The organism is Xanthobacteraceae bacterium (assembly GCA_019454205.1).
Taxonomy (GTDB): Bacteria; Pseudomonadota; Alphaproteobacteria; order Rhizobiales; family Xanthobacteraceae.
The window spans coordinates 2264854-2319207 of the sequence record CP075369.1 but is presented as its reverse complement, the minus strand read 5'-3'; the positions used below and the strand labels follow the sequence as shown (position 1 = coordinate 2319207).

The following is a 54354-nucleotide window of genomic DNA, read 5'->3' as shown; positions in this document are numbered from 1 at the left end:
GCTTATGCCAACGGCGAAGTCACCGTTGCCTCGCTCTCCAATGACCAAACGCATTGGGGCTTTGCGCTGGGCGCAGGCATCGAAGGCATGATTTCGCCGAATGTCAGCGTAAGACTCGAATACATCTACACCGACTTCGGATCGCAGACGTACACAACGATCGGCGGTCCGTTGGGGGTTGGGTTCAGCGCCAGCATGTTACGCGCAGGCGTGAACTATCGCTTCTAAGGTTGGAACTTTTCTCGAAACGCGGGGAACTTTTTCGCGCTTGAATAAAATTTTACGGGAACTTTTCGGTTGACGTTGCGTTCGCGTTCCGTAGCCGGAAATCGGTCGTCACAATGTCCGGTTTTCGCCTTATTCAGGTACCTTATTTCCCGGGCAATGTTGCCGAAAAGGCATAGTTTTCCGGGGGATTTTGGAGTTTAAGAACCCAACGTTTCGATGCCGGCCTCGCCTTACGGGGGTCGTTCGTTCCGTAAAGAATGAAATGAAGGAAGGTCTGTGATGAAGAAGATTTTGCTCGCTGGCGTTTCGCTGGCTGTTCTGGTTGCCGCGTCGCCGGTGTCGGCTGCCGACGTTCCGGTGCGTCAGCCTTACTACAAGGCGCCGGTCGTCCGCGTGTTCGACTGGACCGGTTTCTACTTCGGTGGTCACGTCGGCTACGGCTGGTCGGACACTGACAGCGGCCTCGAGCCGACCGGTTTCGTTGGCGGTCTGCAGGCTGGTTACAACTGGCAGTTCTCGCCGAACTGGGTGTTCGGTCTCGAGGCTGACATCACCGGCACTGACATGAACGACTCGATCGCTGGCGTTCACTCGCACATCGATTACCTCGGCACCGTCCGCGCGCGTCTCGGCTACGCGGTCGACCGCACGCTGTTCTACGGCACCGGCGGTGTTGCGTTTAACCGCAACGCGGTTGCTGGCGTTCACGACTCCGACACCGGCTACACGCTCGGCCTCGGTATCGAATGGGCGTTCGCTCCGAACTGGTCCGCGAAGGTTGAGTACGCGTACTACAACTTCGACAACAACGTGACCCTCGGCGGCACCGACATCTCGACCGTCAAGTTCGGTCTGAACTATCGCTTCGGCCGCTAAGCCGTAACGATCCGAAACGAGAAAGCCCCGGACGAAAGTCCGGGGCTTTTTCTTTTCGTGCGGCTTGTTCGTTCCGTTTTTTGTTTCGCCTTCGGCCTGTCCTTCGCCGCGTTCAGTGCGGTTTGGTCGCTTCGTACGCGGGCACCGCGGCGGCGAAATCGTCGAGCCAATTCACCAGTTTCGGGTACGCCGCGCGCCACTTTCCCTCGAAACGGAAGTCGAGATAGCCGAGCGCACAGGCCAGTGCGATCTGGCCGACGTCCGGCAGCTTCGACAGCTGAGGCGGCGAGGCTTCCAGCGTTGCGAGTGCGCGCTCCATCTTGCCGGATTGATGCGTCACCCACTTTTCCTCGCGGCGGTCTTCCGGCCGCCAGCGGATTTCGTACATCCGCAGGATGCCGGCATCCATGATGCCGTCAGCCAGCGCTTGCAGACGCAACGCCTCGATCCGCGCCATGCCGGAAGCGGGAAGGATCTTCCCGCCGCCTGCCTTGAAGTCGAGGTATTCGAGAATGACGCGGGAATCGTAGAGCACCATGCCGTCTTCCAGAACCAGCGCGGGAATTTTCCCGAGCGGGTTCTGCTTCCGGATCGGATCGGAAGGATCGGTGGTATCGGTGTTCTCGATTTTGATATCGCCCATCAGCCCAAGCAGATTGGCGGCGATTTTCACTTTCCGCCCGAACGGAGAGGGCGGCGAACTGCGTAACGTCACCATATGGATTGAACAGACGGCCCGATCGCTCAGGCCGCCCCTTTGAGATTGACCGCTTTCGGTCCCTTGCCGCGCTTGTCGTCTTCCATCTCGAACGAAACGCGCTGTCCTTCGTTCAACGTGCCCAGTCCCGAAGCCATCACCGCGGAGACATGGACGAAAACATCGCGTCCGCCGCCGTCGGGCTGAATGAATCCGTAGCCTTTTTCGGAATTAAAGAACTTCACCGTACCGGTAGGCATGCGCCTTTTCCCCCTTGAATGTTTCCTCGGCCGCTTGTGGTGCGGCTCTTTTTCCTGCGCAAAAATCGTAGGGCATCCGGGGCCGGTTGAAAAGCAGTTCTGCCTAATCCATAGGCTCAATACGCGCCGCCGCACGATCCTGCGCCATCGCGTCCCGCAATGCGGGCAGCATCACGTGGCATTCCCGCGCCAGCGTCCATGGCGGATTGATCGCCAGTATGCCGCATGCCGTCAGCGCGCCATCGGCGCGGGGCGGGGCGATTTCGATTTCCAGCTTCAGCGCTTCACGCCCTTCCGCCGCGCGTGCGATGCGGCGAACCGCGGCGGCGGTATCATGCCGGTTCTTCAGCGGATACCAGACCAGATAGGTCGCGGTCGCGAAGCGCTGCATCGCTTCGCCAATTCCGGCGGCGATGTTCGCGAATTCGTTGGCGTGTTCGAACGGCGGGTCGATCAGGACCACGCCGCGGCGTTCGGGAAACGGCAGCATCGCCTTTAACGCCTGATAGCCGTCCATGTGGCGCGCGGCCGCGTTGCGGTGCCTGGACGCGAATTTCGCAAGGCCGCTGAAGGCGTCTTCATCGGCCTCGCAGAACACCAGCTTGTTCCTGCCGGCCACGGCCGCCGCGATCGCAGGCGAGCCGGGATAGTGGCGCAGTTCGCCGCCGTCGTTCGTTTCGCGGACGATGCGGAGATAGTCCGCCAGCAATTCGCCGGCTTCGCCCGCGGGCGGGGTCTCGTAAATGCGTGCAATGCCGCCCCGAAACTCGCCGGGTTTCGTCGCGGTGTCGGCGAGCGTGTAACGGCCGCTGCCTGCGTGGGTATCGAGCACGCGATAGACGGCGTCCTTCTTGTTCAGGTGCGCGAGCACGCGCAGATAGACCGCGTGCTTGAAGACATCGGCAAAGTTGCCGGCGTGGAAACGGTGCCGGTAATTCATCCGGCGCGGCCGCCGGTCAGCCGCCGCGCACGGGCGGCAGCACGATGCGCGGGTTGCGGCAGGCTTGACGGTCCACCTGCGGGCAGCTCCGGAATTCGAGATCCTTGGTCAGGCAGATGCGCACTTCGCGAAGATTGCGGCGGTCGCAGGTGACCGCGATCATCTCCGCTTCCAGCTTCGGATTGGCGGCGCGGAAGGCATTCTCGACTTCGGGCGGCGACACCGTCTGATACTCGGTGGACTGGGCGAACTTCGGCGGGATCTTCACCTTCTCGAACGCCTTGCGCATCAGCGCGAAATACTCCGCCGAATTCAGGCCGGAGCAGGTGCCGTGCTTGCGCCACTGGTAGATGACCAGACGCCGGCTCGGCATCACGTCGAGCATGCTGTTGACGAGCTGGTTGGGAACGTAGGGCGGGTTGTAGACGCAATCAGACGGAAAGCCCCGCTCGTATTGCGGCCAGAGACCGTGCACCACGAAGGCATAGGGCCGCGCGCCGCGGCGGCTGCATTGTTGCGGATCGGCGCGATTCCCCGCCGACTCGCAATACGAAGGCGACCACGACAGGGCGAGGACATAGAAGTCGAACTGTCCCGGTTCGCCGTATTGCTGTTGTTGTGCCTGACCCGAAGAAGCCGCGAGCAAGAAAGCAGCGGCGATCAGCAGTCTGCGCATGATTACGGTCTCGCGGCGCGGCAGCGCGGCGCGTAGGCGAGGTTGCGGTCCAGGCCGACCACGCACCATGTCACGCCCCAAGTGAAGCCGGCGAAGCCGGTGTCTTCGCCGATCGAGTAGTAAACCTTGGTCCAGCGCTGCGCATTATAATGTGCGCTTGAGACCAGCACCTTCGCTTCGCAGTAGCGGCGGGGAATCAGCTTGTCGCTCCACGGGCGGAACGCGATCTGTTTCACGTCGGCGAAGGTTTCGATGCGCGCGTCGGATGCCCAGAAGTGCTGCTCCTTGGCATGGAAGCGCGAGGTGATCGTGCCAAGGCCCCAATCGCACTCCGGCACAGCGCCGTCGTAGCCGGGGCCGCCGAGCAGGCCGAAGTTCATTTCCAGCCAGCTTGCGGCCGGGGCCGGGTTCGCGGAGAGGCAAAGGCCAAGGAGCGCGATGGCTGCCGCAAGCCTGACTTTCATGGGTACGATCCTGCTTCGTTATTTGGCCGGACGATTGCTTGGCAGCCGGTCCGGGTCAAGCAGGATAGCCGGTTCCACCGGGAAATGCTGCACTTGCGTCGGGGTGGGGGTGGTCCTAGGTTGCCGCAAATTTCCCCTGATCCGGAATGCGCCATGTTCGTTCTGAAACCGAAAGCCCAGATTGTCGCCGCCGCTGCGCTCGCACTGCTCATGGCGGTTACGCGGGTGCATCACTTCGGTATCGGCAACATCGCGCCGGACGCTTCGACCGGGGTGTTCTTCCTCGCCGGGTTGCTGGTTGCGCCGGTGTGGTTTCTCGGCGCGCTGCTCGTCGAAGCGGTTGCGCTCGATGCGTTTGCGATCGGCTGGGTCAAGGTTGCGGATGCCTGCATGAGTTCGGGCTATGCGCTGCTCGCGCCTGCTTACGGTGCGTTGTGGTTCGCGGGCCGCGCGTTGCGCGGCGAGGAAAAGATCGACGTGGTGACGGCCGGAAAGTTCGTCTGCTTCGTCGTCGCCGGTACGGCTGTCTTTTTTATTATTTCCAATCTCGGCTACTTCTTCGGCAGCGAATTCTACATGCTCGGAATCGCGGAGTATGTCTCGCGCGTGACGCGGTATTTCCCGATGTACCTTACGGTAACGCTGTTCTACGTGGCGTTCGGTCTTGCGGTTTACGCAGCGGCAAGGCGGATCGTGCCCGTGCGAACGGCTTCCGTGCGCTGACCTGCCTGCATTTTCCGCAAAATTTTTTCGCTCCATAAGTAGAACGCCGTCGCCGTAGCCATTGTGTTACTGGGCGCGCGGTATCATGTTCCCGGTCTTGGATTCTCATGGAGTTGGGAAATGACTATCCTCAAAGCGGGCATGGCCGGCGAGCCGGTTAAGTTGTTGCAGGAGAAACTCGGCGTGACCGTGGACGGACAGTTCGGTCCGGCGACGGAGAAAGCGCTGCGCGAGTATCAGGCCAAGGAAAAGATCGCAGTCGACGGCGTGGCCGGTCCCGACACCTTCACGCACATGGGTCTGCCGCAGCTTGTGCTGCTGACCGTCGGCTCGGTGGGCGAGACGGTGAAGAAGCTCCAGACCGAACTCGGCATCACCGCCGACGGCCGCTATGGTCCGGCGACCGCGAATGCGGTCAAGGAATTCCAGAAGAAGAACGGCATTCCGGCCGACGGCGTCGCCGGTCCGCTCACGCTCTCGAAGACCAAGATGTTCGCGAAGGAAATGACGCCGAACGTCATCGCAGGTTCGATCCTCGATTTCGGGACGAAAGCCGCGCGCAGCATCTGGGACACCATCACCGGCGTGTTCACGAAGAAGTAGCGGAGTTTCGCATCCGCCGCTTCCCGCGGCGGGTGCGTCTACCGGCAGCCGAACCGGCTCCGTGGGGGCGGCCGGCCGGGTTTCATCTTCGCGCGGGGCAAACACAGGAGGCGCCTATGTCGCCAACCATCATCAATATCATTGTTCAGGCCATCGCAGGCGCAATCGGCGGAACTGCCATCGGTCAGACGTTGAAGAACCTCACTGCCGGCCCGATCGGCAACATCATCATCGGCGCGGTCGGTGGCGGTATCGGCGGCCAGATTCTTCAGGCGCTGATCCCGGCGCTGCAGGGCACGGTTGCGAGCGGCGATCCCGCTGCCATTGGTGGCAGCCTGGTCGGCGGCGGTGTCGCTGGCGCGGTGCTGACTGCCATCGTCGGCGCAGTGAAGAACAAGATGGGCTAAGCGCCCGCTTTCCTATTGAAGCGGAACCCGGCGCCTTCGCGGCGCCGGGTTTTTTATTGCCGGCTCAGCAGCGCCAGATGTTGACCGTGGTGCGGCCCTGCGAACCGGGCACGCGCACCTGCTGCACGTTGCACTGGCCGGTATCGCCGACGCGGTGGACTACCGGCTGCGCGGTGGGGATCGCCGCGGTTACGTCCTCGCGCTCGTCCGGCAATCCGATTTCGCCGTTCTGATAGATCACCGCAGGCCCGCGCAGGATGGGGAAGCCGGTCTGGCGGCGTGGACGATGCTGCCAGCCGGGGTGATGCGGACGCTGCGCATTGAACGAGTGATTTCGCGGCAGCACCGGGAAGCGATAATTCAGCGGACGATTGATGCCATAAGCGCGGAACGGCTGCGCATTGGCGGCGACGGCTGCATCCTTGGCCGAGGCAGGAGCCGCGGTTGCGAACGCGGCGATTGCGGATAGAAGCGCCGCGAGCGCGGCTGCCGTAACCAGTTTCATGACGCCACTCCAGACTGCCCGCATCTGTCCCGAAGGCTAGACCGCGCGCGGACGGGAGTCGATTCAGCCTTCCGGCGCAAAGGTGTTCCGTGTGCGTGGCGTCACTTCTTCCTGTTCACAAGCACGCGCCAGCCGCGCTTGCCGTCGCAATCCTTGGTCTCGCGCCAGAACACCAGTTCGGGCTTCAGTGGATCGCGTGCGATCCAGCGCGCCTCGGTGCGGCAGACCGCGTCGTCTTCCGGGTTGATGAAGAGATGGTTGAACTCGCGCGTGGCCGGGAAGACTTCGACGTTCGAGATTTCCTCCAGCCGCGTATCCTTGCCCTTGTAGGGGGTGGGAAAGCGGATCAGCTTCGCGTCTTTACCTTCCCTGTCGCGAGAGAAAACCTGTGCCGCGACTTCGTTCGCATGATTGCTAGGACACTTTAATTGCCAGAGCCAGCCGCCGGCGAAGGGCTGGCGCGTGACGTAATCGAGGACGTGATCGCAGGTGATCGCGGCCAGCACTTCCTTCGGCGCTTCAGTGCGCTTGATGATGTCGGAGCTTTGTGCGGGCACCGGTGAAGTGAGGCAGAGAACGAAAGCGGTGAGGGGGAACAGGCGTTTCATGGCGGCTCGGGAGACTGGAAGAATCTTCGGCTGGGCGAGCTATCCGGCGACCTTCGCATGGCCTTGACCGTTGCGGAAAGCTGGCCGCTCGCGCTTTCGTCATTTCCGCCATGTAGCGGATCGGCTATAAGCCGCGCGGTTTTCCCGGAGACACTGATGAAACGGGTTTTCTTCACCGCCGCCGTCCTGCTCGCGATGGTGCATGGTGCGTTTGCGTCCGCCAATGTCGACTGCGCCGCCGACGACAAGAATGTCGCGGCCCTGATCATCGAGGGCATTACCTCGCGTGACGGAAAGTACCTGGCTTCGTTCCGGGGTGAACTCGAGATCGAGCCGGGCAAGACGATTGCGTTTTCCAGAAACGACGTGAAGTCGTTCAACTGGGGCAACAACATCGCCATTCATATCGTGAAGCGCACTCCGCAGGGTCCGCTGGAGGTTCGCATCTATGCGAAGCCCGCAGGCGACGACGGCCTCGACTTCGAGGGCACCTACGTGGTGCGTGCGCCGAAACAGAATAAAAGCGGCAAGGTGAAATGTTCGGGCGGGTAGCCCTTGCGCTTGCCGGCTGCGTGGTGGTGGCCGGGCACGCGCGGGCGGAAGCCAATCTCTTTTGCATTGCCGCCGACCGTGGGGTCGAGCGGTTACAGTTTCAGGCAGTGATGCCGGACGACAAAAGCCGCTTTTCGACGCTTGAAGGCGTGCTGAAGACCGACCTGTTCGGCGAAACCGTCTTCGGGCCGGGTGACGTGAAACTGTTTTCGTGGACCGGCGAAATCCGGATGTTGGTGCGCAAGACCTTGCCGGACGGCAAGGAGGTGGAGATCGAGATTCTCGCGATCGACCGCAGCGGCCCGATGGATTACGGCGGCGGATATTTCGTGCGCTATGGCGGCGCGACGGTGAGCGGGCGCATCGCCTGCACGGGCGGATAGGAGAGAAAGATGAAGCGTATTCTGTTTCTGGTTGTGGCGCTCGCGGCGTTTCCCGGCGCAGCGCAGGCTTCCGCCGGTTTCAGTTGCGAAGCCGACGACAAGAACGTGACGCGCTTCGCGGTCGGCGGCGCGACGCCGCGCTCGGAACCCGGCCTCATCAACTTCGGCGCCGAACTTGAACTCGACGGCAAGAAGATCGAATTCAAGAAATCCGACGTCAAAAGTTTTTACGGCGCAGGCGGCATTATCCGCGTGCGCTTTGGTGCGCGCTCCGGCGAGCAGACCTACACCATCAACGTCAACGTCAAACGCAACCCGCAAGACGAAGACGACTGGCCGGGCACCTATGAAGTGACCTACGGCTCCTCGAACAAGAAAGACAAGACGAAGCCGGTCACGATCCGTGGCAAGGTGAAGTGTTTCGTCGAATGAAGCGTGCAGGCGTGGCGCTGGCCGTGCTGTTTTGGGTGTCGCCGGCTGTTGCTGATCCGCTGGTGTTGAGCTGCATGCCGAACAAAGGGTACGTGAACGCCTATGTCTGGGCGTTTGCGCCGGGTGGATTTCCGCCGTCGCATCTCGATTCCTTCCGCACGCTGGTGCGGATCGGCGCCGACGAATACGAGCTCGAAGCCGGGCATATCCTGCAACAGTCGATCCGCGAGAAGACGGTGCGTGTTCACGCGCGGCAGCCACTCTCGGCGGGGGAGACGGCGGAATTGCAGATCGAGGCAGGTTCGAGGAACGCGGCAAGGAATTCGCGGCGGAAATTTATTTCCGCGCAGGCCCCCGCGACGGACGCGGCACGGCGCGCTGCACCCTCGATTGAGGCGTTAACCAACGCACGAAACGCGCCGGAACCCTTGTGCCGCCTCCACGTTTTTCCCTCTGGAGGTGGGTCATGAAGCTCCATTCCCCATTGGACCTGTTGGTGGTTTGCGCTTTCGCGGCCGCAATCGTGCTGGCGATTGCGCTCACTTCTGCGCCCCTCGACAGGAGCCTGCGCGAGGGGCAGTCCGCGCATGTCAGCCGCGCGCCGTAGTTTTTTTACGCTACAGGTGGCTTAACAAGCCGCGTCGAACCTGCGACAATTTCCGGACGTTGCGGGTTCGGGTGCGAAGCTATGAAGCTCACGCCACGTCTTTCGACCGATGCGCTGTTTCTGCTGTTGCTGGCGGCGGTTTTCGCGCTTGCGCATTTCAGCTATCGCCCGCTGGACAACAGGCCGGTGAGATTCGAGCGTACGAACGCCGTCAACGTCGCCGAAGATCCGAGCATCGGCATACGGGTGCAGGATACGGGCTTGCGTCAATATGGCCCGCGGGACCAGTAGAGAAGAATCCCGCGCCCATGGCCGAACTCATTCCGGGCTGGGAAATCGTCGGCGAGAAAACTGGCAAGGCCTCCGGGATTTTTTCCGCGCTGTTCAATCTGCTGATGATGGTGCCGATGCCGCCGGCGCAGGCTGGCTCTGTCACTTACATAATTCGCAATCCTGAAACCGGTGAAATCCGCACCGTGAGCGGCGGCACGAAAGAAGAAGCGCAGGTCGCCGCGTCTTTTTTCAGGATCTGGGCGTGTAACGAACCGGCGAAGAAAATTGCGCTGCAAAAAATGAAAATATGGATGCGTGTTTTCATGCGCCGATCATAGTCACGCGCGGGCGCGCGGGGCAAGCAGGCTCACTGTCCGGCGGGCGGATAGCTCAGCGTGTAAATCCAGAGCCTTGGTTTCAGCGTGAGCAGATCGGGGTCGTTACTTTCGATCTCGACTTCGCCGATGAAGTGCTTCAGGTGCTCCGGCGGCTGGCCGCCCTCGATCTCGAAATGCGCGTCGAAGCTGCACCCGCCCGCGAGCTTTTCCAGTTTCGTGCCCTCGAAGTGGCCCTTGCCCGCGACGTCGAAGGCGAAGCCGTTGATCTTGAACGGCTTGCCCGCGATCTGCTCGATGCGCTGGATCGTCATGCCGTTCGTGATGCCGAAGGGGCCGATCCAGCGGTTCTTCTCGCCGAACACGGTGATGGTGCTCGGCCGTGCGCGCTTCTTCTCGTCGTACCATTCGATTTCGAGGCGGCGCGCGGGGTCTTTCGCGAAGATCACGCTGGCTTTGACGACCTCGCCCTCGGCGCGGTTTACGTCTTCGTAGGTGACGTTCTTCGCGCCATAGACTTTCACCAGATCGGCGTGGGTCGCCTTCGGCCCGAACTGCCCGCGGCACTCGACGCGATACTGCGGCTGCGGGATTTGCGGCGCTGGTTGCGCGAGTGCGGGGGAGGTGAGGAAGAGGGCGAGAATGAGCGTGAGGCTTTTCATTCCGCTCTTATATGTCATTCCGGGGCACGCCGCAGGCGTGGACCCGGAATCCATAACGGTTTGCATTAATTGCTCTGGATTCCGGGTTCGCTCGCTTGCGCTCGCGCCCCGGAATGACGGTGCTATCTTTCACTGCCGCCGGGTCAAGTCCGGCCATGACGAGGTGTAAAATTGTTCCGCTAGCGAAGATTTCGCCCTCGCCCAAGGGTGTTTCTTCCAAATGGAACGTCAGAGAATTTTAAATGTGGCGCCCCTTCGTTTTTCATCATGTGCTGCCCCCACTCATGGCCAAGTCGATCAATAAAATCGACAAGACGCTGAGGTGGGTTGGGGGCGTATGCGGGAATCCAAACTAGCCATTCGCGCAAGGAGCCAGGCACAATCATTGGTACATTTGGCGAGAAGAACACCACTGCTTTGATTTCTGACGAATTTAGATGCCGCGACATAACATCCGAAATCAAATCGTATTTATGTAACGGGCTGAATAGATAATTATTGTCATTGGCAATGAGTAGCACGCCAAGCGCGCTAGGAAGCGACTCTGTAGCTTTCGAGGATGCAATTTGCTTATTCGCTTTACGAGCAATTTTCTCGATTAGTTTTTTGAAATAAGTCTGAAGTATTCTGACACCGTTTGGGGGCAATGGTATTTTTCCGAATGACCACTGGATAATTTCGCTTCCTGTAAGTCCTGCTTTTGTTAAGAGGCGTAACATTAGGTCTGCGCGTTTCAAGTCGAGCGGATCAATCTCAAGGCATTTAAGTTCCGCAACGATGTTCTCACTGCGGAATATATAGTCCGCGTTAGTAGCTCTCGTGGCGACATTTAAATACAAGTCGTCGCTTGTTTCCCCGCCAAAAGATTTTATGAAGTGGCTAAAAACAACGGGAATGTCTATCGGATCGGGTCGCTTCGAGGGGCCCACAATGAAACGCAAATAAAAATTGTCGATCCAGTATCGTAATCGTAGTTTGGCTCCTTCCCATCTTCGCTGGAGTGAATTCATCGTCCTCCTCTCCGCGATTTGTGTGTGACACTATTCAGTGCGTTCAGATAATCACACGCTCAAGAACCGCTTTAATTTTAACGCCGGGTGAATCTGACGATTCGCAAACGCACATAATGTTCTGGAATCCGCCGCGTCCTATCATTTTGATTTTGCGGACATATTTACGGGCTCTTCCAGAAAACTGCACAAATAGCGGCTTGACCTCTACGTCAGCGATAAAATTATCCCCTTTACGCTCATAAGTGCCTAGATACAGGAATTCGTTGTTGCCGCCGTAAAGCTTTTTGCCTTCGGCTAGCGTGATAACACCAAGGTCATTGCCATCAGGCGTTTCAAAACGAGCTTGATAAAAACCGTCGAACATAAATGCCCCCACATTTTCCTATGATGGCCATGTGGGGGCCAAACTTGAAATCTGCAAGACGTTCAAATTTGCTTTTCTTGCTTGGCTGCAACTTTCTTAAGGCCCGGTAGAATTACCTCCCCTTCCTCTTAAACGTCCTCGTGCCACCCTTTCCCGCCGTGGAAGAAGCCTTCCGTCCCGTGGGTAACGGCGCACCGAATTTCTTCTGGCCCGCATAGGACTCCGCTTTTGCGACCATCTTGGCGGTGGGGTCGTCCACGAACGCCATCTCGACCTCGCGCAGGCGCTTGATTTCGTCGCGCAGGCGCGCGGCCTCCTCGAAGTTGAGGTCGCCGGCCGCTTCCTTCATCTGCTTTTCGAGATCGGCCAGCACGGCTTCGAAATTGTGGCCGTAGGTCGCGATGTCCTCGGCGAAGCCCGCGTCCACCGTCACGCGGTCGCGCTCGTAGACTGAACCCATGATGTCGCCGATCTGCTTGCGCACGCTCTCCGGGGTGATCCCGTGCGCGGCGTTGTACGCCTCCTGCTTTTCGCGGCGGCGCGTCGTCTCGGCAATCGCGCGCTGCATCGAGCCGGTCTCGCTGTCGGCATAAAGGATCACGCGGCCGTCCACGTTGCGCGCGGCGCGGCCAATCGTTTGCACAAGGGAAGTCTCGGATCGGAGAAATCCCTCTTTATCCGCGTCGAGGATAGCGACCAGTCCGCATTCGGGAATGTCGAGGCCCTCGCGCAAGAGATTAATGCCGATCAGCACGTCGAAGGCGCCGAGGCGTAAGTCACGAATAATCTCGATGCGCTCGATGGTGTCGATGTCCGAATGCATGTAGCGCACGCGCACGCCCTGTTCGTGCAGGTATTCGGTGAGGTCCTCGGCCATGCGCTTGGTGAGCGTGGTGACGAGCGTGCGGTAGCCGCGCTTCGCCGTCTCGCGCACTTCGCCGAGCAGGTCGTCCACCTGCGTCCGCGCGGGGCGGATTTCGATGTCGGGATCGGTAAGGCCGGTGGGGCGGATCACCTGTTCCGCGAACACGCCCTGCGTCTGGTTCAATTCCCAGCCGCCGGGCGTCGCGGACACGGCGACGGTCTGCGGGCGCATCGCGTCCCATTCCTCGAAGCGGAGCGGGCGGTTGTCCATGCAGGACGGCAGGCGGAAGCCGTATTCGGCGAGCGTCGCCTTGCGGCGGAAGTCGCCGCGATACATGCCGCCGATCTGCGGAATGGTGACGTGGCTTTCGTCAACGAAAATGAGCGCGTTGTCCGGCACGTATTCGAACAGCGTCGGCGGCGGCTCGCCGGGCGCGCGCCCCGTGAGCCAGCGCGAATAGTTCTCGATGCCGGAGCAGACGCCAGCCGCCATCAGCATTTCGAGGTCGAACATGGTGCGCTGCTCTAAGCGTTGCGCTTCCAGCAGGCGGCCCGCCTTCTGGAGTTCGGCGAGGCGCTGCTTCAGTTCGATCTTGATGCCTTCGATGGCCTGATTGAGCGTCGGGCGCGGCGTGACGTAATGCGAGTTCGCGTAGATCTTGATGAAGTCGAGTTCGTTGTGCTTCTGGCCGGTGAGCGGATCGAATTCGTGGATCGCTTCCACTTCGTCGCCGAAGAGCGAAATGCGCCAGGCGCGGTCTTCATAGTGCGCGGGGAACAGTTCGATCACGTCGCCGCGCACGCGGAACGTGCCGCGTGCGAAATCCATGTCGGTGCGGCGATATTGAAGCGCGACGAGGTCCGCGATCAGTTGCCGCTGGTCGAGCTTTGCGCCCTTCGTCACGTCGAAGGTCATGCGCGAATAGGTTTCGACCGAGCCGATGCCGTAAATGCACGACACCGATGCGACGATGATAACGTCGTCGCGCTCCAGCAGCGCGCGCGTCGCCGAGTGGCGCATGCGGTCGATCTGCTCGTTGATAGCGGAGTCTTTTTCTATGTAGGTGTCGGTGCGCGGGACATAGGCTTCCGGCTGGTAGTAGTCGTAATAGGAAACGAAATACTCGACCGCGTTGTCGGGAAAGAAGTTCTTGAACTCGCCGTAAAGCTGCGCGGCCAGCGTCTTGTTCGGCGCAAGGATGAGCGCCGGGCGCTGCACCCGCTCGATCACCTGCGCCATCGTGAAGGTTTTGCCGGAGCCGGTGACGCCGAGCAGCACCTGCGTGCGCTCGTTGTCGTTCACGCCCTTCACCAGTTCGTCGATCGCGGTCGGCTGATCGCCGGCGGGCTGATATTCCGAAACCAGCTTGAACTTCCGGCCGCCTTCGGATTTCGCCGGGCGCTCCGGGCGATGCGGCATCCACGCTGCGTTGTTGATTTCCGGACGGCCGTTCTTGATCAATTCGGCCAGCGAATTCGCGCTCGCGGTGGAGCCGAGCGACGGCACGTAATCGGCATCGTTCTCCGGCTTCTCGAAGCCCGCGGCGCGGGCGAGTTCCGGGTCTACGGAGGGCGCGAGTTTCGGCACGTCGAACGAAAGCTGCGGGCGTTCGGCCATGCCCTGATTCACGCCGGAGGCGGTGCGATAGGGCTTTTCGGCCTTACTGGCCTTTTGTTTCGGTGCTTTGGGCATGCGCCCAATATGGGCGCGCGAAGGCGGCGAGGGAAGGGCGGCGGGTTGCCCGGAATTGCGCCATTTCTTCGCGATCAGCCCGGAATGTTCTGCAGCCGCTCCAGCTTGCGGATCAGGTCGGCGCTGGAGACCGCGGTGGCGGCGAAGCGCGTTAGCAGCGCGATCGGGCGTGGCGGCAAGTTATCGAGATCGAGTTTCTCCACCGCGCCGGGTACGGCCTCGCCCTTGCCTACGGCAGTGATGTCGGTGATGGCGGCGTCGAGGAACATCGCCATGGCTGCCTCGTCCTTCTCGTAGCGTCCTTTCGGGCGCTCCGGCAGCGAAGTATCGCGCGCAAGCACGCGCATCATGCGCTCCATGATGAGTGAGTGGACGGAATAGAGCGTCTTCACCGGCAGCCGTCCGCCCCAGATCATCCTCAGGACGGCGAATCCCGTATTCGTATGCGAGAGCAGCACGCGGTCTTTCGGCGCGTATTCGATGTTCGCGAAGGCGTTCCCGCCCTGGTCGATATACTTGTGAAGGATCATGGGAAAGATTTCAGTCGCCGCCGCCGATATAGCCTGCGATGAACCATTTTCCACCACGCTTCAAGAAGCAAAGGCGCGGGTCCAGCGGGGTGAGCAATTCGCCCGGCGCAACGAAGCCGCGCTTGCCGTCGGGAAGGATGACGGCCGTCCAGTCCTTCTCGGCATTGAAGTCCTGCGTGCGGCCGGCGAGATCGGTGAATACGAAATGCGGTGTGAGTTTTGCAATTTCGGGCGCCCCCGCTTCGCTTTTCTCGCGCACCGTTACGCCTTCTTTTGCCGGGTAGCTCCAGTCGAATACATCGGAGTTCGTGACTTTCAGAAGATTCTCGAATGCCTTGTCGCTGTAGCGCGGCGCGGGCGGCGAACATAAAACATTGGCGCGCTTGCCGTGCGGGCCGGGTGTTGCTTGCGCAAAAGCGATCAGGAAACGCCAGCCACCGCCGTCTTCCGTACTCAATCCGAGTGCGCGGTCGAGGTGTAAGATTGGCGCTTTCCCCTTTTCGAAGCTGCCGCCGAAATCGCGCTCCCAGAAGAAGTCGCGCGCCAGAATCTTTTCGAGCGTGGCCTTGTCCTTGTTCTTCGCGATGTCGAGCAGGCGCTCGCGGAATACGCCGAGCGAGATGTCGCCCGGAGCCGCGGGAACGGAAACGGCAACCCGCGGATAGGTCTTCCACGTTTGCGCGGAGGCCGGAAAAGCACACGCGAGCGCCGCGAGAGCGGCGCCCGCGATGAATGCGCGGCGGTTCATACCCGCCGGAAGACGACGCCGATCAGCAGAATCGCATAGCCGAGCAGCAGCAGCTCATAGACGTAGCGCGGATTGATGACCGGGATCGAGACCACGCGATAGTAGATCAGTAGTGAGAGCACCGCGAACACGAGCGAGAGCACGAACAGCAGCATCGAGGGAGGGGTGAGGGCAAAACCGCCGCGGCGATAGGCCATGAGAAATCTCCGGATGTGAGGAAAGCAACGATATCACGAAAGCCGTTGGCAGAACGCGCGCACGCAGCGCGAAGTTCCGGTTAAAGCCCCTTGAACAGGATGCCTACCATCGCGACCACCCAGGCCGCGGTCATCACGGCGAAGCGGTACTGCGCGATCATCCCCATGCCGGGAATGAGCAGGCTTAGAAGCGCGAGTACCGCGAGCGTGACGGACAACAGAAAGACGACGGTAGTGGGTGCGGTCAGGCGCATGGGGCGGTTCCCGTACTTCGTGAACGTTGCGGAGGGAATCGCATTATGCCTAGCGTGTTGCGGAAGCCAAGCAACGCCCGCCCGGATTATCCCCAAACGCCTTGCTGCCGGAGCCTCTCGTCATGACGCTGTCGCCTGCGATCTTGCCAATCCTGCTTCTGTTCATCTCCAACATTTTCATGACGTATGCGTGGTACGGCCACCTGAAGGACAAGTCGTCCCCGATCATCTTCGCCATTCTTATCAGCTGGGGCATCGCCTTCATCGAATATTGCTTCGCCGTGCCGGCGAACCGCATCGGGCATTCGGTTTATTCGGCCGCACAACTGAAGACGATTCAGGAGGTGATTACGCTCATCGTATTCGCCGGTTTCTCGGTGCTCTATCTGGGCGAGAAACTGTCGTGGAATCACTTCGTGGGGTTCTCGCTGATCGCGGGCGGTGCCTTCTTTATTTTCCACAAGTGGTGATGGTCAGGGAGTGGCCGGGGATGCAGCGCTAGTGCGCCGCCAGCGGATAAACAGAAAGACCAGATAGGCGATCAGCAGGAGCAGGCAAAGCGGATAGCCGATCAATATGCCCCAGAAAGCGGCGCCAAGGTCGCGGCCCGCCTGCGACGGAACGCCGAAGAACGTGCAGCCGCCGACGCCGCCTTCGTTGAACTGACAGCGTCCGCTCGCGGCCGACGAAGCAGCCATCAGGGAGAACATCATCGGCGCGAGCGTCAGCCAGCACGCAGCGAGAAACGCCACGATGATCCGCCAGCGGTTGCGTATAAATGAGCGATGGAGCGGATAAAGACAGAGCAGCAGCCACACCGCGCCGAGCATGACGAAGGCAACGGAAATGCCGGTCGCAATACCCAATGTCCGGTCCGCGGTCTCGCCGAGCCAAATGCCCGCAACCTTGCAGGGCACGGCAGGTTCGCATCCTGTGATTTTTCCAATTGCGCCTACTGCGAACAATACAAAGGCCGGCAGGAGCGGGATCAGCAACAGTGTAGCAAGAATCCTTCGCCAGAAGCGTTGTCCGGTTTCCACTTCATCCCCCGTCCGTGCGAAATTATTCCGCCGGCACCAAACGCAATACTTTTCCGTTGCGTGCGTCGGTCAGTAGCCAGACCGTGCCATCGGGCGCCTGCCGCACATCGCGGATGCGCTCGCCGATGCTCTCCAACAGGCGTTCTTCCTTCACGACCTTTTCGCCGTCGAGTTCGAGGCGTACCAGCGCGGTGAATACCAGCGAGCCGGTAAAGAAGTTTCCTTTCCAGCCGGGGAAGGTGTCGGCCGTGTAGAACATCGCGCCCGACGGCGCGATCGACGGCGTCCAGTAATAGATCGGCTGCTCCATGCCATCGCGATGTGTGCTCTCGTGAATCTTCGAGCCGGAGTAATCGATGCCGTAGCCGATCACGGGCCAGCCGTAATTCTTGCCGGGTTCGGGAATGTTGATCTCGTCGCCGCCACGCGGACCGTGTTCGGTGATCCAGAGCTTGCCGGTGACGGGATGCAGCGCCGCGCCCTGCACGTTGCGGTGTCCCCACGACCAGATTTCCGGCCGCGCGTTTTTATCCTTCACGAACGGATTGTCCGGCGGCACCTGTCCGTCCGGCGTAATGCGGATGATTTTGCCGATGTGGTTGGAGAGATCCTGCGACGGCGTTTTCAGGTTGCGCTCGCCGGTGGTGACGAAAAGATTTCCGTCGCGGGCGAAGACGAGGCGCGAACCGAAGTGGAATCCGCCGGGCCGTGCGGGGTCCTGCCGGAAGATCACCTTCACGTCTTCGAGCGTGGCCTTGCCGTCCTTCTCGACGAAACGCGCGCGCATGACGGACGTGCTGCTGGCGTTGCCGTCGCGCGGTTCCGCGAAGCTCATGAAGATCAGGCGGTCTTTTTCGAATCCGGGCGAGAGCACGATGTCGAGCAGTCCGCCCTGACCGACCGCCGCGATTTTCGGCAGTCCTTCCACAGGATCGGAGAGTTTGCCGTCCTTGGTGAGGATGCGCAGCCGTCCGGGCCGTTCGGTTACGAGCATCCGGCCATCGGGAAGAAACGCGAGGCCCCACGGATTTTGCAGTCCGGTCGCGATGGTTTCGACGCGGAAGGTTGCCTTCTCGGATTTGACGAGCGGTGCTTCGGTCTGTGCCTGCGCTGCGGGCGCGGCGAACAGCAATGCGGCGAGGAAAAGCGCGAGATGTTTCATGCGGCAAACCTAGCGGGCCTGCCGGTAACGCGCCAATGCGGGGAAGGTTTTACGCCTGACGGCGGGAATTGCCGTTGCGGCGGACTTCCGCTGCGCGCTTGGTGTGTTCGGGCTGGCAATCACGCAGCGCCATGACGGTCAGCACCGCCATCACGACGAGAATTCCGCCGAGCACCAGCGCGGTCGAGAACTTCGACGATTCTTCCATGATCATGACGTCGGGGCGCGTCTGCGCGAGGGCGTCGCCTGCGCCTGCCACGGTCAGGATCAGGGCAATGGACAAGATCAGGGTCGCGGCCAGTGCGATATGCAAAACCGAAGCGCAGGCCCGGAAGGAATTTGCTTCCTGAGCGAGGTCTTCGGAGTGGGCAGCGAATTTACGCAGTTCCATTGCTTCAGTTTCCGCAGATGCCGGGATTCGGCTTTCTTGCCGGTAGCAATAAACAGGCCGAACTTGGCCCGCCTGCGACCGGAACATGACGCACTGCGGTAGAGCCATGACGAAACTATGGCAATTCCCCCAAATGCCGCGTCCGGCACCGGAAAACAGGCTCTGGAAGCTCTGGGCCTGCTAGGCCGGAAATGCCGACTTTGCGGGCGGCAGGCCCAGGGTCCGGTGGGGATGCTCGTGATCTATGCCGACATGGCCGGGATTGCCTTCGATCCGGGCGAGCCAGCGCCGCAGGGCGGGGAAGCCGCTCAGGTCGAAATCGCCTTCATGGGCCACATGGGTATGGGCATAGAGCGCGAGATCGGCCACGGTTTCGCGCGCGCCGACGAAATAGTCGTGCCGCGCCAGATGTTGCTCCATCAACGCAAGCGCCTCGTAGCCGCGCTCCATCCACTGATCGATGTCGTGGGTGCGCAGTTCGCGGCCACCGCGCACCAGATGCAGCCAGAACCGCGCTTCCGCGATGGCAGGTTCGTGGCTGTGCTGTTCGAAAAACATCCAGCGCAGGGTCTCGGCATATTCGAAACGGTCTGCGGGCAGGTACGGCGTGCCCTCGGCGAGATAAACGAGGATCGCATTCGACTCGGCAAGGCGGCGGCCGTCGTCCAGTTCGAGTAGCGGGACGCGTCCTTCCGGGTTCTTGGCGAGATATTCGGGCGTGCGGTTCTCGCCCTTGAAGCGGTCGATCTCGACCAGCCTGTAGGACTGCGCGAGGCGCGACAGCAGCATGCGCACCTTGTAGCTGTTGCCCGAGGTCTGCATCGAATAGAGCGTGAACAAGACCAGCCTCCACTTCCACCGCCGTCCAGCAACACGCCAAACATGGCGAAGCCGCGGCTTCAGGCTTGCGACGAGGGAAGGGTGTGGTATGCTCGGGTTTTTTCGGGACGATGACAATAAACCGCGTCCCATCGTCCCCGGATTCGAATTCTAGCTGTGCGTTAAGCTGCCTAATCAGTCCATTGACGAGACGCATGCCCAGGCCGGTGCCTGATTTCGGACTGAAGTTTTCAGGAAGGCCGGTGCCGTCGTCCTCGACGATAAGCCGCATGTCGCCGCCGGTTTGTGCGAAGGAGACGTTCACGGTGAGCAGCGCGTCTCGCCGGTCGCCGTGCTTGAAGGCATTCGTCACCAGTTCGTTCACGATGAGACCGAGGGGCATCACGATGTCGGCGTTGAGGGTGACGTCGGTGGTCTCCAGAATCAGCCGCTTTCTGGAATCCGGGCCAGCGCTCTCCGACAGATCGGCAGTAAGCGCGCGCAGATATTCGCCGAAGTTGAGCGCGCGAAGTTCACCGGTCTGGTACAGGCGCTGATGGACCTGGCCCACGGTGACCACACGCCGGCTCGCTTCAACGAATTGCTGGCGGGTGTTCGGGTCCAGCGTGGAGCGGGCCTGTAACTGCAGCATGGAAGAAATCAGCGCCAGCGAGTTACGCACCCGATGATCGACTTCGCGCAACAGAAAGTCTTTCTGTGCGAGTTGCGTGTCCTTTTCCTGAAGTGCGGTGCGCAGCGCGATTTCGGTGACATCCTGCGCGGCGGTGGTGCGTTCGGCTTGAAACAGCCGCTGGTTCAGGGCGCTGATCTTGCGGCCGTGGCGGAGAATGACCTCGCTGATCGAGAAGCCGAGCGAAGTTGCAACTTCGATGTCTTCGAGCGACCAAGGCACGGAGCGTCCCGAACGTTCCTCGGTCCAGCGTTCGAACGAGCGCCGCGGCAGAGGTTGCGTCCCGCTTTCGCTCATCGCTTTTGACGGGTTTCCGGCCCAGTTTACGGTCTCCGCGACACCGGGGCGGAACCAAAGAATTCGCGTTCCGGCTTCATCACGGAGCGGAACAACCAGTACGCCGCTCGCGGTTTTCGCATGATCGCCGAATTCCGCCAGCCATATGGAAGATTGGTCGGTGGCGAGCGTGCCGGTTTCTCCATCGAGCGGTATCGCTGCGAGTAGTTTGAGGATCGCGGCCTGCGGCGGGCAATTGCCGATGCAATCGATCGCGCCACCGCGCACGATGGCAGCGCCGCCGGCGTCGAGCAGCGTGGGCAACCCGACCGGGCTGGACGTCAGCGCTTCGACGAAATCGTCGCGCACTGCCATCTGTTCGAGCAACGCGGAATAGATGCGCTGTTGTTCGCCGCGCTTTCTCCGCGACGCGCGTTCTTCCAGGTCATTCAGGCGCATTGCATAGCTTTGCACCAGATGTACGACGCCGCGCGCGGCTTGCGGAGAGACGGGCAGCCGCTGACGATGATGGCCGACGATCAGTCCCCATAACTTGCCCTGCTTCATGACCGAAGCCGACATCGCGCCATTCACATTGATGTTGCGCTGATATTCGAGATGGACCGGAGACTGGGCGCGCAGCCGCGCTCCGGAAAGATCCGCCGGTGCGGATACATCGGCGGATTGCAGCACATGGACCGGCGTGGCATCGCGGTCGGTCATTATGCGGAGCAGGTTCTCGGAATAGAGTTCGCGTGCCTGACGCGGAATGTCGGACGCGGGAAACCGCAAACCTAAGAAGGGTTGATAACTTCCCCCCTGCATATCTTCCGCGGTGGTGTCGCCGTTCCAGTCTTCGTCAAAACGGTAGATCAACGTACGCTCGTAGCCCGTAATTTTGCGAACGGCACGCAGCACGGTTGCGTCGAGCTGTTCGAGGGTCTCGGTGTCGCGCATCTCTTCGACTGCGCGTTCAATCGTGCGGCTGTAGCCGGATGCGGAAATGCCGCCGAAAATCTGGACGTTTTCCAGTTCGACGAAGACCAGACCGCCGCGTGCGTGAATCCAGCAGGCGCTTGGCAGCCGCAGGTTCAATGTAGTGGCGTAGCAGGCAGGATTGTTTGCCGAGACCAGATTCTGTTCCAGATCGGTCCGGATCGCGAGCGTTATAGCGTCCGGTAAAATCTCGCTCGCATATTTTCCGAGAGTTTCAGTTGGATCAGTGGCGAGAAATTCGGAGATGTTCTCGCTGCACAGGACGATCCGTTCGTCTTCGATGCGATACGCCACAAGCGCGCCGTGCGGTTGAATGGCGCCGGGGGTGCGGATAGGTTCGCGTTCGCAAATCTCGCGGTCGAAAGATTTCCCTTCCGCCTGCAATTTGACGATGGACTGCGCGAAGTTCGGTTTCGGATTGGAGAGGTCGGGCAAATGAGGGTCTTTTCAATGCCGGAAAACAGCGTCGGCGATGCTAGCCATCCCTCTCCCAAAGCAGATGGCAGCTCGATTGTGGCAAAGCTTCGACAAGAGACGTCCGAAGCGCACTTGTCGATCGAGCAGTCGCCGCCTATGCGCGCGATTTTCGCCGACACCTATACCCTAGCGGAATACCACAGGTTGTTACAGCACCTATTCGTCTTCTATTCGCCTTTCGAAAGGGCCGTGTTCGATACGCTTTCGCCGCCGCTGGCGGCGGAACTCGGAAGCCGGAAAAAGACCGGCTGGCTACGGCAGGACCTTGAGGCGGCCGGGGAGGGTTCGCAGCCGCAAATGGTTGCGCCGGTTCCGCGTTTCGAAAGCGACGAAGAAAGAATGGGGGCGCTCTATGTGCTGGAAGGCGCGACGCTCGGCGGCAAACTGATCCGCAAACGCCTGCTCGGTCATTTCGGCGGAGATGTCAGCGAAACGCTCCACTTCTATTCCGGCTATGGCGCGCAGGCCGGTGCGCAATGGACATCCTTCCGGGCGATCCTGGCACGTCTGTTCGACCATGCCGATGCCTCGACGCAAAGCCGGGTCGTGCGGGGTGCGAATGTCACCTTCGCCGCGCTCGAAAAATGGCTGGACGGGATGGCGCAACCGGGTCATGCGCGCGGAGCCTTGCCCTAGGCGGATTTCGCCGGTACCAAGCGGCCCGCTCGCACCGCAAACCGGACAAAGAAAATGGCCTTCATTTCGGATGCGCTCTCGCGCATCAAGCCGTCGCCCACGATCGGAATTTCCAACGTCGCGCGCGAGATGAAGGCGGCGGGGAAAGACGTGATCGCGCTTTCCGCGGGCGAGCCGGATTTCGACACGCCGCAGCACATCAAGGACGCGGCGATCGCGGCGATCCAGCGCGGCGAGACCAAATACACTGCGGTCGACGGCATTCCCGAACTGAAGGCCGCGATCTGCCGCAAGTTCGAGCGCGACAACGGCCTGAAGTACAAGCCTTCGCAGGTGTCGGTTGGCACCGGCGGCAAGCAGGTGCTGTTCAACGCGCTGGTCGCGACCATCAATCCCGGCGACGAGGTCATCATCCCCGCGCCGTACTGGGTCAGCTATCCGGACATCGTGCAGTTCTGCGGCGGCAAGCCGGTGCCGCTGCCGACGAAGGCCGAGCATGGATTCAAGGTGCAGGCCGCCGATCTAGAGCGGCTGATCACGCCGAAGACCAAGTGGTTCATCTTCAACTCGCCGTCGAACCCGTCCGGCGCGGCTTACTCGCACGACGACCTGAAGAAGGTGACGGATGTGCTGAAGAAGCACCCGCATGTCTGGGTGCTGACCGACGACATGTACGAGAAGCTGGTCTATGACGGCTTCAAGTTCGCGACGCCGGCGCAGGTCGAGCCTTCGCTGTATGACCGCACGCTGACCCTGAACGGCGTGTCGAAGGCCTATTGCATGACCGGCTGGCGTATCGGTTACGCCGCGGGGCCGGAGCAGCTCATCAAGGCGATGGGCACGCTGCAATCGCAGTCCACCACGAACCCATCCGCGATCTCGCAATGGGCGGCGGTGGCGGCGCTCGACGGCCCGCAGGATTTCATCGAGAAGCATAACGTCTCGTTCAAGAGCCGCCGCGACCTGATCGTGTCGATGCTGAACCAGGCGAAGGGCATCCAGTGCCCGACCCCCGAAGGCGCTTTCTATGTGTACCCCTCCTGTGCGGGTACGCTCGGCATGACCGCGCCTTCCGGCAAGAAGCTGGAGAACGACGAGGACTTCGCGAAAGAGTTACTGGCAAGTGAGGGCGTCGCCGTCGTACACGGCGCGGCGTTCGGATCGTCACCGGCCTTTCGCATTTCCTACGCCACTTCCGAGAAGGAACTGGAAGAGGCCGGGCGTCGCATCCAGCGCTTCTGCGGTTCGCTGCGCTAACAGCGAATTTGCCGAAAATTCGAGCCGAACGCTGCCGCCGTCTGCGTGGACGAATGGCAGCCCGACGCGTTAGCGTCGTGGCTCGGCGTTTGCGTTCAGGGAAGAGGGTCGATGCCGACGAGAGTATTATGCCTCGGTGGCGGCTATACCGCCGTCACGCTGGCGTGGGGATTGCGGCGCACGATTAAACGCGGCGATTGCGAGCTGACCATCGTCAGCCGCGATAACTTCCATACGTTCCACGGCTTCGTGCACGAAATGCTGACCGGGAAGGTGCAGCCGGGACAGATCATCTCGCCTGCGCGGCGCATCTTTCCTCCGGCGAGATTCTACAACGCCGAGATCGAGGCGATCGATATCAAGAACCGTAAAGTTACGGTGGCGCGCCTGCTCGACGGCAAGCAGAGCGAGCTTACGTTCGATCATCTGGTATTCGCGCTCGGCTCCACCGACGACCTCGGCCGTTATGCCGGCATCGCGGAACACGCGCTGAAGCTGAAAACTTACTGGGACTGCTTCAAGACCCGCAACCACCTGCTCTCCATGCTGGAGATGGCGGAGGCCGAGAGCGACCCGGAAGAGCGCAAGCGGCTGCTCACTTTCGTCGTGGCGGGTGGCGGCTATGGCGGCGTGGAGGTTTCGACCGAGTTACAGCACTTCCTGCAAACGGTGGTGCGCAAGGAATATTCCGGCATCAGGCCGGAGGAGCCGCGTGTCGTGCTGGTTCATTCGACCGCGCGCATTCTTCCCGAATTGCACGAACATCACGAGCCGCTGGTGACATGGGCGGAGAAGTTCGTGGCGAAGAGCGGAATGGATTTCCGTCCGGGCCGGAAGGTCGCGGCGGCGACGGCGGAAGAAGTCGTGCTCGATGACGGCGAGAAAATATCCACGCGCACGATCATCAGTTGCACCGGCACCGCGCAGTCGCCGCTGCTCGACAAGCTCGACCTGCCGCGCGACGACCGCGGACGCATCATGGCGGACGAGCATTGCCGCGTGCGCGGCGAAGTGGACATCTGGGCCGGCGGCGATTGCGCTTCCGTCCCGCATCCGAAGGGCGGCATTTGTCCGCCGCTCGGCATCTACGCGCTGACCGCGGGCCGCCAGATCGCGAAGAACATCAAGCGCGCGATCTATCATCGTGAGCCGAAACCCTATCGTTTCACCGGACTTGGCGATGCCTGTGCGCTGGGCCGCCGCCGCGCGGTCGCGCATGTGCGCGGCTTCCGGCTTAAGGGATTTGCCGCGTGGGTGGCTTGGCGTTCGCTGCTCCTGATGTTCGTGCCGTCATGGGACCGCAAGGTGCGGCTCGTCGCCGACTGGATGATGTGGCCTTTCATCGGCCGCGACATCGTGAACATGAAGGTCGAACAGCAGATGGGCGTCGCGCGCGAATATTTCGAGCCGGGGCAAATCATCATGCGGCAGGGCGATGTCGGCCAGCGCATGTTCCTGCTCTGGAAAGGCGAGGCGGAAGTGCTGCTCGACGGCGAGAACGGGCAGACGCGTGTGAAAACCATCAAAGAAGGCGACCACTTCGGCGAGACTTCGACGCTGCAAGGCGTGCGCCGTATCGCGACGGTGAAGGCGCTGACACCGGTCGAGGTCATTTCCATCGGCCGCGCGGAAGCGATGGCGCTCGCGGATGTGCACTCCGCTTTCGGCGGCAAGCTGCGCACGCCGCTGGTTTCGCTCGAAGCGCCGTCAGCCAAGCCAACTCCGGCCGCAGAACGCGATTTTTCGATCTAGCATTGAGGGAACGGCAATGAACTTTCCGCAACCGCTCGACACGCTGAGTGCCGATTGCAAATCGACTTTAACCGCCGCGATGAAGCCGATGGATTTCAAGGCCGGCACGGCGATCTTCCACGCCGGCGACAAGGGCGACGGCTGCTACATCGTCGAGAAGGGGGATGTGCGGATCGAACTCGGCCATTCCGAGCATGTCGATACCGACAGCGTGCTGGATTACGCGCGCGCCGGGCAACTGTTCGGTGAGTTCGTATTGCTCGACGGCAAGCCGCGTCCGGCCAGCGCCATCGCGGAAACCGACGTGAAGGCGTACTTCCTTTCCGCGCAGGCGATCGACGATCTCGCGAAGTCGCATCCGTCGCTGGCGCTGAACGTGGTGCGCGCGCTCGGCCGCGATGCTTCCGAGAAGCTGCGGCAGGCCGCGACGCGCCTCGAAACCTTCCTTGAATCCAATGCGCCGGACCCGGAAGTCGACGAAATGGTCGCGAAGGCGAAAGTGGCGCAGGCCGAGTTCGAAAACTGGCCGGAAGAGAAAGTTGATGCGCTGCTGCTTGCGCTTGCCTCGGCGATTGCCGAGCAGGCGCTGCCATTGGCCGAAGCGACGGTGAAGGAAACCAAGCTCGGCAACGTCACCGACAAGACTACGAAGAACGCGCACGCGGCGTTGGGTGTCTACCAATCGCTCGCCGGGAAAACCGGACGCGGGATTCTCAAATCCGACGACAAGACGAAGATCCACGAAGTCGCGACACCGGCGGGCGTGGTGTTCGGTCTCGTGCCGGTCACGAATCCGGTTGCGACCGCGATCTTCAAGACGCTGATCGCGTTGAAAGCGCGTTGCGCGCTCATCCTCAGTTTTCATCGTGCCTGCCTCGGCGTTGGTAACACCACCTGCGAAATCATGCAGAAGGTACTGAAAGCGCACGGCGCGCCGGAAAACATCGTGCAATGGGTGAAGGCGCGCGGCAGCCGCACCAAGACCGTGAAGTTCATGAGTCACCCGGACGTATCGCTGGTGCTCGCGACCGGCGGTGCGGGCATGGTGCGCGCGGCATATTCTTCCGGCACGCCCGCGCTCGGCGTCGGTCCGGGTAACGCGCCGACCTTCATCGCGGCGGATGCGAATATTCCGATGGCGGCTTATGCCATCGTGGTCAGCAAACCGTTCGACAACGGCCTGATCTGCGGCGGCGAGCATAATCTCGTGGTCGATACTTCGGTGCGCGCGGAGTTCGTGAAGGCACTGGAGCAGAACGGCGCCGCAGTGCTGAATGATGAGGAGAGAAAAGTTTTCCTCGCCAAAGCTGTCGATCCTAAGAAGGGCAAGCTCATTCCCATCGTGGTCGGCCAGTCGGCGCAGACCATCGCCAACGTGGCGGGGATCAAGCGCGATTATCCGATCAAGCTGATCGTGGTGCCGATGCCGAACGAGGCGGTTGCACAGAAACATGCGATGGCTGGCGAGAAGCTCACGCCCATTCTTTCCCTGTTCACGGTCAATGACGACCAGGAAGGTTTCCGGCTCAGCCGCGCCATTCTTGATGGTGAGGGCGCGGGCCATACCGCGATCATCCACACGCAATCGGATGCGCTGGCGCAGCAATTCGGCCTGCTGATTCCGGCGAGCCGGATCCTGGTCAACTCGCCGGGCGTGCAGGGCGTGAGCGGCCTGACCACAGCGCTGTGTCCCTCGTTCACGCTCGGCTGCGGCACGTTCGGCGGTAATTCCACCACCGATAACGTCTCGTTCTCGAACCTGCAGAACGTGAAGCGGCTGGCCTATTTCATTCCGCCTGCGACGATGCCGGGTGCCGCGTAAACCATTGGCCGAAAGTCGTGTGGTTTTGCGCTGCAAAAATGCGCGGCAAACGGGAACTTGTGTTCCGCTGGCGACTTATGTCATGCGGCACTCGTGGAACCTCCGGTTCCGCGCCTTTAGGGGCGTACATATTCAAGTGAGCAAGTGAAAGGGAGCAATCGATGAACCGTCGTCTACTCGCCGTGTTCGCGGCGCTGGCCGCAGTCTTCACATTCGCGGTCACCCCCGCCGAAGCGCGCTACGAGCGCGTCGGCACGCTGGAATGTCGCGTCGCGCCGAACGTGAGCTTCATCATCGGCTCCGTGCGCCATGCAAGCTGCGCGTTTTATCCGATCAACCGCGGGCGCGTGCATCGCTATCGTGCGTCGATCGAGCGCGTCGGCCTCGACGTGAACATCAGCGCCGGCGGCGTGCTGGTCTGGGCGGTTCACGCCCATAACCGCCGCCTCTATCCGGGTGATCTGCGCGGCAATTACACCGGCGCTTCGGGCAACATTACGCTCGGCCTCGGCATCGGCGGTAACGTGCTGGTCGGCGGCTCGCGCAACACGGTCGCGCTGCAGCCGCTCTCAGGCGAAGGCAACGTAGGCGTCGGCCTTTCAGTCGGTGTCGGCCAGCTTCGCCTGCACTAAGTTTTCTGCGCGAATAAAAGTCTGCGGCCCGGAAAATCTTCCGGGCCGCGTTTGTTTTTGCTGTCAGGCGGCTTTGTTCTCTTGCAGAAACGTAAGCGCCTCGTTGAAGCGGCGCTCAACCGTATTCAGTGAATCCGCGGTCAGCTTGTCGAACAATTCGTAGAAGCGTGGCAGCAGTTCGACTTCCGATCGTCCCGGCGCGAGCACACGCAGCAAGCCTGCATCCTGCGCGTCGTTCACCACATTATGGACATGCGCGCGGGAAATGCCGAAGCGGCGCGAGATCTCCTGGTAGGGAATGGTCGAGACGGTGCCGTCCGGCGAGCGTTGCGCGCTCACGACCAGCGAGAGCAGCACCATGTAGCCGCTATCGCGCATCAGAAAATATTGCAGCATTTCGGTGTGCTTCATCGTCATGGTCATGGTTTCGACGAAAGCCGCGACATTCACGATCGCGTTCGCACGTTCAAACTCGGAGTCGCAGTTTGCCGCGCGTTGCAGCGCTTCGCCTTCGCCGATGAGCAGGCAGGCGCGCGCCTGGGCGCGGATTCCGCGACTTTCACGTTCCAGAACACCGGCACGGGCTTTACGGTGCGCGGCGTGCCGATGGCGCGCGAAACGCTGTTTGCGGAGGGCGGTTTCGATATCCGACTTACGCCGCTCCACACGGTCGGCCTTCTCTATGCCGCGAACGCTTCCACGACTTCGCTGGAGCAGCAGGTCAAGGGCAAGTTTGAATTGAAGTTTTAAGCAGCGCTCCGGGGCTGCGCACCGCGCGCTGCGCTGCACAGCATCGAGTGCTTGCGCTGGCATCGTTTCGCTGAAACGATCATTTCCCGGCCGCCCTCTCTCGGCCGGTACCCCGGTCAGGCCGGGCGAGCGGCGCTCGACACCACCGGGTCAGGGAGGTGTCGATGGCTGACAATAAAGGCCCCGTACGCAACAGCGATGCCGGGGCAAACAATCCGAAAGATGCAAACGGCATAAGTCGCAAGGGACCGCGCGCAATCGCGATCGTCGGTCCATTCCAGTCCGGAAAGACTACTTTGCTGGAAGCGATCCTCGCGCGCACCGGCGCCATCGCGCGGCCCGGCTCGGTGGATGCGGGAACTTCGGTCGGCGATTCCAGCGCGGAGGCGCGCTCCCACAAAATGAGCGTGGAAGCGAATTTCGCGACCGCCGAATTTCTGGGCGAAACCTATCATTTCATCGATTGTCCCGGCTCGGTCGAGTTCGCGCACGACATGCGCGCGGTATTGCCGCCGGTCGACGCGGCCATCGTGGTCTGCGAGGCGGACCCGAAGAAAGTGCCGCAGCTCCAACTCGTAATGCGCGAACTGGAAGCGCAGGGCATTCCGAGATTCCTGTTCATCAACAAGATCGACAAGGCGAACCAGCGCGTGCGCGAGACGCTGGCGCTGTTGCAGCCGGCGTCGCGGATTCCCCTCGTGCTGCGCCAGATTCCGATCTGGAAAGACGGCATCGTGCGTGGCTTTGTCGATCTCGCGCTGGAACGCGCGTTCATCTACCGCGAGCATACGGCGAGCGAGGTGGTCGATCTGGAAGGCGACAATGCGAGCCGCGAGAAGGACGCCCGCTTCTCGATGCTGGAGCGGCTCGCCGATCACGACGACGAACTGATGGAGCAACTGCTCGAAGACATCGCGCCGCCTCGCGACAAGGTGTTCGACGATCTCGCGAAGGAATTGCGGGAAGGTTCGATCTGCCCGGTGCTGATCGGTTCGGCGTTACGGACCAACGGCGTGTTGCGGCTGCTCAAGGCGCTTCGACATGAAGCGCCGGGCATCGCGCAGACCGCCGCGCGTCTCAAGCTCACAGGCAACGGCGATGGCGTGGCGGACGTGATGAAGACGCTGCACACCGCGCATGGCGGAAAATTCTCCATCGCGCGCGTGCTGTCAGGCGAAATTGCGGAAGGCGCGACCGTTACTGCGAGTTCGGGGCAGAGCGCTCGCGTCGGCGGCGTGTTCAACGTGCAGGGCACGCAGAACGCGAAGCGTGGCCCGGCGGAAGCCGGCAGCGTGGCCGCGTTTGCGAAACTCGATCCGGTTACGACCAGCGAGACGATCACCACCGGAAAGAACGCGCCTGCGCTCGGCATGGTGACGCCATATCCTCCGGTCATGTCGCTCGCCGTCTCGGCGGCGGAACGAAAGGACGACGTGAAGCTCGGCCTCGCGCTCTCGAAGCTCGCGGACGAAGACCCGTCGCTGACCGTGGTCCACAATGCGGACCAGGGCGAGATTGTTTTGTGGGGGCAGGGCGAGATGCACCTGCGTGTCGCGCTGGAGCGGTTGCAACAGCGCTTCGGCGTGAAGGTGCACACGCACCCGCCGCGCGTCGGTTACCGCGAAACGATCCGCAAGCCGGCAACGCAACGCGGCCGCCACAAGAAGCAGTCGGGCGGGCACGGGCAGTTCGGCGACGTGGTGCTCGACATCAAGCCGTTGCCGCGCGGTACCGGTTTCCAGTTCGGTGACACCATCAAGGGCGGCGTGGTGCCGCAACAATACGTGCCTTCGGTGGAGATCGGCGTGCGCGATACTCTGAAAGCCGGGCCGCTCGGTTTTCCGGTGGTCGATGTCGCGGTCACGTTGACCGACGGCTCGTATCACTCGGTCGACTCGTCCGACATGGCGTTCCAGATGGCGGGGCGTCTCGCGATGAGCGAAGCACTGCCGCAATGCCAGCCGGTGTTGCTGGAGCCGATCTTTGAAGTGGAGATTTCCTGCCCGAACGATGCGACCGCGAAGATCAACGCGATCCTGTCGCAACGGCGCGGGCAGATCCTCGGCTTCGAGGCGCGCGACGGCTGGGACGGATGGGATCTGGCGCGGGCGCTGCTGCCGGAATCCGCGATCGGCGATCTGATCGTCGAGGTGCGCTCGGCAACTGCGGGAGTTGGGGGCTTGAGCTTCCGCTTCGATCATCTTGCCGAACTGACCGGCAAGCAGGCCGACCAGATCGTCGCTTCGCGAACCGCGGCGGAGTGACTGTCGCAGAATCGAAAAAGCCGGGATCAATCCCGGCTTTTTTTGCTTTTCAGAGTTCGAAGACAAGACAAGTAGTGGTGCCGTGTGCGAGCAGGCGGCCTTTGCTGTCGGTGATGCGGCCATCCGCCAGGCCGACGCGGCGCCCTACATTGAGCGCTCTCCCTTCGGCTTTGATCAAGCCCGTCTCCGGCGTGATCGGGCGGATCAGAGAGATTTTGAATTCGAGAGTCGTGCTGCCAAGGCCTTGCTCCAGCACTGACTGAACGGCCAGACCCATGCAACTGTCGAGCAACGTGGCGGTCAACCCGCCATGGACCGTTCCCCAAGGATTTAGATGCGCCGATGTCGGCACGATTTCGAGAACTGCACGACCGGCTTCCGCCTCGACGATGTCATAGCCGAGCGTTTGCGCCATGGTGTTGAGCGGGAGCGCTCCGCTGGTGAGACCCTGTACGAACGCAAGCCCGCTCATTTCCTTGAGTCTCTCTACGCTTACCGTCCCGTAGGTCTTGTTGGCCGTCATTTCTTATCCGTCCGAATAGGAACCGGGAACGGAATCTGTTCCATTCGGAGGCGGAGAGGCCACCCGATTTCACGGGTAAAAAGAAAAACGGCCGGGATTGCTCCCGGCCGTTTCGTTTCCGATGCTTAAACGCGTTACGTCAGCGCCGGATAATCCGTATAGCCCTGCGTGTCGCCCTTCGGGCCGCCCTGATAGAACGTAGCGTTATCCCACTCAGTGAGCCGTGCGTGTTTCTTGTAGCGCGCGGGGAGGTCCGGGTTCGAGATGAACGGCTTGCCGAACGCGACCAGATCGGCTTCGCCGCTGGCAATGGCTTTCGCCGCACTCGTCTCGTCGAAGCCCTCGGCCACGATGTAGGTACCCTCGAAGATTTCGCGGAGCGCGGGAGAAATGCGTTGCGTGGCGTTCGCGCTATCGACCACATGGATGTAGCCGAGACTGCGCTTGCTCAGTTCGTCCGTGAGTTGCGAGAAGGTAGCGAGCGGATTTGAATCCGACATCGAGTGGCCGGTGAAGTAGGGCGACATGCGGTAGCCGACGCGTTTCGCGCCCCAGACGCTCACTACCGCATCCACGACTTCGAGCGGGAAACGCAAACGGTTCTGCAGGTTGCCGCCGTAGTTGTCGGTGCGCTTGTTGGTGCCGTCGCGGGTGAACTGATCGAGCAGGTAACCGTTGGCGCCGTGAATCTCGACGCCGTCGAAGCCCGCGTCTTTCGCGTTCTGCGCGCCGCGGCGGAAATCTTCCACGATGCCCGGCAGTTCGGACGCATCGAGCGCGCGCGGGGTCGAATAATCCTTCTGGCCCTGCTCTGTCCACGTCTTGCCTTCGGCCGCGATGGCGGAGGGCGCTACCGGCGGCTGGCCGTTATGGAAGTCGGAATGGGAAATGCGGCCGACATGCCAGAGCTGGAGGAAGATTTTTCCGCCTGCCTGGTGCACGGCATCGGTGATCTTCTTCCAGCCTTCGACCTGTTCCTTCGAATGGATGCCCGGCGTGCGGACATAACCGACGCCTTGCGGACTTACCTGCGTCGCCTCGGTGATGATGAGGCCCGCGCCTGCACGCTGCGCGTAATATTCCGCGGCAAGCGGGTTCGGAACGCGGCCTGCGATGGCGCGAGAGCGCGTCATCGGCGACATGACGAAGCGATTCTTGAGCGGAAGACCGGCGAGGTCGTAACCGGAAAACAAATCGGCGGATGTGACTTTGCTATGCGCGTTCATGGCGCGGTCCTTTCGGAGAGTTGGAAAACTGCCGGGCGGCCAGCGGGGGCGGGTGTGGCCGCCCGGCTCTTGTTCCGCGGCTGGGAGAGAAGGAGAGGCCGCGGAGGTACGGAAATTCAGGTCTGAAGTGCTGCTTCGCGGCTCTCTGCAATGCGCTCGAATTCCGCCTGAAGCTGACCTACATCAACGCCGTCAGCGTCCATTACGCTACGGATCAGGGGATCGTTCAGGGCCTCAGCCATGCTGAGATCGGAGTTGCAGGCAGCGGATGCCCATGCCTTATAACTTTCGAAGCAGCGACTCATGGGGTTCTCCTTGTTTGTCGGGGCGCGGAACCAGCAGGAGCTTGATTTGGTACCGCTCGGTAACATATAGGTACTGACCGGTAACACCTGAGTCAAGAGGCATGACCCCACGAATTTCCACTCTCGAACTAGCGCCCGCCCAAGGGCTTCCGCCCCGCCAACGCATTCTGGCGGCGGCTTCCGACCTGTTTTATCGGCAGGGAATCCGGGCGGTCGGCGTGGACGCCATCGCGGAAGCGGCTGGCACCAACAAAATGACCCTGTACCGGCACTTCGAGTCGAAGGATGCGCTGGTCGCCGAATATCTGCGTAAGCTGGCCGGGAAGTCCGATGAATTCTGGGCCAGCCTTGAGCGCGACTATCCGGGCAAGCCGAGAGCGCAGCTTTCGGCCTGGCTGGAAGCCGCAGGCAGGGACGCCAACGACCCGCAAGGCCGTGGTTGCGCGCTTGCCAATGCGGCGGTCGAACTCGCGGAGAAAGACCATCCGGCCCGCCGCGTCATCGAGGAGCACAAACGTGCTTCGCGCGACCGGCTCGCCAAGCTCTGCGCCGACGCAAACCTGAAACAGCCGGAACTTCTGGCCGACGAACTGTTCCTGTTGCTTGAAGGGGCGCGGGTCTGTTCGCAGAGCATCGGCACCGACAGCCCCTGCTGCCGCTTCGTGAAGATGGGCGAAACCATCGTCGCCTCCCACGAAAACTAGGCCTTTCAGGGCTACACGCTTCCGTGAATTGCGTTCGGTCGCTGCAACGTTCTAGTTGCGGACGGGGTTATCGTATCCAGGAGGTCGGAATGCTGATCAGGCGCAAACGCGGCTGGGAAATGCGCGAGTCGCAGGTAACCCCGGAACATCTTTATTCCCGCCGCAAGGTTCTCGGCGCGGGCGCGGCGATTGCCGCCGCCGCTGCGATGCCGGGAATGGCGCAGGCGCAGCGCGTCAGCGATGATCCGACTGCCGACCTCTATCCCGCGAAGCTGAATGCGAAATACAACGCCGGCGAACCGACGCCGGAACGTATCGCTGGCAACTACAACAACTTCTACGAATATGGGACCAGCAAGGACGTAACGCTGCCCGCGCAGCAGCTCCGCGTCCGGCCGTGGACCGTCAAGATCGACGGCATGGTCGAGAAGGAACAGACCGTCGATATCGACACGCTGATCCGCGCCATGCCGATCGAGGAGCGCATCTACCGTCTGCGCTGCGTCGAAGCGTGGTCCGCGGTCATTCCCTGGTCGGGCTTCCCGATGGCGAAGCTGGTTGATTTTGCACGACCGCTTTCCGGCGCGAAGTATGTCCGCATGGAAACTTTCAACAACCCGGATATGGCGCCGGGCCAGCGGCCAAGTTTCCTCGGCGGCAACAATTGGCCCTATGTCGAAGGCTGCAGCATCGAGGAAGCGCGCAACGAACTCGCGATGCTGGTGACGGGCGTATACGGTAAGCCCGCGCCCAAGCAGTTCGGCGCACCAATCCGTCTCATGCTGCCGTGGAAGTACGGTTTCAAAAACCTGAAATCCATCGTGCGCTTTACGTTCACCGATAAGCGGCCGATGGGATACTGGGAGCAGTTACAGGCTTCCGAATACGGCTTCTGGGCCAACGTGAACCCGGAGTTCTCGCATCCGCGCTGGTCGCAGGCGACTGAACGAGACATCGGCACCGGTTCGCGCCGTAAAACGGAAATCTTCAACGGCTATGGCGAGTATGTTGCCGGTCTCTACAAGGATTTGCAGGGCGAGCGGCTCTGGGCATAAACGCTTCTCGCCGCGAAGCGAAAAAAATCGCCGGGAAAGCCCGGCGATTTTTTTGTTTTCCGCTCAGGCGGCTTTCTCCGGGGCGTATTGCGCGAGGCCGTAACCCATCGACCAGTTCTCCTGCAGGGTTTCGACCAGATTAATGAATACATCTTCGGGCCGGACGCCGGGATTAGTGCCGAGCAGTTCGGTGATCCGGCGATACAACGCACGCTTCTGCGCGATGGTTCTTGTGTTGCTCACCGTCAGTTCGATGACGACCAGATTCTCGCTTCGTGCGACGCCGAGATAATTCGGGCTGCAACGGAAATCGTCCGCGTCGTACTCGTTCACGAGCATGAAGTAGTCATGTTCGGGGACGTTGTAGGTTTCGCGCATTGCCGCATAGAGACCGTCGAGAATGGCACGCCGATAGGCGGCGGACTTGCCCCTGCGAAGGGAAACCCGGGTGAGCGGCATGAGAAAGCTCCTGTAATTTTTGACGTTGTGTCAAAATCAGGTTGCGGCTTTTTTAACGGCGTGTCAAATACTTTCCGAGAAACGATTCTTCAGCCGGAGCAGCCGTGAGACCGCGGGAATTCGATCAGGATCACGTCCTGCAAATCGCGTTCGACGAGTTCTGGCGCAAGGGCGTGCGCGGCACCTCGCTGTCGGACATTGCGCGCGATGCGGGGGTCCAGCGCGGCAGCCTCTACAACGCTTTCGGCAGCAAGGAAGCGCTGTTTCTCAGTGCCTATGAACGCTACGCAGCCGAATACCTGAAAAGCATTCGCAAGGTGCTGGCCTCCGGCCCGCTGCGCGAACGGCTCAACGCTTTCTTCGATCTGACGATCAGAAGATTCCGGTCCGGATCGCCGCCGCGGGGCTGCCCGACAACGCGCGGTCTCATGGAGCTGACAATCGCGGGTGAAAGCGCACAGCAAGACGCGAGAAAAGCGTTCGCGGCTCTGCTAAGCGCGATCACCGAGCTGCTGCGCGAAGTTTTTTCCGAAGCCTCCGCGCGCGGTCAGTTTGGCGGCGATGCCGCCGCTGCGGCGCTGCACGTTCTCACGGTAACGCGCGGTCTTGCAGTGCTCGAGCGCGCGTTTGGCGATGAAATGCAACTCAGAAAAATAGCCGCGCATACGGTCGCGCTTCTGCTGAACGAGAGCGGTGGCGCAAAACGATCCCGGAAATAAAAAGCCGGGCTTCGTAAGAAGCCCGGCTGGTTAGTCACGCCGCTTTCGCGGCGGTGCCTGCCAGAGGGAGAAATGCACCTCACGCGCGCAGGGAAGGGGGAAGGAGCGTGCGAGGCGCACAGGACACGTATGGATACTTGTCCGCACTCGCGGTTCCGGCAATGTGGGTAGCTACATACCCGCCATGCATGCACCGCAGAACCTTGGTTACGATCAGTATTTCCACCGCTGGGCATTTGCGATCAGGAAATCGCGAAACACCTGAATACGTGCAACCGAGCGTAGTTCTTCCGGGTACACAAAATAGGCATCGAGCGCTGGAGCGTCGGTTTCGGCAAACAGCCGCACCAGACTTTCGTTGCCCTCGACCAGATAATCCGGAAGCGTGGCGATGCCGACACTGTTTTCCACCGCGGTCTTCAAGCCAACGACGTTATTCACGGTCATCGAGGCAACGCGCGGCGAGCCGTTGGAGCGCCCGATTTCACCGAGCCAGTTCAGGTTGGAGAAATAGCCGGGCACGCTTCCGCCGAGCATGAGAATTCGGTGGCCGTCGAGTTCCTCAGGCGAGCGCGGGTGCCCCTTCTTCGCGAGATACTCGGTCGAGGCGTAAGCGTGGAAATGCACCGTGAACAGCTTGCGCTGGATCAGGTCCGGCTGCACTGGCTGGCGCAGGCGAATGGCGACATCCGCCTCGCGCATGCCGAGATCGAGTTCTTCGTCGGTCAGGTGCAAGTGAATCCGAATATCCGGATAAAGTTCGAGGAACTCGTCGATGCGCGCCGTCAGCCACAACGAACCGAGGCCGACCGTGGTAGTGACGCGCAATTCGCCGTTCGGCTTCTCACGGTTGTCGGTGAGCTTGGTGCGCACCGCTTCCAGTTTCATGAACACGTCATGCGCAGTGCGAAACAGCATCTCACCCTGTTCGGTGAGGATGAGGCCGCGCGCATGGCGGTGAAACAGTGGGGCCTTCAATTCCTGCTCAAGCGCGGAAACCTGACGGCTGACCGCCGACTGCGAAAGGCCGAGCGTCTCGCCCGCATGCGTGAAGGAACCGGCTTCCGCGGCGACGTGGAAAACCTTCAGCTTGTCCCAGTCCATTCCCCCGTTGCTCATTCGGCGGCAGCGCGGTTCGCGCCCTCCGCTGCGAGGAAGTGACCGGCTTCGAGCGCGGCCATGCAGCCCATGCCGGCGGCGGTGACAGCCTGACGGAAAATGTCGTCGGTGACGTCGCCTGCGGCGAACAGCCCGGGGATCGAGGTCGCGGTGGAGTCGGGCGCGGTCCAGACGTAACCATTCGGCTTCATCTTGATCTTGCCGTCCACGAGTTCGGTCGAAGGCTTGTGGCCGATGGCGACGAATACGCCGTCGATCTTGCGCTCAGAAATAGCGCCGGTGCGAACGTTTTTCAGCTTCACGCCGGTGACTTTCACCGGCTCGCCGCCGCCCACGATTTCCTCGATCGCCGAATCCCAGACCAGTTCGACCTTCGGGTTCTTGAACAGGCGGTCCTGCAGGATGCGCTCGGCGCGCAGATGGTCGCGGCGATGCACCAGCACGACCTTGGATGCGAAGTTGGTGAGGAACAGCGCTTCCTCGACCGCGCTATTGCCGCCGCCGATCACGACCACTTCCTTGTTGCGATAGAAGAAGCCGTCGCAAGTTGCACAGGCCGAGACGCCGACGCCGCGATACTTGTCTTCGCTCGGGATGCCGAGCCACTTCGCCTGTGCGCCGGTGGAGAGAATCACCGTGTCGGCGAGATAGACCTGCCCGGATTCCAGCACCGCGCGGAATGGCCGCTGCGAGACGTCGAGTTCCTTCACGTGATCGGAAACGATTTTCGTGCCGACATGCGCGGCCTGCGCCTTCATCTGCTCCATGAGCCACGGCCCCTGGATGACGTCGGCGAAGCCGGGATAATTCTCGACATCGGTAGTGATGGTGAGCTGACCGCCCGGCTGGATGCCTTCGATCAGTACGGGTTCCAGCATCGCGCGCGCCGCATAAATAGCGGCGGTGTAACCGGCAGGGCCGGAACCGATGATGAGAACTTTCACGGGCGTGGCGGGCATGGCGATTGTTCCGAAGAGATGGCAGAGGGCAGTAAAGCCCCGAGCTATGCGCTGGGCGCATATATCTAGGGTACTGACCGGTACCTGAGCAAGGTGCTGACGCCTCTTTCCTCAGAGTGGTCACGCAATATTGTTTCGTGGCCCGATTTCATGCACTAGGGTGGCTGCGAAAGAAAATTACGGAGACCGCCTTGCTCGCAAGCCTCGACAAGATCGACTGGCACATTCTGCAAATTCTTCAGGAGGAAGGCCGGATTACCAACGTGGAATTGTCGCGCCGGGTCGGCATCTCCGCGCCGCCCTGCCTGCGGCGGGTCCGGGCGCTGGAGGAGGCGGGAATCATCCGCGGCTACCGCGCGCTGCTCGACGAGAAGGCGCTCGGCTATCCGGTGACGGTATTCGCGATGGTGCATCTCGCGAGCCAGGCTGAAAGCGATCTCAATGCGTTCAATGCGCGGGTGAAGAACTGGCCGCTGGTGCGCGAGTGCCACATGCTTTCCGGCGAATTCGACTTCATCATGAAGTGCGTCGCGCCGGATCTGGAGACGTTTCAGGCGTTCGTTTCCGAACTCACCGCCGCGCCGAACGTGCGCAACGTGAAGACGTCGCTGACGCTCGGCCGCTCGAAGGATGCGCCGAACGTGCCGCTCGCCAAGAAGGCGTGACCGTCAGATATATTTCGCAACCCACTGCGCGAAGGTGCGCACCAGATTGTACACGCGCACGTTCTCGCCGGGCGGCGTCAGCGAAAACGCCGAGCGGTCGAAGGGCAGCGTGAGGCGGATCGGAACCGGGTCGCGCCGCGGCACCAGCACATAGCCTTCGAGATAATCGGTGCTGTCGACGAAGCCGAAGGACGGCCCGCGCATCAGCCGCGCATCGACGATCCGCACACGTAGCGTGCCGGTATATTTTCCGGCGATGGCACGGTTGATTTCGACGGGCAGAGTGCGGCGCAGGAAGGCCGCGAACTCCGGCTCGCTGCGCGTGACCTGCGGGGCGATTTCCAGAACGACACGCTGTGCCTTTGCCTCTCCGGTCAGGGAGAAGGCAAGCAGCGTCAATGCGGCGAGGAAAATGCGCATTGCGGGGAGGCGAGGCAGCGCGGTTACTTCCACTCGACTTTCAGGACTTCGTAGCCCTTGGCGCCCTTCGGCGTCATGACTTCGACGGAAGCGCCCTTCTTCTTGCCGATCAGCGCGCGCGCGATCGGCGAGGTAATGGAAATCTTGCCGGCTTTCGCATCGGCCTCGATCTCGCCGACGATCTGGAACTTGCGCTGCTCGTCGGTGTCCTCGTCGACCAGCGTGACCGTCGCGCCGAAGGTAATGGTGTCGCCGGAAAGCTTGGATACGTCGATGATATCGGCGCGCGAAATCTTGTCTTCGAGTTCGGCGATGCGCCCCTCGTTCAGCGACTGCTGTTCCTTGGCCGCGTGATACTCGGCATTCTCCGACAGGTCGCCGTGGCTGCGCGCCTCGGAAATCTGCTGGATGATGCGCGGACGGTCGACCGATTGGCGCTGGCGCAGCTCTTCTTCGAGCTGGGTAAGCCCTGCAGCCGTCATCGGTAGCTTTTCCATCGTCGTCTCCAATTCCAACCGGCCTTAACGCTGCCGATTCAGTAAAGTTCACCAACCGCGCGCCGGTGCTCCCCGGCTGCCCGCGATCGGACAAACCCTTTAGAACGCGCCGTTTTGCGGAGGTTAGCTGGCCTTCGCGAAGTAGTCTTGCAGCGCCCGGACCTCGAGATCGCCGGCCAGATAGGCCTTGATGCCCTGCGCCGCAGCAACGGCTCCGGATAGCGTGGTGTAATAGGGCACTTTATGCAAGAGGGCGGCCCGGCGCAGGCTGCGGCTGTCGGCCAAAGCCTGTGCGCCCTCGGTGGTATTGAAAACGAGCTGCACCTCGCCGTTGGTGATGGCATCGACGATATGCGGGCGGCCTTCCAGCACCTTGTTGATCTTCTCGGCGGGCAGGCCCTGTTCTTTCAGGTAACGCAGGGTGCCGGACGTCGCGATCAGCTTGAAGCCGAGTTCGGAGAGCGTCTTCAGCGAGGGGAGCAGGCGTTCCTTGTCGCTGTCCTTGACGGAGACGAAGACCGTGCCCTTGCGGGGAAGCTGGGTACCGCCGCCAAGCTGGCTCTTGGCGAAAGCGATGGCGTAGTCGCGGTCCAGTCCCATGACTTCGCCGGTCGAGCGCATTTCCGGGCCGAGCACGGTATCGACGCCAGGGAAACGCGCGAATGGAAACACCGCTTCCTTGACCGCGATGTGGCCGATCTTCGGAGCGGTGATGCCCTTCACCTTCTGCACGCCCGCCATCACCAGCGACGCAAGTTTCGCGACAGGGATGCCGATGGTCTTGGCGACGAACGGCACCGTGCGCGAAGCGCGCGGATTTACTTCGAGGACGTAAATCTTTCCGTCCTTGATCGCGTATTGCACGTTCATCAGCCCGCCGACGTTGAGCGCGAGCGCAAGCGCGCGGGTTTCTTCTTCGAGCTGTTTGACGGTCTTGTCGTCAAGCGAGTGGGTCGGGAGCGAGCAGGCGGAGTCACCGGAGTGGATGCCCGCTTCCTCGATGTGCTCCATGATGCCGGCGACGAAAACCGTTTCGCCGTCCGAGAGCGCATCGACGTCTACCTCGATGGCGTCCGACAGGTAGCGGTCGATCAGGACCGGGCTCTTGCCCGACACCACCACCGCTTCCTTCATGTAACGCTCAAGCTGCGTCGCGTCGTGGACGATCTCCATGGCGCGGCCGCCAAGCACATAGGACGGACGTATCACGACCGGGAAACCGATGCGCTCCACGATCTTGCGCGCTTCGGCGGTGGACTTCGCGATGCCGTTTTCGGGCTGGAGGAGATTGAGCTTTTCCAGCAGCTTCTTGAAGCGGTCGCGGTCTTCGGCGAGGTCGATGGCATCCGGCGAGGTGCCGAGGATTTTAACGTCCGCCTTCTCCAGCGCGTCGGCGAGCTTCAGCGGGGTCTGGCCGCCGAACTGCACGATCGCGCCGTGCAGCACGCCGTTGGTGCGCTCGCGGTCGAGAATCTCGATCACGTCTTCGGCGGTGAGGGGTTCGAAGTAGAGGCGATCCGAGGTGTCGTAGTCGGTGGACACCGTTTCCGGATTGCAGTTGATCATGATGGTTTCAAAACCGGCGTCGCGCAGCGCAAAGGCGGCGTGGCAGCAGCAGTAGTCGAACTCGATGCCCTGGCCGATGCGGTTCGGGCCGCCGCCGAGGATTGCGACCTTCTTCTTGTCCGAGACCTTTGCTTCGTCGGCGGGCGCGCCCGCGAACGGCGTCTCGTAGGTCGAGTACATATAAGCGGTAGGGGATGCGAATTCGGCGGCGCAGGTGTCGATGCGTTTGTAGACCGGGCGCACGTTCAGCGCGCGGCGCTTGCCAGCGACTTCTTCCTCGCTCATGCCGGTCAGCTTCGCGAGGCGCGCGTCGGAGAAACCCTGTGCTTTCAGCTTGCGCAGCGGGCCCGCGGTGACGGGCAGGCCCTTCTCTTTTACCTGCGCTTCGAGGTCGATGATCGCGCGCAACTGTGCGAGGAACCACGGGTCGATCTTGCAGGCGTTGAAGATTTCCTCGTCGCTCATGCCGAGGCGCATGGCTTGCGCGACTTTCAGCAGGCGTTCCGGCGTCGGGCGGCCGAGTGCGGCGCGAATTGCGTTCTTGTCGTCGCCCTGACCCAAGCCTTCGATCTCGATTTCGTCGAGGCCGGAGAGGCCGGTTTCCAGCGAGCGCAATGCTTTCTGCAAGCTCTCGCGGAACGTGCGGCCGATGGCCATGGCTTCGCCGACCGACTTCATCGAGGTGGTCAGCACGTTGAAGTTCGGATCGCTGGACGGGAATTTCTCGAAAGCGAAGCGCGGGATCTTCGTCACGACATAGTCAATCGTCGGTTCGAAGGAGGCGGGGGTCGCGCCGCCGGTGATGTCGTTTGCGATTTCGTCGAGCGTGTAGCCGACCGCGAGTTTCGCCGCGACCTTCGCAATCGGAAAGCCGGTGGCCTTCGACGCTAGTGCGGAGGAGCGCGACACGCGCGGATTCATTTCAATGACGATCAGGCGGCCGTCTTCCGGGTTCACCGCGAACTGCACGTTGGAGCCGCCGGTCTCGACGCCGATCTCGCGCAGCACCGCAATCGAGGCGTCGCGCATGATCTGGTATTCTTTGTCAGTCAGCGTCAGCGCGGGGGCGACGGTGATGGAGTCGCCGGTATGCACGCCCATCGGGTCGAGGTTCTCGATGGAGCAGATGATGATGCAGTTGTCCTTCTTGTCGCGGACAACCTCCATCTCGTATTCTTTCCAGCCGAGCACCGACTGTTCGATCAGCACTTCGTTGGTGGGCGATGCGTCGATGCCGCGCTCCACGATCTCGATGAACTCCGCCTTGTTGTAGGCGATGCCGCCGCCGGTGCCGCCCATCGTGAAGGAAGGGCGGATGATCGCGGGGAGACCGATGTCGTTCAGTGCGGCGAGGGCTTCGGCCAGAGTCTTGATCTGGTGCGAGCGCGGCGTCTCCAAGCCGATCTTGGTCATCGCCTCGCGGAAACGCTCGCGGTCTTCGGCCTTGTCGATGGCGTCCGCGGTCGCGCCGATCATCTCGACGTTATATTTGTCGAGTACACCCATCTTGCGGAGCGAGAGCGCGGTGTTCAGCGCGGTCTGGCCGCCCATGGTGGGGAGCAGCGCGTCCGGGCGCTCCTTCTCGATGATCTTCGCGACGATTTCCGGCGTAATCGGCTCGATGTAGGTGGCATCGGCCAGCTCCGGATCGGTCATGATCGTGGCCGGGTTCGAGTTCACCAGAATGATCCGGTAACCCTCTTCCTTCAGCGCCTTGCATGCCTGCGTGCCCGAATAATCGAACTCGCATGCCTGGCCGATCACGATGGGACCGGCGCCGACGATGAGGATCGATTTGATGTCGGTGCGTTTGGGCATGTCACCTTCGGGCACAAAAAAAGGCCGCGCGGTCGCGCGTCCTTCCATTCCTTGCGGAGCACGGAGCGAAAGCAAAGCCCGCGGCTGGCGGGGTCTTAGACCAGATTCGAGGGTCAAGGGAAGCCTAAAGAACGCCGCCCACAGGCCGCTTTTGGTGCATGTCCCGCGCCACGCGAGGAACCCAAAAGCACGCCGATTTTACTGGCGAATCCAGCCCTTCCCATTGAGACAGGGCGGGACCTGCGACAGACTGTGCCGCCAAGAGGGGACGAACTTATGTACTGGCACTGGATTCTCGGCGGCATCGCCGCCGTTTTGCTGCTCTACATCGTTATCGTGTTCAACCGGCTGGTCCGGCAGCGGAACGTGGTTCGCGAGGGCTGGAGCGGTATCGACGTGCAGCTCAAGCGACGCACCGATCTCGTCCCCGCGCTGGTCGAGGTGGTGAAGGGATACGCCACCCACGAGCGCACGCTGCTCGAAGAGGTCACCGCGAAGCGCGCACTCAGTCTCGATGCACAGGCGCAGGGCAACGTCGCCCAGAATGCGCAGGCCACGCAGCAACTCGGTTCGGCGGTGGGCCGCCTGATCGCGGTGGCGGAAGCCTATCCGCAACTCAAGGCCAGCGAGAACTTTCATAAATTGCAGGAGCAGCTCTCCGAGATCGAGGAGCAGCTCCAGTTCGCGCGGCGCTACTACAACGGCGCGGTGCGCAACCTGAATATTTCCATCCAGTCGTTCCCTGATCTGCTGATTGCCAAGCCGTTTGGCTTCTCCGAACAGCCGTTCTTCGAACTGGAAGACCGCTCGCAGGCGGCCAACCCGAACATCAAATTCAACTAAGCGAAGGAGGCGCCCATGCGCCGCATCCTGTTTGCTATCGCCCTGCTGCTCGCGGCTCCGTTCGCCGCGCATGCGCAGGAGCGCATTCTTTCGTTCACCAGCGACGTGATCGTGCAGCCAAACGGCGATCTCGACGTCACGGAAACGATCGTGATTCAGGCGGAGGGCAACCAGTTTCGCCGCGGCATTTTCCGCGACTTTCCGACCAGCTACCGCAACAAGAACGGCACGCTGGTGAATGTCGGCTTCGATGTAATTTCCGTCACGCGCGACGGCAAAGAGGAGCCTTACCGGGTCGAGAGCTATTCGAACGGCGTGCGTACGCGCATCGGCAGTGCGGATGTCCTGCTGAGCAGCGGGTCGCATGTCTACAAGATCCGCTACCGGACCACGCGGCAGATCGGGTTCTTCGACGGCTTCGACGAGCTTTACTGGAACGCGACCGGCAACGGCTGGAATTTCGTGATCGAGACGGCGGAAGCGCGCATCACGCTGCCGCAAGGCGCGCAGATCGGCCAGAACGCATTCTATACCGGCGTGCAGGGATCTACCGAGAAGAATGCCAGCGTGGTCGAAAAAACCGCCAACCGCATTGTCTGGCGCACCACGCGGCCGCTGCAACGCTATGAAGGGCTGACGGTCGCGGTTGCGTGGCAGAAGGGTTTGATCACGCCGCCGGGCGGCGCGCAGAGGGCCTTCTATTTCCTGCAGGATAACCTGCCGATACTTGCCGCACTGGCCGGTTTGATCGGCGTTCTTCTTTATTACCTTTCCACATGGTCGCGCGTGGGGCGCGATCCGGCACCGGGCACGATCATTCCGTTGTTCGGCCCGCCAAACAATATGTCGCCGTCCGAAGTGCGCTACATGGATAAGCTGAGCTTCGACAATCGCGCCTTCACGGCGGCGATCGTCAATCTCGGCGTGAAGGGACACCTCACGCTATCGGAAAGTTCTTCCACCTCGCGGCTGACGCTCAAGGCCGGAAGCGAAGCGCTCTCGCAGCCCGAAGACGAAATGCGCCGCTATCTCTTCTCGAAGAACAATGCGGTCGAGCTGAAGCAGGAAAACCACCAGATCGTCGGCGCGGCGAAATCGGCGCTCGAAAACAAACTGCATGAGCTTTATGCCGGCAAATTGTTCAACAACAATTTCGGCTGGTCGATCCTCGGCTTCCTGCTAATGGTGCTTGCGGTAGGGATGTGCATCTATGCAATCGCTACCGGCCGTTCCGGCAGCGAGACGGCGCCAGGCACCTTCGCCGTGGTGATCGCGGCGCTGGTGTGCGGGATCGGAAGTTCGATCTTCGTCGCAGGGATGAATTCGTACCGGCGGCGTAACCTCAAGATGATCGGCGGCGCGCTGCTCTGGCTGATCGGTCTCTTCGTGTCTTTGGGTCTCGTCTACGTCAATGTCGGGATCAATCTCAACCTGATGATCCCGGCGATTATTTGCGCGGTGCTCGGCACCGTTGCCTTCGCGGGATTTTATCTGCTCAAGGCACCGAGCCGGGAAGGGCAGAATATCCGCGACCAGATCAACGGCTTCCGTGAATATCTCGGCGTGGCCGAGGAAGACCGGCTCAACGCATTGCATCCGCCGAAGAAGACGCCGGAACTGTTCGAGAAGTTTCTTCCCTACGCCATCGCGCTCGATGTCGAGAACGAGTGGGGCAAGAAATTCGCCGGCATCCTTGCGGCGGCCGCGGCTGCGGGTGCAGCCGGATATGCCTGGTATCACGGCACGCGCGACTGGAGCCGCGATCCAGCGGGCTTCTCCAACCATCTCGGCAGCGCGGTTGCTTCGGCGATTTCCTCGGCGTCGACCGCGCCGGGATCGAGCAGCGGTTCGTCCGGCGGCGGTTCGTCGGGTGGCGGTGGTGGTGGTGGCGGCGGTGGCGGTTGGTGACGCAGCCGCTTGCTGCATAAAGTACCGGGGATGATGCGGCGTTTTCTGCTTGCCGTTGCTCTGCTTCTCGCTGCTTCGGGCGGCGCGAATGCTTACGAGCGCATCACCCGTTTCGTCAGCGACGTGGACGTGCAGGCCAACGGCGATCTCGTCGTCACCGAGACGATCACGGTGCAGGCCGAGAACCGGCAGATCCGGCGCGGCATCCTTCGCGATTTTCCGACCACCTATCGCGCCGACGACGGGCGTCGGGTTGCCGTCGGCTTTACGCTGCTATCTGTGCGGCGCAACGATGCCGAAGAATATCATTCGACCGAGAGCCTCTATAACGGCATCCGCATCCGGATCGGCAGCGCCTATGCAACGCTGAAGCCGGGATTGCACACCTACTTCATACGCTATCGCGTGACGCGCATTGTCGGATTCTTCCCGGCTTTCGACGAACTGTACTGGAACGTCACCGGCACCGGCTGGACCTTCGACATCGACGTGGCGGAAGCGCGTATCACGCTGCCGCCGGGCGCGAAAATCCACACCAGCAAATTCTTCACCGGGCCGCAGGGCGCGAAAGGCAATGACGCTTCGATCGTCGAAGAAAGCGACAACGTCATCGTGTTTCGCACGACCAAGCGGCTGGGAAGCAATAACGGCCTCACCGTTGCAATCGCCTGGCAGAAGGGCATCGTATCGCCGCCGGGGCCTCTCAAGCAGTTCTGGTATTTCGTCACCGACAACATCGCGGCTTCGCTATCGGTGCTCGGCCTGCTGATGGTGGTGACGTACTTCTTCTACCAGTGGTTCCGCTATGGCCGCGATCCCGCGCCGGGCACGATCATTCCGGTATTCGAGCCGCCGTCCGGCATGTCGGCGGCGGCAATGCGTTATGTCGATAACTTCGCAAGCTACGACAACAAGACGTTTGCCGCCGCCATCGTCGAACTTGGCGTGAAGAAGCGCCTGAAGATCTCCGAAGCGGACGGCGTCACGCGCGTCGAGAAGCAGGAGGGCGGCGAAAGAATCTACGACGGCGAGGAAGCGGTCATGCGCCACTTCTTCACGAAAGAAAAATCGCTCGAACTCAAGCAGGCGAACCATGTGCGGGTCGGCGGTGCGAACGATGCGTTGAAGACCAACCTGAAGCGCATGTACGACGACCTGTTTCGCAACAATTACGGCAAGTGGGGCATCGGTCTTCTGCTGACCGCGATTGCCGTCGTGCTGGCGCTGACCGGAATCATTCTTCAATTCAGCAGCCGCTATGCCGGCGATGCTTTTATCGGGACGTTGCTGCCGATCATTCCGCTGCTGCTTGCGTCTTTCGCGCTAAACAACGGTTTCACGTCGCGGCGCGACAACGGTTTCCTGATCGGCATTGGCGTTGTCTTCGGCATTTTACCGGCCGCGATCGGACTTTGGTATGTCTGGCGGAATGTTGACGGCATCTTCGAACTGATCCCGACGATCTGCGCCTTCGCCGCGACGATGCTGTGCGCATTCTTCCTCGAATGGATGGAAGCGCCGACGCGGGAAGGGCGCAAGGTGCTCGACCAGATCGAGGGCCTGCGCGAATACATGAGCACGGCCGACGAAGAGTCGCGGCTCGAATATCTGAACCCGCCGAAGAAGACGCCGGAACTGTTCGAGCGGATGCTGCCTTATGCCATCGCGCTCGACGTGGAAAACTCCTGGGCCAAGAAGTTCGCGAGCGTGCTGGCGGCAGCGGCCGCCGCACCCGTTGCCGCGGCTGCCGCAGGCTATGCGCTCAACCAGTGGTACAGCGGGCGTAACTGGAGCGACACCGCGTCGTTCACCAACTCGATTGCGAACAGCCTGTCGGCGACGGTGGCGTCCGCTTCCGTCGCGCCGGGCACCAGCGGCAGCTACAGCGGCTCCAGTTCAAGTTACTCGTCGAGCGGCAGTACCGGCGGCGGCTTTTCCGGAGGCGGTGGTGGCGGGGGCGGCGGTTCGGGCTGGTGACTACGCGCCGCCAAGCGCCGGGTTTTTCTGCGCGCGAAATGCCATGCGGCCCTGATTGTGTCCAAGGTTCGGGCGAAGACGCGCGGCGTCGTAGCCTGCTTCGGTGAGCAGCGCGAGCATGTCTTTCTCGTCGTAGGTGGTAAGGCCGAGCTGCGCGCGCAGCTTGCGGTAATCGGACAGCGTTGTCTTCACGAGGCCGATGAACGCTGCCGTGAGAAATCCGTTCGCGGCGGCGAAGCGCAACAGCGAGAAAGCGTCCGCCAGTGCGCTTTGTTTCGGGCCAATCACATCGGCCAGCACCAGTGCCCCGCCCGGCGCGAGCAAGCGCCGCCATGTTTTCAGCAGCTTCACCAGTTCGTCGCGCTTCAGGTATTGCAGCAACGAGTTGGCGATGATGAGGTCGAGGCTTTCCGGGTTCATCGCCTCGGCGTCTTCCGGCGTTACCACCGCGATGTTGGCGATCTTGCCGAAGCGTTCCTGCAATCGCGTGCGAACGGTCGGTGCCGCCTCGCAGAGATGGAGGGTCGCGCAATGCGCGGCGATCCTGTCGGCGTGCAATGCCTCGCCGCAGCCGTAATCCAGCACGCGCGCCTCTTTCGAAGGCAGCAGGCGGATGATGTCATCGGCGATGTTTGCGTAATGCACGTCGAAGTGACGGGCATTGACGTAAATCGGGTGGTCGGAATCCCAGTATGAAATCCAGTCGCGCATCGGTCATGGGGTTGAGTGACAATCGGTGGAACCGGATTATCATGCCGGGACCGACTCAAGGAAGGGACCGGATATGCGGCGCTTGGCAGCCACGGCTGCGCTACTTCTGCTTTCCGGCGTTTCCGCGCCGGGATTCGAGAACGAGTTGCTTGGCCGCCGCGACGTGGACGTGCCGGACTACCAGAGCCAGCAGGGCGCCCTCCTCATCGACGGCAAGGGCGTCATCAGCGAATTCGCCATCGACTACGGTCAATATAAAAAGAATTTCGTGATCCTTTTGCAGAAGGATACTGGCGCGCGCACCAAGGCCGACGCGCCGGTGTTTGAAATCGTGCAGGTGATCCGTGCGCCGAAGCCGAAAGGTCTCGATATGTATTCGGTCGGCTGCTTCCTGAAGCCGGCCACCGAGTCGCAGGACGGCCAATACGTCTTCGCCTATGCCGCGTTCAATCCGAACGGGCAGCCGCGCGCGATCAAGGGCGCGTGGATGTTCGACTGGGACAAGAAGCAGATCGTGGCGGTGCCCGAAGGCAAGGTGGATTGCCGCGAGCCGGGCGACTAGTTTCTAGCGCCGCCACGAACGATAGAGTTCGACGCGCTCGCTCATTTCGTCGAACAGCCAGACCATCCGGTCGCAAAGCCACAGCTTGAACACGATCACGGCAATGCCGCCCGCGGCGAACGTGAAGGGCTCTTCCGCGATCAACCCGGCCGCCATCGCCAGTGCGCCCAGCGCGGTGCCGATGCCGAGCAGGGCCGCCACATTGGTATGTTCGACCGGCACCGGATTCATGACGCGCAGGAGATAGACGCGCTCGCCGAGTACGGCGCGCGAGGCCCAGCTTTGCGTGGACGAGGGCGGCGGAAAAATGCGCGGGTTCAGCCAGAGCCATGCCGCCAGCACCGCCAGCGGGATCAGGCAGTACCAGCCGATCCAGTGCACGCTCCAGAGTGCAAGCATCAAAAGCGGGAAGGTGGCGAAGCGCGTCCACACGCTTACGGGATTCGCGTGGCGCTCCCAGACGCGCTCGTCCATGCGGAACAGGGCGGCGACGAACTGCATTAGCGCGTTCATCGCGGCATCGTTTCAGTTTCGTTTCAGCGAAAGCAGGAACTGGCAGGTGCTGCTGCCTTTTTGCAGCAGGGTGCCGAGGCCGGTCTTGGTCGCGAGAATCTGGCCGCGCCATTCCAGCGTGACGTTGCCGCGGCCGGGGCCGGTCAGGAAAAACTGGCCGTTGTCCTGAATCTGCCCTTCGACGGGTTTGTCGGAACGCGCGCTCGCGATGCGGACGGTCTTGCCTTTTATCTCCGCAGCGAAGGCTTCGCTTTTTTCGCCGCAGTCGCTGCCCTGCGTTAGGATCAGCTTGCCTTCATAGCGGCCGTCGAAAGATTGGGCGTGGGCGGAAACGGAGAAAACGAAAGCGGAAAAAAATAACAAAAACGAACGGAGCGTCATGCTCGCCTCATTTTTTATGCTTCTTCATCAATCCCACGAAACGTTCGAACAGGTAGCGCGAGTCGCGCGGACCGGGCGAGGCTTCCGGGTGATATTGCACCGAGAAGGCCGGCTTGCTTTTCAGCGCAATGCCCGCGTTCGAGCCGTCGAATAGAGAAACGTGCGTTTCTTCCGCGTCGGTAGGGAGCGTGTCGCGGTTCACCGCGAAGCCGTGGTTCATCGACGTGATCTCGACCTTGCCGGTGGTGAGGTCTTTCACCGGATGGTTCGCGCCGTGATGGCCCTGATGCATCTTCATGGTCTTCGCGCCGACGGCGAGGCCGAGCATCTGGTGACCCAGACAGATGCCGAAGGTCGGCGTGCCGGAGTCGATCAGTTTTTGAATCACAGGCACGGCATATTTGCCGGTCTCCGCCGGATCGCCGGGACCGTTCGAGAGAAACACGCCATCCGGCTTCATGCCGAGGATGTCTTCGGCGGAAGTCGTGGCAGGTACCACCGTCACCTTGCATTTGTTCGCGGCGAGCAGGCGCAGGATGTTGCGCTTGATGCCGTAGTCGATGCACACGACGTTGAATTCCGGATTATCCTCGCGGCCGTAGCCCTTGCCCCATTCCCACGGCGTCTCGTCCCAGGAATAGCGCTGCGCGGTCGTCACCGTCGGCACCAGATCCATGCCGTCGAGGCCGGGCCATTCGCGCGCCTGTTTCTTCAGAGCGTCGATATCGAAATTGCCATCGGGCGAGTGGGCGATCACGCCGTTCGGCATGCCCTTTTCGCGGATGCGCGCGGTCAGCGCGCGGGTGTCGATGCCGGAGAGGGCGACGATGCCGCGCGATTTGAGCCACTGATCGAGATGGCGGCTCGCGCGATAATTCGACGGATCGGTGATGTCGGCTTGCAGCACCGCGCCGCGCGCACCATGCGCCGCCGCCATGTTCACGGTTTCGATGTCTTCGTCGTTGACGCCGACATTGCCGATGTGGGGAAACGTGAAGGTGATGATCTGCCCGGCGTAGGAAGGATCGGTGAGCACTTCCTGATAGCCGGTCATCGCGGTGTTGAAGCAGACTTCGCCCACTTCGGCGCCCACCGCGCCCAGTCCGTGGCCTTCGAGCACGGTGCCGTCGGCCAGCACCAGCAGGGCCGTGGGCTTGTCCTCGGCCCAGCCGTTCGTCGCTTGTTTCGGGTTCATAAGCGGCCTAAATAGCGGCGAGTCTCCAATATATAAAGTGGAATCTTGCGGGAGCGGCCATGCTGCGCGATCAGATCAACAACGCCCTGAAAGACGCAATGAAATCGGGCGAGAAGCTCAAGCTCTCGACGTTGCGGCTTGTGAATAGCGCGCTGAAAAACGCCGACATCGAGGCGCGCGGGCAGGGCAAAGGCCCGCTCGACGACGCCGCGCTGCTGGCGCTGCTGCAGAAAATGATCAAGCAGCGGCAGGAATCCATCGAGATGTACGAGAAGGGCGGACGCCCCGAACTCGCCGCCAACGAACGCGGCGAGATCGAGGTCATTCAGGGCTTCCTCCCGAAGCAGATGTCGGACGCCGAAGTGCAGGCCGCGATCAAGGCCGCGATCGCCGAAACCGGCGCGGCCTCGGTCAAGGACATGGGCAAGGTGATCGGCGTGTTGCGCGCGAAATACGCAGGCCAGATGGATTTCGGCAAGGCGAGCGGCCTCGTCAAGGCTTCGCTCGCGGGCTGAACGCGGCGGTACCGCGCTATTCCTTCGCTGTACACCGCACGTTCGCGTGAGGAGCCGTGTCCACGTTTGGAGAAACCGGCGCTTTCGGGGTAAGAATCGCGCCGCAAATCGGGGGACGGGGTCTGCGTTCGATGAAGTGCGGTTACGTGGCGTTTGCGTTCGGTTGTCTGCTGCTGGCGGTTTCGCCTGCGCATGCCAACAAAAAACGCCAGAAGCAGATCGAGTACATGCTGAAGCGCCTCGATCCCTCGACGCGTCTCGAACAGGTCTGCGAACTGGAGGCGATGAACCGCATCGCGCGCGATAACCGCGAATTCCGGGTCGATCGTTCCGTCATCGCTGCGTTCTCCGAGCCGAAAGTGAAGGGCGACGAGATCATCAGCCCCGGTGCCGCGTTCCGCAGCAAGCGCAAGTGGTACCGCTATACATTTTCGTGCCGCGCCACGCCCGACCGGATGCGCGTGCTCTCCTTCGAATACAAGATCGGGGACGAAATCCCCGAGACGCAATGGTCCAAGCACGGACTGTATCAGTAGAGGTTCGTCATGCCGGAAGTCATCGTTCACGCCGTCGAAGGCCGCTCGCCCGAACAGAAGAAGGCCTTGATGCTCGATATCACCGAAGCGGTGGTGAAGAACTTCGGCTCGCCGAAAGAAGCGGTGACAGTGACGATCCTGGAGTCGCCCAAGGCGCTCAAGATGAAAGCGGGCGTCCTGTTCAGCGAGCGCTGATTTCCCTGCCTTCGAGGATTGCCTTCGCGTTCTCCAGCGAGGCCTGCATGTTCTCGCGGATTTTCGCCATCACCCACCAGACCAGCAGGTTGTAGGGGTAGCGGATTTTTCCGCGATAGGTGTTGCGGATGCGCGTTTCGCTCGGCGCAACCGTTTCGATCTCGGTGACGATGGGATCGATGGACTGAAACGGCTGCTTGAACCGGATTTCGATTTCGATTCTCTTGCCGTCCTCGAGCGCCTTGATCTCCTGTTCGCTCTTTCCGACGTTGCGGTCGTCGCTGTCCCACGCGGCGACGGCGCCGACGGTGCCGTCCGTGCCGCGATACTCGATCTTCATCGCGGGGTCAGCCTTGGCGTAGGTGCTGTAGCGCTCCTGATTTTTCAGGAGCTTCATGAAATCGAAGACTTCCTGCGCCGGTTTCGCCACCACGACTTCGCGCGTGATCGCGAAACGCCGCGGCAGGAACAAGCCGACGATGTAGGGAAACAGCGCGATCGCAAGCGCGGTATAGAAGACATAGTAGAGCCAGTGCATTTCCTGCGCCTTTCGTGGGCCTTTGGCCGCTATTTGCGCCGATCATACTGTAGCTACTACGAATTCCGCCAAACGGGGTTTCGGCCAGAAAACTGGGGAAGCCGGTCTTTTGCAGGAATGGCTTGTCCACAGCCTGGGCTGTAGGAAATCGCCTGCCGGAGACCTACATTCTTCTACAAATCCGACATTCACCATTGGCCGCTTATGCGTTTCCCGCCGTCATTTCTCGACGAAATCCGCTCGCGCCTTCCGGTTTCGGAAGTCGTGCGGCGGCGCGTGGCGCTGAAAAAGGCGGGACGGGAATGGAAGGGCCTCTCGCCCTTCAATCAGGAAAAGACGCCCTCGTTCACGGTGAACGACCAGAAGGGCTTCTATCACTGCTTCTCGTCGGGGAAGCACGGCGACCAGTTCGGCTTCGTGATGGAAACCGAAGGGCTGACGTTTCCCGAAGCGGTGGAAAAGCTCGCGGGCATCGCAGGTGTGCCGATGCCGGTGGTTTCGCCGGACATGCAGAGGCAGGAAGCGCGCCGCCGCTCGCTTTACGATGTGATGGAACTGGCGGCGAAGTTCTTTGAGGAAAGTTTGCAGGCGCGCACCGGTGCGCGCGCTCGCGGCTATCTCAATGATCGCGCGCTCACGCCGGAAATCCAGACGCGTTTTCGCATGGGCTATGCGTCCTCTGAGCGTTTTGCACTGAAGGAATATCTCGGCGGCAAGGGCGTGCCGGTCGAGGACATGATCGAAACCGGCTTGCTGATCCACGGCGAGGATATTCCGGTGCCGTATGACCGCTTCCGCGAGCGCGTCATGTTCCCGATCGCGGATTTCAAGAACCGGATTGTCGGCTTCGGTGGCCGCGCGCTCTCGCCCGATGCGCAGGCGAAGTACCTCAACTCGCCGGAGACCACGCTCTTTCACAAGGGCAACCTGCTCTACAACGGTGCGAATGCGCGCGCCGCGACGCAGAAGGGCGCGAAGCTCATCGTGGTCGAGGGCTATGTCGATGCCATTGCGCTGGCTGTCGCCGGTTTTGAGGGCGCGGTCGCGCCGCTCGGTACTGCGCTTACCGAAGATCAGCTTGGCTTATGTTGGAGAATGGTGGACGAGCCGGTGCTTTGCTTCGACGGCGACAACGCGGGCAAGCGCGCAGCCTTCCGCGCGGTCGATCTCGCGCTGCCGCTGCTGGCGCCGGGCAAGAGCCTGCGTTTCGCGACGCTGCCTGAAGGCAAGGACCCCGACGACCTGATCCGCGCCAGCGGGCCGGAAGCGATGCAGGATGTGCTGAACGGCGCGCGTCCGCTGGTCGAGATGTTGTGGCTGCGCGAGATCGAGAACGCGCAACTCGATACGCCCGAACAACGCGCCGGTCTGGAAAAGCGCTTCGGCGAAATCCTGGGCTCCATCGCGGACGAGACCGTGCGCCGCTATTACCGCGACGATCTCCGCGCGCGGCTTTCGCGCCTTTTCACCCCGCAGGACCAGCGCTTGGCCCCGCGGCGCGACGCCCGCGAATTCCGGCCCCGCCGTCCCGGCGCGCCTGCGCCGCAACGCCAGTTTTTCAACGCACGCTCCAGCCGCCTCGCGGA

66 protein-coding genes (2 of these 66 cut by a window edge) are annotated in these 54354 nt (G+C 61.5%); 32 read left to right on the top strand and 34 right to left on the bottom strand.

Annotated elements, in window-relative coordinates:
• A protein-coding gene (locus KF794_11635) for a porin family protein (GenBank protein QYK46686.1) crosses the window boundary here: on the top strand, positions 1 to 228 show its end. The gene continues 375 nt to the left of window position 1, outside the view; 228 of the gene's 603 nt are visible here — the last part of the coding sequence; its start codon lies off the left edge, out of view; the stop codon is at positions 226 to 228.
• A gap of 279 nt (positions 229 to 507) precedes the next feature.
• Positions 508 to 1104, top strand: coding sequence for a porin family protein (locus KF794_11630; protein ID QYK44420.1), 597 nt, complete (start codon positions 508 to 510; stop codon positions 1102 to 1104).
• Positions 1105 to 1216: 112 nt separating this feature from the next.
• On the opposite strand, the gene KF794_11625 is transcribed toward KF794_11630, so the two are convergent.
• From KF794_11625 to KF794_11605, 5 genes are all read right to left on the bottom strand, one after another.
• Complete coding sequence (locus tag KF794_11625) at positions 1217 to 1822, bottom strand: glutathione S-transferase family protein (protein QYK44419.1); 606 nt, start codon at positions 1820 to 1822, stop codon at positions 1217 to 1219.
• 26 nt (positions 1823 to 1848) lie between these two features.
• On the bottom strand, positions 1849 to 2061 hold the full coding sequence (locus KF794_11620) for a cold-shock protein (protein ID QYK44418.1): 213 nt from the start codon (positions 2059 to 2061) through the stop codon (positions 1849 to 1851).
• Positions 2062 to 2164: 103 nt separating this feature from the next.
• Complete coding sequence (locus tag KF794_11615; protein ID QYK44417.1) at positions 2165 to 3001, bottom strand: 23S rRNA (adenine(2030)-N(6))-methyltransferase RlmJ; 837 nt, start codon at positions 2999 to 3001, stop codon at positions 2165 to 2167.
• A gap of 16 nt (positions 3002 to 3017) precedes the next feature.
• Positions 3018 to 3677: a ribonuclease T2 gene (locus KF794_11610; protein QYK44416.1), complete on the bottom strand. Its 660-nt coding sequence runs from the start codon at positions 3675 to 3677 to the stop codon at positions 3018 to 3020.
• Between the two features lie 2 nt (positions 3678 to 3679).
• Positions 3680 to 4141, bottom strand: a complete 462-nt coding sequence (locus KF794_11605; GenBank protein ID QYK44415.1) for a hypothetical protein — start codon at positions 4139 to 4141, stop codon at positions 3680 to 3682.
• A 153-nt stretch (positions 4142 to 4294) separates the two neighbouring features.
• Here KF794_11605 and KF794_11600 point away from each other — a divergent pair, with 153 nt between their 5' ends.
• From KF794_11600 to KF794_11590, 3 genes are all read left to right on the top strand, one after another.
• A complete protein-coding gene (locus KF794_11600) occupies positions 4295 to 4864 on the top strand; it encodes a hypothetical protein (protein ID QYK44414.1) in 570 nt (189 codons plus the stop codon).
• Between the two features lie 120 nt (positions 4865 to 4984).
• Positions 4985 to 5467 (top strand): peptidoglycan-binding protein, encoded by a 483-nt coding sequence (locus KF794_11595; GenBank protein ID QYK44413.1) that lies wholly within the window; start codon positions 4985 to 4987, stop codon positions 5465 to 5467.
• A gap of 116 nt (positions 5468 to 5583) precedes the next feature.
• On the top strand, positions 5584 to 5874 hold the full coding sequence (locus KF794_11590; protein ID QYK44412.1) for a hypothetical protein: 291 nt from the start codon (positions 5584 to 5586) through the stop codon (positions 5872 to 5874).
• 64 nt (positions 5875 to 5938) lie between these two features.
• Here KF794_11590 and KF794_11585 read toward each other — a convergent pair whose 3' ends face one another.
• Together KF794_11585 and KF794_11580 are read right to left on the bottom strand one after the other, a co-directional pair.
• Entirely contained in the window at positions 5939 to 6379 is a 441-nt protein-coding gene (locus KF794_11585) for a hypothetical protein (protein QYK44411.1), read from the bottom strand.
• Positions 6380 to 6480: 101 nt separating this feature from the next.
• Complete coding sequence (locus KF794_11580) at positions 6481 to 6987, bottom strand: hypothetical protein (GenBank protein ID QYK44410.1); 507 nt, start codon at positions 6985 to 6987, stop codon at positions 6481 to 6483.
• Positions 6988 to 7143: 156 nt separating this feature from the next.
• Here KF794_11580 and KF794_11575 point away from each other — a divergent pair, with 156 nt between their 5' ends.
• From KF794_11575 to KF794_11545, 7 genes are all read left to right on the top strand, one after another.
• Entirely contained in the window at positions 7144 to 7539 is a 396-nt protein-coding gene (locus KF794_11575) for a hypothetical protein (GenBank protein QYK44409.1), read from the top strand.
• On the top strand, positions 7524 to 7922 hold the full coding sequence (locus KF794_11570; GenBank protein ID QYK44408.1) for a hypothetical protein: 399 nt from the start codon (positions 7524 to 7526) through the stop codon (positions 7920 to 7922). Before KF794_11575 ends, KF794_11570 begins: the two co-directional genes overlap by 16 nt.
• A gap of 9 nt (positions 7923 to 7931) precedes the next feature.
• Positions 7932 to 8354: a hypothetical protein gene (locus KF794_11565; protein QYK44407.1), complete on the top strand. Its 423-nt coding sequence runs from the start codon at positions 7932 to 7934 to the stop codon at positions 8352 to 8354.
• Positions 8351 to 8824, top strand: coding sequence for a hypothetical protein (locus KF794_11560; GenBank protein QYK44406.1), 474 nt, complete (start codon positions 8351 to 8353; stop codon positions 8822 to 8824). The genes KF794_11565 and KF794_11560 overlap by 4 nt, the downstream gene beginning before the upstream one ends.
• Positions 8821 to 8961: a hypothetical protein gene (locus KF794_11555; protein ID QYK44405.1), complete on the top strand. Its 141-nt coding sequence runs from the start codon at positions 8821 to 8823 to the stop codon at positions 8959 to 8961. The genes KF794_11560 and KF794_11555 overlap by 4 nt, the downstream gene beginning before the upstream one ends.
• A gap of 81 nt (positions 8962 to 9042) precedes the next feature.
• Positions 9043 to 9252, top strand: a complete 210-nt coding sequence (locus KF794_11550; protein ID QYK44404.1) for a hypothetical protein — start codon at positions 9043 to 9045, stop codon at positions 9250 to 9252.
• A gap of 17 nt (positions 9253 to 9269) precedes the next feature.
• On the top strand, positions 9270 to 9572 hold the full coding sequence (locus KF794_11545) for a hypothetical protein (GenBank protein QYK44403.1): 303 nt from the start codon (positions 9270 to 9272) through the stop codon (positions 9570 to 9572).
• Positions 9573 to 9601: 29 nt separating this feature from the next.
• Here KF794_11545 and KF794_11540 read toward each other — a convergent pair whose 3' ends face one another.
• The 8 genes from KF794_11540 to KF794_11505 form a co-directional block, all read right to left on the bottom strand.
• Positions 9602 to 10231 (bottom strand): hypothetical protein, encoded by a 630-nt coding sequence (locus tag KF794_11540; protein ID QYK44402.1) that lies wholly within the window; start codon positions 10229 to 10231, stop codon positions 9602 to 9604.
• A 179-nt stretch (positions 10232 to 10410) separates the two neighbouring features.
• Complete coding sequence (locus KF794_11535) at positions 10411 to 11241, bottom strand: hypothetical protein (GenBank protein ID QYK44401.1); 831 nt, start codon at positions 11239 to 11241, stop codon at positions 10411 to 10413.
• A gap of 43 nt (positions 11242 to 11284) precedes the next feature.
• A complete protein-coding gene (locus KF794_11530) occupies positions 11285 to 11608 on the bottom strand; it encodes a hypothetical protein (GenBank protein ID QYK44400.1) in 324 nt (107 codons plus the stop codon).
• Positions 11609 to 11720: 112 nt separating this feature from the next.
• Positions 11721 to 14090, bottom strand: coding sequence for an excinuclease ABC subunit UvrB (uvrB, locus tag KF794_11525; GenBank protein ID QYK46685.1), 2370 nt, complete (start codon positions 14088 to 14090; stop codon positions 11721 to 11723).
• Positions 14091 to 14239: 149 nt separating this feature from the next.
• Positions 14240 to 14695, bottom strand: coding sequence for a hypothetical protein (locus KF794_11520; protein ID QYK44399.1), 456 nt, complete (start codon positions 14693 to 14695; stop codon positions 14240 to 14242).
• A 10-nt stretch (positions 14696 to 14705) separates the two neighbouring features.
• Complete coding sequence (locus KF794_11515; protein QYK44398.1) at positions 14706 to 15443, bottom strand: hypothetical protein; 738 nt, start codon at positions 15441 to 15443, stop codon at positions 14706 to 14708.
• A complete protein-coding gene (locus KF794_11510) occupies positions 15440 to 15640 on the bottom strand; it encodes a hypothetical protein (GenBank protein QYK44397.1) in 201 nt (66 codons plus the stop codon). The genes KF794_11515 and KF794_11510 overlap by 4 nt, the downstream gene beginning before the upstream one ends.
• An 80-nt stretch (positions 15641 to 15720) precedes the next feature.
• A complete protein-coding gene (locus tag KF794_11505; GenBank protein ID QYK44396.1) occupies positions 15721 to 15894 on the bottom strand; it encodes a hypothetical protein in 174 nt (57 codons plus the stop codon).
• 122 nt (positions 15895 to 16016) lie between these two features.
• Here KF794_11505 and KF794_11500 point away from each other — a divergent pair, with 122 nt between their 5' ends.
• Positions 16017 to 16364, top strand: coding sequence for a DMT family protein (locus tag KF794_11500; GenBank protein QYK44395.1), 348 nt, complete (start codon positions 16017 to 16019; stop codon positions 16362 to 16364).
• A 3-nt stretch (positions 16365 to 16367) separates the two neighbouring features.
• Here KF794_11500 and KF794_11495 read toward each other — a convergent pair whose 3' ends face one another.
• The 5 genes from KF794_11495 to KF794_11475 all read right to left on the bottom strand — a co-directional run bounded on the left by KF794_11495 (position 16368) and on the right by KF794_11475 (position 21704).
• On the bottom strand, positions 16368 to 16811 hold the full coding sequence (locus KF794_11495; GenBank protein QYK44394.1) for a hypothetical protein: 444 nt from the start codon (positions 16809 to 16811) through the stop codon (positions 16368 to 16370).
• Positions 16812 to 16956: 145 nt separating this feature from the next.
• Entirely contained in the window at positions 16957 to 18096 is a 1140-nt protein-coding gene (locus tag KF794_11490; GenBank protein QYK44393.1) for a PQQ-dependent sugar dehydrogenase, read from the bottom strand.
• Between the two features lie 49 nt (positions 18097 to 18145).
• The gene (locus KF794_11485; GenBank protein QYK44392.1) at positions 18146 to 18487 is read right to left on the bottom strand and encodes a hypothetical protein; all 342 of its coding nucleotides are present in this window, start codon (positions 18485 to 18487) and stop codon (positions 18146 to 18148) included.
• Positions 18488 to 18667: 180 nt separating this feature from the next.
• Positions 18668 to 18856 carry a hypothetical protein gene (locus KF794_11480; GenBank protein ID QYK46741.1) on the bottom strand — a complete coding sequence of 63 codons (189 nt, stop codon included), beginning with the start codon at positions 18854 to 18856 and terminating at the stop codon, positions 18668 to 18670.
• The gene (locus KF794_11475; protein QYK44391.1) at positions 18813 to 21704 is read right to left on the bottom strand and encodes a GAF domain-containing protein; all 2892 of its coding nucleotides are present in this window, start codon (positions 21702 to 21704) and stop codon (positions 18813 to 18815) included. Before KF794_11475 ends, KF794_11480 begins: the two co-directional genes overlap by 44 nt.
• A 78-nt stretch (positions 21705 to 21782) precedes the next feature.
• Between KF794_11475 and KF794_11470 the strand changes: the two genes are divergently transcribed.
• From KF794_11470 to KF794_11450, 5 genes are all read left to right on the top strand, one after another.
• A complete protein-coding gene (locus KF794_11470; protein QYK44390.1) occupies positions 21783 to 22382 on the top strand; it encodes a biliverdin-producing heme oxygenase in 600 nt (199 codons plus the stop codon).
• Positions 22383 to 22436: 54 nt separating this feature from the next.
• Complete coding sequence (locus KF794_11465; GenBank protein ID QYK44389.1) at positions 22437 to 23639, top strand: pyridoxal phosphate-dependent aminotransferase; 1203 nt, start codon at positions 22437 to 22439, stop codon at positions 23637 to 23639.
• 111 nt (positions 23640 to 23750) lie between these two features.
• Positions 23751 to 25391, top strand: a complete 1641-nt coding sequence (locus tag KF794_11460; GenBank protein QYK44388.1) for an FAD-dependent oxidoreductase — start codon at positions 23751 to 23753, stop codon at positions 25389 to 25391.
• Between the two features lie 16 nt (positions 25392 to 25407).
• Entirely contained in the window at positions 25408 to 27213 is a 1806-nt protein-coding gene (locus KF794_11455; GenBank protein QYK44387.1) for an aldehyde dehydrogenase family protein, read from the top strand.
• Positions 27214 to 27374: 161 nt separating this feature from the next.
• Positions 27375 to 27845 (top strand): DUF992 domain-containing protein, encoded by a 471-nt coding sequence (locus tag KF794_11450; GenBank protein ID QYK44386.1) that lies wholly within the window; start codon positions 27375 to 27377, stop codon positions 27843 to 27845.
• 63 nt (positions 27846 to 27908) lie between these two features.
• Here the strand turns inward: KF794_11450 and KF794_11445 are convergent, their stop codons facing one another.
• Positions 27909 to 28295 (bottom strand): hypothetical protein, encoded by a 387-nt coding sequence (locus KF794_11445; protein QYK44385.1) that lies wholly within the window; start codon positions 28293 to 28295, stop codon positions 27909 to 27911.
• Between the two features lie 45 nt (positions 28296 to 28340).
• Here KF794_11445 and KF794_11440 point away from each other — a divergent pair, with 45 nt between their 5' ends.
• Positions 28341 to 28595: a hypothetical protein gene (locus KF794_11440; GenBank protein ID QYK44384.1), complete on the top strand. Its 255-nt coding sequence runs from the start codon at positions 28341 to 28343 to the stop codon at positions 28593 to 28595.
• 164 nt (positions 28596 to 28759) lie between these two features.
• Complete coding sequence (locus tag KF794_11435) at positions 28760 to 30859, top strand: elongation factor G (protein ID QYK44383.1); 2100 nt, start codon at positions 28760 to 28762, stop codon at positions 30857 to 30859.
• 49 nt (positions 30860 to 30908) lie between these two features.
• On the opposite strand, the gene KF794_11430 is transcribed toward KF794_11435, so the two are convergent.
• Together KF794_11430 and KF794_11425 are read right to left on the bottom strand one after the other, a co-directional pair.
• On the bottom strand, positions 30909 to 31382 hold the full coding sequence (locus tag KF794_11430) for a PaaI family thioesterase (protein ID QYK44382.1): 474 nt from the start codon (positions 31380 to 31382) through the stop codon (positions 30909 to 30911).
• Positions 31383 to 31516: 134 nt separating this feature from the next.
• Positions 31517 to 32608 carry an alkene reductase gene (locus tag KF794_11425; protein QYK44381.1) on the bottom strand — a complete coding sequence of 364 codons (1092 nt, stop codon included), beginning with the start codon at positions 32606 to 32608 and terminating at the stop codon, positions 31517 to 31519.
• A 406-nt stretch (positions 32609 to 33014) separates the two neighbouring features.
• On the opposite strand from KF794_11425, the gene KF794_11420 reads away from it, so the two are divergent.
• Positions 33015 to 33617, top strand: a complete 603-nt coding sequence (locus KF794_11420) for a TetR/AcrR family transcriptional regulator (protein QYK44380.1) — start codon at positions 33015 to 33017, stop codon at positions 33615 to 33617.
• Positions 33618 to 33706: 89 nt separating this feature from the next.
• Positions 33707 to 34672, top strand: coding sequence for a protein-methionine-sulfoxide reductase catalytic subunit MsrP (gene msrP / locus KF794_11415; protein ID QYK44379.1), 966 nt, complete (start codon positions 33707 to 33709; stop codon positions 34670 to 34672).
• Positions 34673 to 34735: 63 nt separating this feature from the next.
• On the opposite strand, the gene KF794_11410 is transcribed toward msrP, so the two are convergent.
• On the bottom strand, positions 34736 to 35131 hold the full coding sequence (locus KF794_11410; GenBank protein QYK44378.1) for a tautomerase family protein: 396 nt from the start codon (positions 35129 to 35131) through the stop codon (positions 34736 to 34738).
• A gap of 104 nt (positions 35132 to 35235) precedes the next feature.
• Here KF794_11410 and KF794_11405 point away from each other — a divergent pair, with 104 nt between their 5' ends.
• On the top strand, positions 35236 to 35850 hold the full coding sequence (locus KF794_11405) for a TetR/AcrR family transcriptional regulator (GenBank protein QYK44377.1): 615 nt from the start codon (positions 35236 to 35238) through the stop codon (positions 35848 to 35850).
• Positions 35851 to 36063: 213 nt separating this feature from the next.
• On the opposite strand, the gene KF794_11400 is transcribed toward KF794_11405, so the two are convergent.
• Both KF794_11400 and trxB read right to left on the bottom strand, forming a co-directional pair.
• Positions 36064 to 36954 carry a LysR family transcriptional regulator gene (locus KF794_11400; protein ID QYK44376.1) on the bottom strand — a complete coding sequence of 297 codons (891 nt, stop codon included), beginning with the start codon at positions 36952 to 36954 and terminating at the stop codon, positions 36064 to 36066.
• Between the two features lie 11 nt (positions 36955 to 36965).
• Positions 36966 to 37928 (bottom strand): thioredoxin-disulfide reductase, encoded by a 963-nt coding sequence (trxB, locus tag KF794_11395; GenBank protein QYK44375.1) that lies wholly within the window; start codon positions 37926 to 37928, stop codon positions 36966 to 36968.
• A gap of 191 nt (positions 37929 to 38119) precedes the next feature.
• Between trxB and KF794_11390 the strand changes: the two genes are divergently transcribed.
• Positions 38120 to 38593: an Lrp/AsnC family transcriptional regulator gene (locus KF794_11390; protein QYK44374.1), complete on the top strand. Its 474-nt coding sequence runs from the start codon at positions 38120 to 38122 to the stop codon at positions 38591 to 38593.
• 3 nt (positions 38594 to 38596) lie between these two features.
• Here the strand turns inward: KF794_11390 and KF794_11385 are convergent, their stop codons facing one another.
• The 3 genes from KF794_11385 to carB all read right to left on the bottom strand — a co-directional run bounded on the left by KF794_11385 (position 38597) and on the right by carB (position 42894).
• Positions 38597 to 39013: a hypothetical protein gene (locus KF794_11385; protein QYK44373.1), complete on the bottom strand. Its 417-nt coding sequence runs from the start codon at positions 39011 to 39013 to the stop codon at positions 38597 to 38599.
• Between the two features lie 23 nt (positions 39014 to 39036).
• A complete protein-coding gene (gene greA / locus KF794_11380; protein QYK44372.1) occupies positions 39037 to 39510 on the bottom strand; it encodes a transcription elongation factor GreA in 474 nt (157 codons plus the stop codon).
• A 123-nt stretch (positions 39511 to 39633) separates the two neighbouring features.
• Complete coding sequence (gene carB, locus KF794_11375) at positions 39634 to 42894, bottom strand: carbamoyl-phosphate synthase large subunit (protein QYK44371.1); 3261 nt, start codon at positions 42892 to 42894, stop codon at positions 39634 to 39636.
• 276 nt (positions 42895 to 43170) lie between these two features.
• Between carB and KF794_11370 the strand changes: the two genes are divergently transcribed.
• From KF794_11370 to KF794_11360, 3 genes are read left to right on the top strand one after another with little or no spacing between them, the layout of a single operon-like run.
• Positions 43171 to 43737 (top strand): LemA family protein, encoded by a 567-nt coding sequence (locus KF794_11370; GenBank protein QYK44370.1) that lies wholly within the window; start codon positions 43171 to 43173, stop codon positions 43735 to 43737.
• A gap of 15 nt (positions 43738 to 43752) precedes the next feature.
• Positions 43753 to 45645, top strand: coding sequence for a DUF2207 domain-containing protein (locus tag KF794_11365; GenBank protein QYK44369.1), 1893 nt, complete (start codon positions 43753 to 43755; stop codon positions 45643 to 45645).
• 33 nt (positions 45646 to 45678) lie between these two features.
• Complete coding sequence (locus KF794_11360; protein ID QYK44368.1) at positions 45679 to 47622, top strand: DUF2207 domain-containing protein; 1944 nt, start codon at positions 45679 to 45681, stop codon at positions 47620 to 47622.
• Here the strand turns inward: KF794_11360 and KF794_11355 are convergent, their stop codons facing one another.
• Positions 47623 to 48333: a class I SAM-dependent methyltransferase gene (locus KF794_11355; GenBank protein QYK44367.1), complete on the bottom strand. Its 711-nt coding sequence runs from the start codon at positions 48331 to 48333 to the stop codon at positions 47623 to 47625. It lies immediately after the preceding gene.
• Between the two features lie 73 nt (positions 48334 to 48406).
• On the opposite strand from KF794_11355, the gene KF794_11350 reads away from it, so the two are divergent.
• Entirely contained in the window at positions 48407 to 48895 is a 489-nt protein-coding gene (locus KF794_11350; protein ID QYK44366.1) for a hypothetical protein, read from the top strand.
• 3 nt (positions 48896 to 48898) lie between these two features.
• Here the strand turns inward: KF794_11350 and KF794_11345 are convergent, their stop codons facing one another.
• The 3 genes from KF794_11345 to carA are packed head-to-tail and all read right to left on the bottom strand — an operon-like array spanning position 48899 to position 50984.
• On the bottom strand, positions 48899 to 49396 hold the full coding sequence (locus tag KF794_11345; GenBank protein QYK46684.1) for a hypothetical protein: 498 nt from the start codon (positions 49394 to 49396) through the stop codon (positions 48899 to 48901).
• Positions 49397 to 49420: 24 nt separating this feature from the next.
• Entirely contained in the window at positions 49421 to 49789 is a 369-nt protein-coding gene (locus KF794_11340; GenBank protein QYK44365.1) for a hypothetical protein, read from the bottom strand.
• Positions 49790 to 49796: 7 nt separating this feature from the next.
• Positions 49797 to 50984 carry a glutamine-hydrolyzing carbamoyl-phosphate synthase small subunit gene (gene carA, locus KF794_11335; protein ID QYK44364.1) on the bottom strand — a complete coding sequence of 396 codons (1188 nt, stop codon included), beginning with the start codon at positions 50982 to 50984 and terminating at the stop codon, positions 49797 to 49799.
• Between the two features lie 59 nt (positions 50985 to 51043).
• Between carA and KF794_11330 the strand changes: the two genes are divergently transcribed.
• The 3 genes from KF794_11330 (at position 51044) to KF794_11320 (ending at position 52230) form a co-directional block, all read left to right on the top strand.
• The gene (locus KF794_11330) at positions 51044 to 51499 is read left to right on the top strand and encodes a GatB/YqeY domain-containing protein (GenBank protein ID QYK44363.1); all 456 of its coding nucleotides are present in this window, start codon (positions 51044 to 51046) and stop codon (positions 51497 to 51499) included.
• 131 nt (positions 51500 to 51630) lie between these two features.
• Positions 51631 to 52035, top strand: coding sequence for a DUF930 domain-containing protein (locus KF794_11325; GenBank protein QYK44362.1), 405 nt, complete (start codon positions 51631 to 51633; stop codon positions 52033 to 52035).
• A 9-nt stretch (positions 52036 to 52044) separates the two neighbouring features.
• Positions 52045 to 52230, top strand: coding sequence for a tautomerase family protein (locus KF794_11320; protein ID QYK44361.1), 186 nt, complete (start codon positions 52045 to 52047; stop codon positions 52228 to 52230).
• Here KF794_11320 and KF794_11315 read toward each other — a convergent pair.
• Positions 52217 to 52768, bottom strand: coding sequence for an SRPBCC family protein (locus tag KF794_11315; protein ID QYK44360.1), 552 nt, complete (start codon positions 52766 to 52768; stop codon positions 52217 to 52219). The genes KF794_11320 and KF794_11315 overlap by 14 nt on opposite strands.
• 204 nt (positions 52769 to 52972) lie before the next feature.
• Between KF794_11315 and dnaG the strand changes: the two genes are divergently transcribed.
• Positions 52973 to 54354 carry the 5' portion of a DNA primase gene (gene dnaG / locus KF794_11310; protein ID QYK44359.1) on the top strand. The gene runs 532 nt beyond the window's last position, so 1382 of the gene's 1914 nt are visible here — the first part of the coding sequence; it begins with the start codon at positions 52973 to 52975; the stop codon falls past the right edge of the window.

Bases quoted from the DNA above. Each gene is read 5' to 3' on its own strand.
- KF794_11630 (QYK44420.1), top strand. From the start codon at position 508: ATGAAGAAGATTTTGCTCGCTGGCGTTTCGCTGGCTGTTCTGGTTGCC.
- KF794_11625 (QYK44419.1), bottom strand. From the start codon at position 1,822: ATGGTGACGTTACGCAGTTCGCCGCCCTCTCCGTTCGGGCGGAAAGTG.
- KF794_11620 (QYK44418.1), bottom strand. From the start codon at position 2,061: ATGCCTACCGGTACGGTGAAGTTCTTTAATTCCGAAAAAGGCTACGGA.
- KF794_11615 (QYK44417.1), bottom strand. From the start codon at position 3,001: ATGAATTACCGGCACCGTTTCCACGCCGGCAACTTTGCCGATGTCTTC.
- KF794_11610 (QYK44416.1), bottom strand. From the start codon at position 3,677: ATGCGCAGACTGCTGATCGCCGCTGCTTTCTTGCTCGCGGCTTCTTCG.
- KF794_11605 (QYK44415.1), bottom strand. From the start codon at position 4,141: ATGAAAGTCAGGCTTGCGGCAGCCATCGCGCTCCTTGGCCTTTGCCTC.
- KF794_11600 (QYK44414.1), top strand. From the start codon at position 4,295: ATGTTCGTTCTGAAACCGAAAGCCCAGATTGTCGCCGCCGCTGCGCTC.
- KF794_11595 (QYK44413.1), top strand. From the start codon at position 4,985: ATGACTATCCTCAAAGCGGGCATGGCCGGCGAGCCGGTTAAGTTGTTG.
- KF794_11590 (QYK44412.1), top strand. From the start codon at position 5,584: ATGTCGCCAACCATCATCAATATCATTGTTCAGGCCATCGCAGGCGCA.
- KF794_11585 (QYK44411.1), bottom strand. From the start codon at position 6,379: ATGAAACTGGTTACGGCAGCCGCGCTCGCGGCGCTTCTATCCGCAATC.
- KF794_11580 (QYK44410.1), bottom strand. From the start codon at position 6,987: ATGAAACGCCTGTTCCCCCTCACCGCTTTCGTTCTCTGCCTCACTTCA.
- KF794_11575 (QYK44409.1), top strand. From the start codon at position 7,144: ATGAAACGGGTTTTCTTCACCGCCGCCGTCCTGCTCGCGATGGTGCAT.
- KF794_11570 (QYK44408.1), top strand. From the start codon at position 7,524: ATGTTCGGGCGGGTAGCCCTTGCGCTTGCCGGCTGCGTGGTGGTGGCC.
- KF794_11565 (QYK44407.1), top strand. From the start codon at position 7,932: ATGAAGCGTATTCTGTTTCTGGTTGTGGCGCTCGCGGCGTTTCCCGGC.
- KF794_11560 (QYK44406.1), top strand. From the start codon at position 8,351: ATGAAGCGTGCAGGCGTGGCGCTGGCCGTGCTGTTTTGGGTGTCGCCG.
- KF794_11555 (QYK44405.1), top strand. From the start codon at position 8,821: ATGAAGCTCCATTCCCCATTGGACCTGTTGGTGGTTTGCGCTTTCGCG.
- KF794_11550 (QYK44404.1), top strand. From the start codon at position 9,043: ATGAAGCTCACGCCACGTCTTTCGACCGATGCGCTGTTTCTGCTGTTG.
- KF794_11545 (QYK44403.1), top strand. From the start codon at position 9,270: ATGGCCGAACTCATTCCGGGCTGGGAAATCGTCGGCGAGAAAACTGGC.
- KF794_11540 (QYK44402.1), bottom strand. From the start codon at position 10,231: ATGAAAAGCCTCACGCTCATTCTCGCCCTCTTCCTCACCTCCCCCGCA.
- KF794_11535 (QYK44401.1), bottom strand. From the start codon at position 11,241: ATGAATTCACTCCAGCGAAGATGGGAAGGAGCCAAACTACGATTACGA.
- KF794_11530 (QYK44400.1), bottom strand. From the start codon at position 11,608: ATGTTCGACGGTTTTTATCAAGCTCGTTTTGAAACGCCTGATGGCAAT.
- uvrB (QYK46685.1), bottom strand. From the start codon at position 14,090: ATGGCCGAACGCCCGCAGCTTTCGTTCGACGTGCCGAAACTCGCGCCC.
- KF794_11520 (QYK44399.1), bottom strand. From the start codon at position 14,695: ATGATCCTTCACAAGTATATCGACCAGGGCGGGAACGCCTTCGCGAAC.
- KF794_11515 (QYK44398.1), bottom strand. From the start codon at position 15,443: ATGAACCGCCGCGCATTCATCGCGGGCGCCGCTCTCGCGGCGCTCGCG.
- KF794_11510 (QYK44397.1), bottom strand. From the start codon at position 15,640: ATGGCCTATCGCCGCGGCGGTTTTGCCCTCACCCCTCCCTCGATGCTG.
- KF794_11505 (QYK44396.1), bottom strand. From the start codon at position 15,894: ATGCGCCTGACCGCACCCACTACCGTCGTCTTTCTGTTGTCCGTCACG.
- KF794_11500 (QYK44395.1), top strand. From the start codon at position 16,017: ATGACGCTGTCGCCTGCGATCTTGCCAATCCTGCTTCTGTTCATCTCC.
- KF794_11490 (QYK44393.1), bottom strand. From the start codon at position 18,096: ATGAAACATCTCGCGCTTTTCCTCGCCGCATTGCTGTTCGCCGCGCCC.
- KF794_11485 (QYK44392.1), bottom strand. From the start codon at position 18,487: ATGGAACTGCGTAAATTCGCTGCCCACTCCGAAGACCTCGCTCAGGAA.
- KF794_11465 (QYK44389.1), top strand. From the start codon at position 22,437: ATGGCCTTCATTTCGGATGCGCTCTCGCGCATCAAGCCGTCGCCCACG.
- KF794_11460 (QYK44388.1), top strand. From the start codon at position 23,751: ATGCCGACGAGAGTATTATGCCTCGGTGGCGGCTATACCGCCGTCACG.
- KF794_11455 (QYK44387.1), top strand. From the start codon at position 25,408: ATGAACTTTCCGCAACCGCTCGACACGCTGAGTGCCGATTGCAAATCG.
- KF794_11450 (QYK44386.1), top strand. From the start codon at position 27,375: ATGAACCGTCGTCTACTCGCCGTGTTCGCGGCGCTGGCCGCAGTCTTC.
- KF794_11435 (QYK44383.1), top strand. From the start codon at position 28,760: ATGGCTGACAATAAAGGCCCCGTACGCAACAGCGATGCCGGGGCAAAC.
- KF794_11430 (QYK44382.1), bottom strand. From the start codon at position 31,382: ATGACGGCCAACAAGACCTACGGGACGGTAAGCGTAGAGAGACTCAAG.
- KF794_11425 (QYK44381.1), bottom strand. From the start codon at position 32,608: ATGAACGCGCATAGCAAAGTCACATCCGCCGATTTGTTTTCCGGTTAC.
- KF794_11420 (QYK44380.1), top strand. From the start codon at position 33,015: ATGACCCCACGAATTTCCACTCTCGAACTAGCGCCCGCCCAAGGGCTT.
- msrP (QYK44379.1), top strand. From the start codon at position 33,707: ATGCTGATCAGGCGCAAACGCGGCTGGGAAATGCGCGAGTCGCAGGTA.
- KF794_11410 (QYK44378.1), bottom strand. From the start codon at position 35,131: ATGCCGCTCACCCGGGTTTCCCTTCGCAGGGGCAAGTCCGCCGCCTAT.
- KF794_11400 (QYK44376.1), bottom strand. From the start codon at position 36,954: ATGGACTGGGACAAGCTGAAGGTTTTCCACGTCGCCGCGGAAGCCGGT.
- trxB (QYK44375.1), bottom strand. From the start codon at position 37,928: ATGCCCGCCACGCCCGTGAAAGTTCTCATCATCGGTTCCGGCCCTGCC.
- KF794_11385 (QYK44373.1), bottom strand. From the start codon at position 39,013: ATGCGCATTTTCCTCGCCGCATTGACGCTGCTTGCCTTCTCCCTGACC.
- greA (QYK44372.1), bottom strand. From the start codon at position 39,510: ATGGAAAAGCTACCGATGACGGCTGCAGGGCTTACCCAGCTCGAAGAA.
- carB (QYK44371.1), bottom strand. From the start codon at position 42,894: ATGCCCAAACGCACCGACATCAAATCGATCCTCATCGTCGGCGCCGGT.
- KF794_11370 (QYK44370.1), top strand. From the start codon at position 43,171: ATGTACTGGCACTGGATTCTCGGCGGCATCGCCGCCGTTTTGCTGCTC.
- KF794_11365 (QYK44369.1), top strand. From the start codon at position 43,753: ATGCGCCGCATCCTGTTTGCTATCGCCCTGCTGCTCGCGGCTCCGTTC.
- KF794_11360 (QYK44368.1), top strand. From the start codon at position 45,679: ATGCGGCGTTTTCTGCTTGCCGTTGCTCTGCTTCTCGCTGCTTCGGGC.
- KF794_11355 (QYK44367.1), bottom strand. From the start codon at position 48,333: ATGCGCGACTGGATTTCATACTGGGATTCCGACCACCCGATTTACGTC.
- KF794_11350 (QYK44366.1), top strand. From the start codon at position 48,407: ATGCGGCGCTTGGCAGCCACGGCTGCGCTACTTCTGCTTTCCGGCGTT.
- KF794_11345 (QYK46684.1), bottom strand. From the start codon at position 49,396: ATGCAGTTCGTCGCCGCCCTGTTCCGCATGGACGAGCGCGTCTGGGAG.
- KF794_11340 (QYK44365.1), bottom strand. From the start codon at position 49,789: ATGACGCTCCGTTCGTTTTTGTTATTTTTTTCCGCTTTCGTTTTCTCC.
- carA (QYK44364.1), bottom strand. From the start codon at position 50,984: ATGAACCCGAAACAAGCGACGAACGGCTGGGCCGAGGACAAGCCCACG.
- KF794_11330 (QYK44363.1), top strand. From the start codon at position 51,044: ATGCTGCGCGATCAGATCAACAACGCCCTGAAAGACGCAATGAAATCG.
- KF794_11325 (QYK44362.1), top strand. From the start codon at position 51,631: ATGAAGTGCGGTTACGTGGCGTTTGCGTTCGGTTGTCTGCTGCTGGCG.
- KF794_11320 (QYK44361.1), top strand. From the start codon at position 52,045: ATGCCGGAAGTCATCGTTCACGCCGTCGAAGGCCGCTCGCCCGAACAG.
- KF794_11315 (QYK44360.1), bottom strand. From the start codon at position 52,768: ATGCACTGGCTCTACTATGTCTTCTATACCGCGCTTGCGATCGCGCTG.